Source organism: Thermincola sp. GK-1 (assembly GCF_059412445.1).
Map to the genome: position 1 here is coordinate 57,672 of NZ_JBSQAT010000005.1, position 57,671 is coordinate 115,342.

The 57,671-nt window shown below is 45.3% G+C and carries 43 protein-coding genes, 6 tRNA genes, 1 pseudogene and 1 riboswitch (1 of these 51 only partly in view); of the genes and pseudogenes, 12 read left to right on the top strand and 38 right to left on the bottom strand.

The genetic code is table 11. The features are described from left to right. From ACSNJE_RS06385 to ACSNJE_RS06410, 6 genes are all read right to left on the bottom strand, one after another. Nucleotides 1-2,984, bottom strand: partial view of an efflux RND transporter permease subunit gene (locus ACSNJE_RS06385; RefSeq protein WP_495252238.1) — the 5' portion only. Its footprint begins 157 nt before the window's first position; 2,984 of the gene's 3,141 nt are visible here — the first part of the coding sequence; the start codon lies at nucleotides 2,982-2,984; its stop codon lies beyond the left edge, outside the window. A 125-nt stretch (nucleotides 2,985-3,109) separates the two neighbouring features. Then, on the bottom strand, nucleotides 3,110-5,818 hold the full coding sequence (gene adhE / locus ACSNJE_RS06390) for a bifunctional acetaldehyde-CoA/alcohol dehydrogenase (protein WP_495252239.1): 2,709 nt from the start codon (nucleotides 5,816-5,818) through the stop codon (nucleotides 3,110-3,112). Between the two features lie 126 nt (nucleotides 5,819-5,944). Then, entirely contained in the window at nucleotides 5,945-6,748 is an 804-nt protein-coding gene (locus tag ACSNJE_RS06395) for an ABC transporter permease (RefSeq protein ID WP_013119993.1), read from the bottom strand. Between the two features lie 2 nt (nucleotides 6,749-6,750). Further along, on the bottom strand, nucleotides 6,751-7,557 hold the full coding sequence (locus ACSNJE_RS06400; protein ID WP_495252240.1) for an ABC transporter permease: 807 nt from the start codon (nucleotides 7,555-7,557) through the stop codon (nucleotides 6,751-6,753). Continuing rightward, nucleotides 7,511-8,371: an ABC transporter ATP-binding protein gene (locus tag ACSNJE_RS06405; RefSeq protein ID WP_495252241.1), complete on the bottom strand. Its 861-nt coding sequence runs from the start codon at nucleotides 8,369-8,371 to the stop codon at nucleotides 7,511-7,513. The genes ACSNJE_RS06400 and ACSNJE_RS06405 overlap by 47 nt, the downstream gene beginning before the upstream one ends. Before the next feature lie 12 nt (nucleotides 8,372-8,383). Further along, on the bottom strand, nucleotides 8,384-9,547 hold the full coding sequence (locus ACSNJE_RS06410) for a hypothetical protein (protein WP_495252242.1): 1,164 nt from the start codon (nucleotides 9,545-9,547) through the stop codon (nucleotides 8,384-8,386). 233 nt (nucleotides 9,548-9,780) lie between these two features. Here ACSNJE_RS06410 and cotE (ACSNJE_RS06415) point away from each other — a divergent pair, with 233 nt between their 5' ends. The 7 genes from cotE (ACSNJE_RS06415) to ACSNJE_RS06445 all read left to right on the top strand — a co-directional run bounded on the left by cotE (ACSNJE_RS06415) (nucleotide 9,781) and on the right by ACSNJE_RS06445 (nucleotide 18,091). Further along, the gene (gene cotE / locus ACSNJE_RS06415) at nucleotides 9,781-10,326 is read left to right on the top strand and encodes an outer spore coat protein CotE (RefSeq protein ID WP_013119989.1); all 546 of its coding nucleotides are present in this window, start codon (nucleotides 9,781-9,783) and stop codon (nucleotides 10,324-10,326) included. Nucleotides 10,327-10,351: 25 nt separating this feature from the next. After that, nucleotides 10,352-10,960 carry an outer spore coat protein CotE gene (gene cotE / locus ACSNJE_RS06420; RefSeq protein WP_495252243.1) on the top strand — a complete coding sequence of 203 codons (609 nt, stop codon included), beginning with the start codon at nucleotides 10,352-10,354 and terminating at the stop codon, nucleotides 10,958-10,960. A 143-nt stretch (nucleotides 10,961-11,103) separates the two neighbouring features. After that, nucleotides 11,104-12,510: a YheC/YheD family endospore coat-associated protein gene (locus ACSNJE_RS06425; protein WP_495252244.1), complete on the top strand. Its 1,407-nt coding sequence runs from the start codon at nucleotides 11,104-11,106 to the stop codon at nucleotides 12,508-12,510. 3 nt (nucleotides 12,511-12,513) lie between these two features. Next, nucleotides 12,514-13,956, top strand: coding sequence for a YheC/YheD family endospore coat-associated protein (locus tag ACSNJE_RS06430; RefSeq protein WP_495252245.1), 1,443 nt, complete (start codon nucleotides 12,514-12,516; stop codon nucleotides 13,954-13,956). Continuing rightward, a complete protein-coding gene (locus tag ACSNJE_RS06435) occupies nucleotides 13,931-15,406 on the top strand; it encodes a YheC/YheD family endospore coat-associated protein (RefSeq protein WP_495252246.1) in 1,476 nt (491 codons plus the stop codon). The genes ACSNJE_RS06430 and ACSNJE_RS06435 overlap by 26 nt, the downstream gene beginning before the upstream one ends. Before the next feature lie 32 nt (nucleotides 15,407-15,438). After that, nucleotides 15,439-16,521 (top strand): YheC/YheD family endospore coat-associated protein, encoded by a 1,083-nt coding sequence (locus tag ACSNJE_RS06440; protein WP_495252247.1) that lies wholly within the window; start codon nucleotides 15,439-15,441, stop codon nucleotides 16,519-16,521. Nucleotides 16,522-16,549: 28 nt separating this feature from the next. Beyond that, nucleotides 16,550-18,091: a putative amidoligase domain-containing protein gene (locus tag ACSNJE_RS06445; protein WP_495252248.1), complete on the top strand. Its 1,542-nt coding sequence runs from the start codon at nucleotides 16,550-16,552 to the stop codon at nucleotides 18,089-18,091. Between the two features lie 57 nt (nucleotides 18,092-18,148). Here ACSNJE_RS06445 and ACSNJE_RS06450 read toward each other — a convergent pair whose 3' ends face one another. From ACSNJE_RS06450 to sigK, 8 genes are all read right to left on the bottom strand, one after another. Beyond that, on the bottom strand, nucleotides 18,149-19,054 hold the full coding sequence (locus tag ACSNJE_RS06450) for an acetamidase/formamidase family protein (RefSeq protein WP_495252249.1): 906 nt from the start codon (nucleotides 19,052-19,054) through the stop codon (nucleotides 18,149-18,151). 34 nt (nucleotides 19,055-19,088) lie between these two features. Continuing rightward, nucleotides 19,089-19,961 carry a DUF1028 domain-containing protein gene (locus ACSNJE_RS06455; RefSeq protein ID WP_495252250.1) on the bottom strand — a complete coding sequence of 291 codons (873 nt, stop codon included), beginning with the start codon at nucleotides 19,959-19,961 and terminating at the stop codon, nucleotides 19,089-19,091. Nucleotides 19,962-19,973: 12 nt separating this feature from the next. Beyond that, nucleotides 19,974-20,810 (bottom strand): ABC transporter permease, encoded by an 837-nt coding sequence (locus tag ACSNJE_RS06460; protein ID WP_013119980.1) that lies wholly within the window; start codon nucleotides 20,808-20,810, stop codon nucleotides 19,974-19,976. Between the two features lie 11 nt (nucleotides 20,811-20,821). After that, nucleotides 20,822-21,769 carry an ABC transporter permease gene (locus ACSNJE_RS06465; RefSeq protein WP_013119979.1) on the bottom strand — a complete coding sequence of 316 codons (948 nt, stop codon included), beginning with the start codon at nucleotides 21,767-21,769 and terminating at the stop codon, nucleotides 20,822-20,824. Between the two features lie 12 nt (nucleotides 21,770-21,781). After that, nucleotides 21,782-23,377 (bottom strand): ABC transporter substrate-binding protein, encoded by a 1,596-nt coding sequence (locus ACSNJE_RS06470; protein WP_495252251.1) that lies wholly within the window; start codon nucleotides 23,375-23,377, stop codon nucleotides 21,782-21,784. A gap of 32 nt (nucleotides 23,378-23,409) precedes the next feature. Next, the gene (locus ACSNJE_RS06475) at nucleotides 23,410-24,366 is read right to left on the bottom strand and encodes an ABC transporter ATP-binding protein (protein ID WP_013119977.1); all 957 of its coding nucleotides are present in this window, start codon (nucleotides 24,364-24,366) and stop codon (nucleotides 23,410-23,412) included. Nucleotide 24,367: 1 nt separating this feature from the next. After that, the gene (locus ACSNJE_RS06480; RefSeq protein WP_013119976.1) at nucleotides 24,368-25,339 is read right to left on the bottom strand and encodes an ABC transporter ATP-binding protein; all 972 of its coding nucleotides are present in this window, start codon (nucleotides 25,337-25,339) and stop codon (nucleotides 24,368-24,370) included. 278 nt (nucleotides 25,340-25,617) lie between these two features. Beyond that, nucleotides 25,618-26,325, bottom strand: a complete 708-nt coding sequence (gene sigK / locus ACSNJE_RS06485) for an RNA polymerase sporulation sigma factor SigK (protein ID WP_041587705.1) — start codon at nucleotides 26,323-26,325, stop codon at nucleotides 25,618-25,620. 208 nt (nucleotides 26,326-26,533) lie between these two features. On the opposite strand from sigK, the gene ACSNJE_RS06490 reads away from it, so the two are divergent. After that, nucleotides 26,534-27,160, top strand: coding sequence for a trimeric intracellular cation channel family protein (locus tag ACSNJE_RS06490; protein WP_495252252.1), 627 nt, complete (start codon nucleotides 26,534-26,536; stop codon nucleotides 27,158-27,160). A 15-nt stretch (nucleotides 27,161-27,175) separates the two neighbouring features. Here the strand turns inward: ACSNJE_RS06490 and ACSNJE_RS06495 are convergent, their stop codons facing one another. The 4 genes from ACSNJE_RS06495 to ACSNJE_RS06510 all read right to left on the bottom strand — a co-directional run bounded on the left by ACSNJE_RS06495 (nucleotide 27,176) and on the right by ACSNJE_RS06510 (nucleotide 29,952). Then, the gene (locus tag ACSNJE_RS06495; protein ID WP_013119973.1) at nucleotides 27,176-27,676 is read right to left on the bottom strand and encodes a nitroreductase family protein; all 501 of its coding nucleotides are present in this window, start codon (nucleotides 27,674-27,676) and stop codon (nucleotides 27,176-27,178) included. A gap of 88 nt (nucleotides 27,677-27,764) precedes the next feature. Continuing rightward, nucleotides 27,765-28,013: a hypothetical protein gene (locus ACSNJE_RS06500; RefSeq protein ID WP_474658431.1), complete on the bottom strand. Its 249-nt coding sequence runs from the start codon at nucleotides 28,011-28,013 to the stop codon at nucleotides 27,765-27,767. A gap of 362 nt (nucleotides 28,014-28,375) precedes the next feature. Then, nucleotides 28,376-29,365, bottom strand: a complete 990-nt coding sequence (locus ACSNJE_RS06505) for a 6-bladed beta-propeller (protein WP_495252253.1) — start codon at nucleotides 29,363-29,365, stop codon at nucleotides 28,376-28,378. After that, on the bottom strand, nucleotides 29,362-29,952 hold the full coding sequence (locus ACSNJE_RS06510; protein ID WP_013119969.1) for a tetratricopeptide repeat protein: 591 nt from the start codon (nucleotides 29,950-29,952) through the stop codon (nucleotides 29,362-29,364). Before ACSNJE_RS06510 ends, ACSNJE_RS06505 begins: the two co-directional genes overlap by 4 nt. Nucleotides 29,953-30,092: 140 nt before the next feature. Between ACSNJE_RS06510 and ACSNJE_RS06515 the strand changes: the two genes are divergently transcribed. The 3 genes from ACSNJE_RS06515 (at nucleotide 30,093) to ACSNJE_RS06525 (ending at nucleotide 32,208) form a co-directional block, all read left to right on the top strand. Then, nucleotides 30,093-31,814 (top strand): cytochrome c3 family protein, encoded by a 1,722-nt coding sequence (locus ACSNJE_RS06515; protein ID WP_495252254.1) that lies wholly within the window; start codon nucleotides 30,093-30,095, stop codon nucleotides 31,812-31,814. A gap of 126 nt (nucleotides 31,815-31,940) precedes the next feature. Beyond that, nucleotides 31,941-32,015 (top strand) — tRNA-Cys (locus tag ACSNJE_RS06520). A gap of 104 nt (nucleotides 32,016-32,119) precedes the next feature. Beyond that, a tRNA-Leu gene (locus ACSNJE_RS06525) sits at nucleotides 32,120-32,208 on the top strand. Between the two features lie 189 nt (nucleotides 32,209-32,397). On the opposite strand, the pseudogene dnaA reads toward ACSNJE_RS06525, so the two are convergent. From dnaA to sigI, 14 genes and pseudogenes are all read right to left on the bottom strand, one after another. Further along, nucleotides 32,398-33,402: pseudogene (dnaA, locus tag ACSNJE_RS06530) on the bottom strand (chromosomal replication initiator protein DnaA); the annotation flags it as partial. Between the two features lie 26 nt (nucleotides 33,403-33,428). Further along, the gene (locus tag ACSNJE_RS06535) at nucleotides 33,429-34,094 is read right to left on the bottom strand and encodes a hypothetical protein (RefSeq protein ID WP_495252255.1); all 666 of its coding nucleotides are present in this window, start codon (nucleotides 34,092-34,094) and stop codon (nucleotides 33,429-33,431) included. A 54-nt stretch (nucleotides 34,095-34,148) separates the two neighbouring features. After that, entirely contained in the window at nucleotides 34,149-35,453 is a 1,305-nt protein-coding gene (locus ACSNJE_RS06540; protein ID WP_495252256.1) for a hypothetical protein, read from the bottom strand. A 3-nt stretch (nucleotides 35,454-35,456) separates the two neighbouring features. Further along, complete coding sequence (locus tag ACSNJE_RS06545; RefSeq protein WP_495252257.1) at nucleotides 35,457-36,629, bottom strand: RNA-binding domain-containing protein; 1,173 nt, start codon at nucleotides 36,627-36,629, stop codon at nucleotides 35,457-35,459. Nucleotides 36,630-36,640: 11 nt separating this feature from the next. Further along, nucleotides 36,641-39,304 (bottom strand): TrlF family AAA-like ATPase, encoded by a 2,664-nt coding sequence (locus tag ACSNJE_RS06550; protein WP_495252258.1) that lies wholly within the window; start codon nucleotides 39,302-39,304, stop codon nucleotides 36,641-36,643. Nucleotides 39,305-39,566: 262 nt separating this feature from the next. Further along, nucleotides 39,567-42,614 (bottom strand): type III restriction-modification system endonuclease, encoded by a 3,048-nt coding sequence (locus ACSNJE_RS06555; protein ID WP_495252316.1) that lies wholly within the window; start codon nucleotides 42,612-42,614, stop codon nucleotides 39,567-39,569. Nucleotides 42,615-42,627: 13 nt separating this feature from the next. Further along, nucleotides 42,628-44,556, bottom strand: coding sequence for a site-specific DNA-methyltransferase (locus tag ACSNJE_RS06560; protein WP_495252259.1), 1,929 nt, complete (start codon nucleotides 44,554-44,556; stop codon nucleotides 42,628-42,630). A 2-nt stretch (nucleotides 44,557-44,558) separates the two neighbouring features. Further along, complete coding sequence (locus ACSNJE_RS06565; RefSeq protein WP_495252260.1) at nucleotides 44,559-45,218, bottom strand: DUF4391 domain-containing protein; 660 nt, start codon at nucleotides 45,216-45,218, stop codon at nucleotides 44,559-44,561. After that, nucleotides 45,211-48,465: a helicase-related protein gene (locus tag ACSNJE_RS06570; protein WP_495252261.1), complete on the bottom strand. Its 3,255-nt coding sequence runs from the start codon at nucleotides 48,463-48,465 to the stop codon at nucleotides 45,211-45,213. Before ACSNJE_RS06570 ends, ACSNJE_RS06565 begins: the two co-directional genes overlap by 8 nt. A 510-nt stretch (nucleotides 48,466-48,975) precedes the next feature. Continuing rightward, nucleotides 48,976-49,464, bottom strand: a complete 489-nt coding sequence (locus tag ACSNJE_RS06575; protein ID WP_495252262.1) for a hypothetical protein — start codon at nucleotides 49,462-49,464, stop codon at nucleotides 48,976-48,978. A gap of 115 nt (nucleotides 49,465-49,579) precedes the next feature. Further along, the gene (locus tag ACSNJE_RS06580; protein ID WP_495252263.1) at nucleotides 49,580-50,575 is read right to left on the bottom strand and encodes a helix-turn-helix transcriptional regulator; all 996 of its coding nucleotides are present in this window, start codon (nucleotides 50,573-50,575) and stop codon (nucleotides 49,580-49,582) included. 86 nt (nucleotides 50,576-50,661) lie between these two features. After that, nucleotides 50,662-50,753, bottom strand: a riboswitch (cyclic di-GMP riboswitch). A gap of 131 nt (nucleotides 50,754-50,884) precedes the next feature. Beyond that, nucleotides 50,885-52,291: an S-layer homology domain-containing protein gene (locus ACSNJE_RS06585; RefSeq protein ID WP_495252264.1), complete on the bottom strand. Its 1,407-nt coding sequence runs from the start codon at nucleotides 52,289-52,291 to the stop codon at nucleotides 50,885-50,887. Between the two features lie 117 nt (nucleotides 52,292-52,408). Beyond that, nucleotides 52,409-53,605, bottom strand: coding sequence for an anti-sigma-I factor RsgI family protein (locus ACSNJE_RS06590; RefSeq protein ID WP_495252265.1), 1,197 nt, complete (start codon nucleotides 53,603-53,605; stop codon nucleotides 52,409-52,411). Between the two features lie 6 nt (nucleotides 53,606-53,611). Then, nucleotides 53,612-54,328, bottom strand: a complete 717-nt coding sequence (gene sigI / locus ACSNJE_RS06595) for an RNA polymerase sigma-I factor (RefSeq protein ID WP_495252266.1) — start codon at nucleotides 54,326-54,328, stop codon at nucleotides 53,612-53,614. Nucleotides 54,329-54,583: 255 nt separating this feature from the next. Between sigI and ACSNJE_RS06600 the strand changes: the two genes are divergently transcribed. Further along, nucleotides 54,584-55,870 carry a glycoside hydrolase family 18 protein gene (locus ACSNJE_RS06600; protein ID WP_495252267.1) on the top strand — a complete coding sequence of 429 codons (1,287 nt, stop codon included), beginning with the start codon at nucleotides 54,584-54,586 and terminating at the stop codon, nucleotides 55,868-55,870. 67 nt (nucleotides 55,871-55,937) lie between these two features. Here the strand turns inward: ACSNJE_RS06600 and ACSNJE_RS06605 are convergent. From ACSNJE_RS06605 to speB, 6 genes are all read right to left on the bottom strand, one after another. Then, nucleotides 55,938-56,012 (bottom strand) — tRNA-Gly (locus tag ACSNJE_RS06605). A gap of 100 nt (nucleotides 56,013-56,112) precedes the next feature. Next, nucleotides 56,113-56,188 (bottom strand) — tRNA-Phe (locus ACSNJE_RS06610). Between the two features lie 9 nt (nucleotides 56,189-56,197). Beyond that, nucleotides 56,198-56,275: transfer RNA gene (locus tag ACSNJE_RS06615), tRNA-Asp, on the bottom strand. A 21-nt stretch (nucleotides 56,276-56,296) separates the two neighbouring features. Beyond that, nucleotides 56,297-56,372: transfer RNA gene (locus ACSNJE_RS06620), tRNA-Val, on the bottom strand. Nucleotides 56,373-56,450: 78 nt separating this feature from the next. Next, nucleotides 56,451-56,687, bottom strand: a complete 237-nt coding sequence (locus ACSNJE_RS06625; protein WP_474774517.1) for a heavy-metal-associated domain-containing protein — start codon at nucleotides 56,685-56,687, stop codon at nucleotides 56,451-56,453. Nucleotides 56,688-56,791: 104 nt separating this feature from the next. Continuing rightward, entirely contained in the window at nucleotides 56,792-57,667 is an 876-nt protein-coding gene (speB, locus tag ACSNJE_RS06630; RefSeq protein ID WP_495252268.1) for an agmatinase, read from the bottom strand. Between the last annotated feature and the right edge of the window lie 4 nt (nucleotides 57,668-57,671).

Here is a 57,671-nt window from a genome sequence, read left to right on the forward strand (position 1 = left end):
CGCGTTTCGGCGCCTTCCCCCAAAGCCAGAGCCGTCGGCAGCATACCGAAAATCATGGTGAAAGTGGTCATGATTATTGGTCGCAACCTTGTTTTTCCGGCTTCAACCAATGCTTCTCTGAGTGTCAGGCCCCGGTTCATCAGGGTATGGGTGTAATCTATCAGCAGGGTTCCGTTTTTGGCCACCAGGCCGTCCATCATGATGAGACCTATCATGGAAAAAAGGTTCAGCGTATTACCGGTGACGGCTAAAGCCAGTAAAGCCCCGACAACGCCAAGAGGTAGCGCCATCATCCGGATAAAAGGTGTCATAAATGATTCGTAAAGCATTACCAGTACCATATATACCAGGATTATTGAGAGGGCCAGAGCTGAGATTAAGTCAGCAAAGGTTTCTTTCATACCTTCGGCCTGGCCGGCAAAAGTAATGTGGTAGCCCGGGGGAAGTTTAAGCTTATTTACTTCTTTTTGGGCATCCTGCAAAAATTCGTTTAATGACCTGCCTCGCAGATTTCCCTTCACCACTATGGCTCGCTGCCGGTCAATCCGTTTTATCTCCGTTGGCCCGCTGCCGGGCGCAATGTCAGCCAGTTGCTGAAGCTGTACGACATTGCCGGATACGGTTGTAACAGGAAGGGACTTGATGTAGTTGATATCAGACTTATTCAAATTTTCCACCCGTATATTAATATCGGTTTCATCCCCGCCCTGGCGGAATTTACCGACCGTGTACCCATTCAGGGCGGCCCGCACCGTACGGGCAATTTCATCAACCGACAGTCCGGCATCACTGGCTTTGCGGCGATCAATCTTGATTTGAATTTCCGGCTGACCAATCCGCCAGTCAGTATCCACATCCCTTGCCCCGGGAATTCTGGCAACGGTTGCCTTAACCTGGTCGGCCAAGGCAACCAGCTTTTGCGTGTCATTTCCGGTGACCTGGATTTCAATATCCCCGCCCGGCGGGCCCATGTTATCCGCTTCAATCACGCTTATTTTCCCACCGGTAAGGTTTTGTCCCCACTTGCGAATCTGGTCCCCGATTTCCCAAATCGTTCTCGCCCGTTGTTTTTTCTCATAAAGCTGTATCCCTATCCTACCCAGGTGCGAACCGGCCGAAGTTCCCTGCATGCCGCCGGAAGAACCGAGGGTAGTATGGTAATATTTTATTTCTGGAATGGTGGCCAGGTAACGTTCAATTTCCTTCAAAACCTTATCTGTTTCACCGATAGGCGTACCTACCGGCATCTCCAGGTTGACGGTCATATCTCCCTGGTCTATTTTGGGCATCTGTTCAGCCCCGACAATGTTAAGGGCCGGCAACGTCAAACTGGCCAGGAACAAAAGGATGACCGAGATTATTACTGTTTTCCTGTGGTCAAGGGACCAATGCAAAAATTTAAGGTATGTTTCTTTAACTTTTTGGCCCACTGGGCCGGTACGTTTCCATAACCAGGAAAACATTGATTTCCTGCCGGAACCGGTCAAACCCGCCTCATCGCCGGCACCCTTTTCCTGTTTGAACAGTTTGGCCGCCAACATGGGAGTTAAAGTGAAAGATACAAAGAGTGAAAACAGTGTAGCAAAAACCACGGTTAAACCAAATTGTCGGAAAAACTGCCCTACCATCCCTCTCATAAAGGCTATTGGCGTGAAAACAACCACATCGGATAGAGTAATGGCCACTGCCGCCATACCTATTTCCATCCGCCCGTCCAGAGCCGCAGTTGCCGGGTCTTTGCCCATTTTCAGGTGCCGGTGAATGTTTTCAATGACCACAATGGAATCGTCCACCAGAATACCAATACAAAGGGCCAGCCCCATCAGTGACAGCATGTTGAAGGTGAACCCGGCAAAAAACATCATCATTAGCGCAGCCAAGAGGGACGTGGGGATGGCCAGGGCCACAATTACCGTCGAACGCCACTCCCGTAAAAATATGTACAAAGCCAGTGCAGTAGTACAGATGCCTTCTATGATAGAGTTACGGGTATCGTCCAGAGATGTGCGAATAAACTGTGATGTATCCCGGGAAACTATAATCTTCACGTCTTCAGGCAATTCCTTTTGTATTTTGTCAATTTCCTCTTTAACCCGCTCGCCTACTTCAACGATGGAAGCATCACTCTGCTTAAATACCATTAATGAAACCGCGCTGACACCATTCACCCGGCTGTATTCCCTTACTTCCTGGTAGCCGTCGGTTACTGTGGCCACGGCGCTTAAAGGAACGGAAGCGCCGTTTCCGGTAGGTATATCCAGGTTCCGGATATCATCTAAACTCTTAAACTCGCCCAAAACTCTCACGTTGTACTCAGCCTCAGGACGATCAAGGCGCCCGCTTGGTTGGTTCAGGTTTTCCGCCCGCAGTCGGTTAATGATCTGGTTCAGGGACAGTCCATATCCGGCCAGTTTAGCTTTATCAACAGAAACCAGAATTTCTCTTTTTTGCCCGCCGACGACGGAAACATCAGCCACTCCGGCAATCTTCTGCAAGCGGTCTTTAATCATATCCTCGGCCATCTTCTTTGTCTCATACAAAGGTCGCTTACTCTGCAGAGCCATTATCAGTACCGGCTGGTCATTAATATCCTGTTTGTAGACAACGGGGTCCGAAGCATCTTCAGGCAACCTGCCTTTAATCATATCGACTTTTTTCTGTACATCCATGGCCGCCTTGTCAGCATCAGCCGACATCTCGAATTCCAATACCGTAAAGGTGAATCCTTCGGAAGCCTGTGACCTTATCCTCTTCAACTGACTCAACGAGGCAAGTTCATCCTCCAGGGGTTTGGTTATCTGCGTCTCAATCTCCTCGGCGCCGGCCCCGGGATAGTTGGTTACAACAGCCACATAGGGCAAATTTACCGAAGGAAATAATTCCGCTCCCATCCGGTGATATGTATACAGTCCTAATACAACAAAGACCATGATGACCATTGTCATCATGGCAGGCCTTTTAATAGATAACTGAGTCAGATTCATTACTTATCCCTACTTTACAATACAATTAAATTCACTAAATTGGCAGCAGAAAAAATCTAAGCCGACCGACTAGTCGGTCCAGCTTTGATTTTATCACAAGGTAAAATTTGCTGTCAATCAAGATTTCAATTTAATCTACTATGGAATTCTTCTCCCATAGGCTTGGAGTTATCCGCAGCCCTTACCTGTTTATAATGGTTGTCCGTCTGAGGCGCAAAGGGCTGGGATTGGCTCAGCGGAGGTCCAAAGGCCTTAATATAAATTTCTTTTAATTCTTCTATCAGGGGCATCCTGGGATTGGTAACAGTCGTCTGGTCCTCAAAAGCTTTTTCCGCCAGCATCGGCAGTTTGCGGATAAATTCGTCGGGATCGACACCGCATTCACCTATAGTTGACGGCATATTGAGTTCCTTCATCAATCGCCGGATAGCCTGAATCAGACTGGCTACGCCCTCTTCCACACTGCTTGCCGGCAGTCCCAGATACCTGGCAATCCTCTGATATTTTTCGGGCGCAACATAGTACTCATACTTGGGCCAGGAAACAAATTTGGTGGGTCGCTGAGCATTGTATTCGATAACATAAGGCAGCAGGATAGCATTGGCCCGGCCATGGGGAATATGAAACTCTCCGCCCAGTTTATGGGCCAGACTGTGGTTTATCCCTAAAAAAGCATTGGTAAAAGCCATGCCGGCAATAGTAGAAGCATTATGCATTTTTTCCCGCGCCACCCGGTCGGAGCCGTTCTTATAAGCTCTTGGCAGGTACTGGAAGACCAGTTCGATAGCCTTTAAAGCCAAACCGTCGGTATAATCGGAAGCCATGACCGAAACGTAAGCTTCGATAGCATGGGTCAGAACATCCATACCCGTATCTGCCGTAACAGCAGGCGGTACCGTCATGACAAAGTCAAAGTCCACGATGGCCACATCAGGAGTTAATTCGTAATCAGCCAGAGGATACTTAACAGCCCGTCCTTTATCGGTAATAACCGCAAAAGCCGTTACTTCCGAACCCGTACCGCTGGTAGTGGGAATGGCCACCATTTTTGCTCTGCGGCCCAGTTTCGGGTACTTATAAGTACGTTTGCGAATATCAAGAAACTTGAGTTTGAGAAACTCAAATTCGACATCAGGGTATTCGTAAAACAACCACATACCTTTGGCCGCATCCAGGGCCGAACCGCCGCCCAGGGCAATTATCGTATCAGGCTGAAAGCGCCGCATTACTTCACAGCCCTTCATCACCGTTTCCACAGAAGGATCGGGTTCAACGTCGGAAAAAATTTCAATGGCCACATGGTTTTCCCTTTTATTTAAATGATATGTCACTTTTTCTACATAACCATGTTCCACCATAGCCGGATCGCAGACTATAATCGCCCTGTTTACATTGGGCATTTTCGCCAGGTATTGTACTGACCCGGACTCAAAGTATATCCGCTCCGGAACCCTGAACCACTGCATTTTTACTCTCCTCCTGGCCACCCTTTTGATATTCACCAGGTTTACGGCGCTGACATTTGAAGTAGTGGAATTGTGGCCCATGGAACCACAACCCAAGGTCAGAGACGGCATATTGGTATTGTATAACTCCCCAATGGCGCCATGGGTAGCGGGAGCATTAACTATCACCCGGCCTACACGGACCCTTTTGGCAAATTCGTTAATGACAGCCTGGTTTTCCGAATGTATAACCGCCGAATGCCCCAAACCGCCAAATTCCACCATTTCTTCGGCCCGGGTAATCCCTTCCCGGAAATCACTGACCGTATAATAGGCCAAAATAGGGCTCAGCTTTTCCCGTGACAGGGGATATTCCGGTCCGATACCTTCCAGAACAGCTATCAGTATCTTGGTATCCCCGGGTACCGAAATACCTGCCATTTGGGCTATCTTAAAGGCTGACTGCCCAACTATATCAGGGTTTAACGAGCAACTGTGCTGGCAGGTGGCAAAATCCTCCAGCCTTTTAACTTCCTCCGGCGCCAGGAAGTAACAACCGTTGTCTGCCAACAGCCGCATAACCTGGTTACTGACAGCGCTGTCTACAAACAGGCCTTGCTCCGATGCGCAAATCATGCCGTTGTCAAAGGTCTTACTCATAATGATATCCGTGACTGCTCTCTTTAAATTTGCGCTTTGCTCTATATAACACGGCACATTACCCGGCCCCACGCCCAGGGCAGGTTTGCCGGCGCTGTACGCCGCTTTGACCATGGAGGCTCCTCCTGTGGCCAGGATCAGAGAAACTCCGGGATGGTGCATCAACATATTGGCCGCTTCTATGGAAGGGTGTTCTATCCAGCTTATACAGTTAGCCGGCGCCCCGGCCTGTACAGCAGCATCCCGCATAATTTTGGCTGCCGTAGCACAGGTTTTCTGGGATCCCGGGTGAAAGCTGAAAATAATGGGATTGCGTGTTTTCATGGCAATCAGTGACTTAAACATCGTAGTGGAAGACGGGTTTGTTACCGGTGTTATGCCCGCTATCACACCTACAGGTTCTGCCACTTCCATGTAATCTTCCTCTTCGTTTACATGTATTATGCCGACAGTTTTATGGTATTTAATGCTATGGTACACAGACTCCGTGGCAAATATATTTTTGGTAATCTTGTCCTCATAAACGCCACGGCCCGTTTCTTCAACAGCCAACCTGGCCAGTTCCATATGGTGGTCCAATCCCGCCAGAGCCATTGCTTTAACAATTTTATCAACCTGCTCCTGGTTAAACCTGTAGAATTCCATTTGCGCCTCCTGGGCATTTCTGACCAGGGCATCAATCTCCTGAGAAACCAGGCGCCTGTCAATAGAAACATCTTTCTGTTCCATACCTTTTCCCCCGTTAAACATACTCAAGTTTACCTGCGCAACTTCTTTCTATATAATAAAAGTTCCCCCAAAAGGAGGAACTTTATGCCCACATTGCAATTTAGCTTTGGAGGCAATTTCTCTTTTTCAGCTACCTGTACTCAAATAACGTTTTATACCTCGCGACCATATAAAATATGCCGTGGTGAAAAATATTAGGCCAACCAAAGGCGTCAGCAAGGCATAGGCATAATATTCCCTGCGGCGCATCAAAATGGTGGAAGGGTAGAATCCTACAAAAGCAAAGGGCAGTACCCAGGTAAGTATAAACCGCAGTATTCCTTTATAGACATTAACAGGATACCGCCCATAGTTCGACAGGTTGTAAACCATCGGCATCAGTCCCATCCGCCCTTCAAACCAAAAACCCAGGCTGGCCAGGGTGACATAAATGCCAGCGTAAATTAAGGTGGCCCCCAAAACCATAACCAAAAACAGCGGGATATCCCACCAATACCACTGTAATTTCAGGGAAGCCGCCGCGTAACCCATGATGACCAGGCCCGGTATAATACCGGCAATTAATTCCAAATTCATGGTCTCCATGATTACTTGAAATAATGAATTTAAAGGCCTGACCAGAATCCTGTCCAACTGTCCTTCCATTACATACTTCTCAGGGACATCAAACAGATGGTTAAAAAACCCGCTGTAAAAGCCAAAGGGTACCATAAAAAACCCGTAGATAAAGAGCATTTCTTCCCTGGACCATCCCCTGATCTGGTCCACGTGCCGGAAAACTACCAGGATAAAAACCAGGTTCATGGACTGCAGCAAGAAATCTGATAAAATATAAAAGAGAAAATCAGTTCTGTAAGCCATTTTTGTTTTTAAATATTGGGCGGAATAACCCAAAAATATCTGACAGTACCACAGGAATCTCCTAAACACTTCTACCCTCCGTGCACCACTACATGACCAATGGCAATTCTCCATACTATACGGTTTAATATATAGAGGACCACAACCCAAAAAGCTTGCAGAACCAATATTTTTAAAGCCGCCAAGCCCTGCAGCCGTTCTAAAAATATCAGATTGGGCAGGTAGCTGATAGTCTGAAAGGGTAAGTAAGCCAAAGCCTTCTGCGCCCAGTCCGGATAAAAGCTGATAGGCAAAATCAAGCCCGATAAAAGATCTGTTACCACTCTTTTGGCCCGCAACACGCCACTGGTCGAGTGGGTAAAAAAAGCGGAATATCCAAACAAGAGCGCTATTTGCGCGTTGATAAGATAACTCCCGAACATAGCGGCAGCAAAAATGCCCCAGGTTGTCGAGGACTGCGGCAATGAAAAAGGCCGCAGCAGGTAAATAAAAAGACCGCTGGGCAGGGAAAAAAAGAGGAGCCGGAAAAGAGCTTCTCCCAAACTACGGGCCAGTTTCACCGCATCATAACGGTAAGGCCTGATCAGTTCTATTGCCACGCTTCCGTCGAGGATTTCTTTCGTAATCTTCTGGTCCAGGTTGTTAAAGTAAAAAGACCGGACTACCCAGGCGATAATTACATAGGTTAACATTTGTTCCTTCTGCAGCCCGGCCAGGCTCTTCCGGTTGATGTAGATGGCTTCCCATAAAAAGTAATAAGCCCCTATCTGGATAGCATAATTGAAAATCCCGGTCAGGTAAGTGGACCGGTAAGCCAGCATACGGATAAACTCAAGCCTGATTAATTCCAGGTAGAGCAGGAATTTGTTGGTGTTCACCAGGGTCCCCCCCTTCCGGCCGGTAACCCTGGTAGATTAATTTTACTATGTCCTCCAGTTCCTTCTGCCCCCACCTTTTCAAAAGCGACTCCAGGGTTCCGTCATAAATCATCCGGCCGTGGTCAATGATGGCGACCCGCGGGCACAGAGCTTCGATATCCCCCAGATCATGGGTGGTCAAAAGGATGGTGGTATTCTCTTCCTTATTTATTCTCTTTAGAAAATCCCTTATCTTTTCTTTGGCTAGCACGTCCAGCCCAATTGTCGGTTCATCCAAAAACAGGAGCGGCGGATTGTGCAGTAGTGCAGCCGCCAGTTCGCATCTCATCCGCTGCCCCAGGCTTAACTTACGGACCGGCAGGTTTAAAAGGGGCCCTAGGTCGAGAATTTCGGTAAAATCTGCCAGGCGCCTGCGAAATACCTTTTCAGGTACTTCATAAATCCTCCGCAGCAATTTAAAGGATTCTATGACAGCAATATCCCACCACAACTGACTGCGCTGGCCAAAGACCACCCCTATTCCCCGGGTGCATTTTTCGCGTTCTTTAAATGGCGAATAGCCGTTAACCATAACTTTGCCGGAGGTAGGCGTCAGAATACCCGTCAGCATTTTAATAGTCGTAGACTTACCGGCGCCATTGGCGCCAATATATCCTACCATCTCCCCCTCTTCCACGGTAAAATCTAGCTCATGCACTGCCTTAACGGTGTGATAGCGCCTGGAAAAGAGATCATAAACAGCCCCCAGCAACCCTTCTCTTCTGTTAAACACTTTAAATTCCTTGGTCAGTTTTTCTGTCTCAATTATCGGCATATAGTAGTATTATTACCCCTGGCCCTTAATTCCTCCCGGCCATTGAACTTTTCCCTGACTTTTTAATAGTTTTAACAAACTGCTGCCGTCTATTTTCCACGGGGCCGCACCCTTACTTCTGCAAAGTAGCAGGTAACCTTCTCTTTCCAATTTCCCCGGCTCCTTTTCCAACCCCACTTCCAGTTTAACCAGGAAAACACTTTGTCCAGGAGATTCCTGCGTAGCTTTGCACCCACTCACCGTAAGCCATTCTATCCTGTGCAGAATCTCATTCAGGTCCCTTTTTTCTTTTTTGTCCTTTATGGCCATTAGCTGTTCCGCCAGATTGACTTCGCCCTGGTCCACCGCAGTAAAGAAAACCTCCATAATGCGCCTGGGGACAGCCCTTCTGGTCATTTCACCAAACTTACCGGCAGCTTTCCAGACCATGACCTGGTGTTCCAGGTTGACCCGTCCTGAATGGGTTTTCGAATTATAAAAATGGATACAGAAATGGCCGGGAAAATTATTCCCGGAAATGGCCCCCGCCCCATGGGGCATCCCGTTCATGGATGCGGCCAGTTTACGGCCTTTGATCTTTACCAGGATTGCGCGCCTCTTCCAGCTCCATTTTCCTCCGTATATCTGTTTCATAATAGCAGTATCTTCGGCCGTAAGCGGCTGAACGTCGGCATGAGCCCGTCCTGCCCTTCTCTGCACCCAAAAAGCCAAGCGTGAATCAAAGTCCTGTACCTGTGCCCTGGCCAACCGGGGGAATATTTTGTCCGCTTCCGACCAGGCAATCATTTCTCCGTATAAGCTGCGGTCCCTTAATTTCTGCTCCAGTGCTGTTAAAAGTTCTTGTAACTTTTTGCCGGGCTGCACTATTTGGCCTGTTGAGTCATAAATTAAATTGTCCTTATCAATCAGATATCTATCCATTCCCTTTTTCTTCCGAACGGACAAAGTTAATCGCGGCGCTTGGCAAACGCCTCGGCCGATAAATTGAGCACGGGTTAATTCCCGAATAAGCATCTTTTGTTCACTTTGGCTTAAAACAATTTGTCCCGGTACCTGATTGCCGGAAAGTTCAATTTTTATTATAGGGTTGTACAGGTATAAAAATATGATAAGACAAAAGAGCAGTCCCAGACAACAGCCAAAAACAGCCCAATTCCTTTTGTTTATTATTAGCATAGCCTTTCTCCCGGCATCATTTTTTAAAAAAATATTGGGAAAAGGACAAAATTATGTGTAGTTTTTGTGTCACCAACTTTTAACCACAAACATATGATATTGTAGCATAAAAAGCTACTGGGGAAAGCGGGGTGTCGTTGAAAAAGAGCCAAGACTTTGTAATGAAGTTTTGGCCAATAAATATTGTCTCGTTGCAAAATGGCCAAAATCTAAATTTAGGAGGGGATTGTTAAATGGCCGAAATTAACGGCAAGCTCGAAAAAGGTGAAAACATGGAACAAAATTACTACCGGGAGATTATAACCAAGGCTGTATGTGGTTCAGGAAAGCAAAATTTCAGGTATGTTGAATACCTTCCCGTCCCCGCCGGCAGAGTTCCTTCCAGTGTTCTGGGATCTTCAATAACCAGGTACAGGCTGACTGAACCCTTAAAGACAGAAATTTCTCCCTCAGGTAAGAAAACCGTCCGGGTAAGCGGCACCTTTGACATTAACGTTTGGTATTCCTACAACAACGACCAGGCTACCGATGTAGCCAAAGAAACTGTTAAATTTACCGAAATAATCCCTATAGACGATATCAGCGAAGGGATAATCGGGCCCATGGACGCCAGGGCAATTCTTACTAAAGCCCCGCAGTGTATAAGGACCCTGGTTTCCGGTCAGAACCAGATAAAAGTGGAAATTGAAATGGGACTTTACGCAGAAATAATCGGTGAAACCAAAGTTTATGTTCAAGTATACCCCATCCCCGGAAATAGCGCTGCCAGGATTTATTAAGGCTAATCCGGAAGGAGGAATGCAAATGACCAACGAACCCCTGATGCGGGAAATCATAACCAAAGCTGTCTGCGGTAAAGGGCAGATTCAGCAACAAAATGTGGTTAACATAAGAGTTCCAGAACCAGGTGAGGTTCAAATTCTCGGCCATTACGTAACCAATGCCAGGCTGAAAAGCGCTGTCCCGCTGGAATCTGTCAGCGCCAGGAAAATGGTTAAAGTAGAAGGACAATACGACCTTCACGTATGGTATGCAGCAGGCCAGGACACCCATTCTGTCAAGAAGACTATTGATTATATAGAAACTATTCCGATTACCACTTTTGCTGAGGAAGACTTTAACGATGCCCAGGCCAGGGGAGAGATAACTTCCCGGCCAAAGTGCAAAAAAGCCTACCTGACGGAAGACGGCCAATCAAAAATTATTCGACTGGAAATTGAACAGGGTTTAGCAGTAGAGGTAATCGGTACTACCAAGTTATTTGTCAAAACCATCGATTTTCTGCCCCAGGATCCTTATCTGGCTGGCGGTATAGAACTGGTTGCACCGCAAATAAATACATTTATTCAGGAATTATATCCTGATGATATCTGTGACCTCGAAGACATAAATGAAGATGATTACATAAAATAAACCAGGAAAGCGTCTGCTCTAAAACCGGACGCTTTTTTGTTTCATTATCAATGCTATGCTATCAATTCTATGCCCTCTCACATACTATAAAGTGTGGTAAGAACCGTAATTTTTCCTTTTACAGAGAGGGGCTCAGTATTTACATGATACCGGAAAACTTCGCGATCAGGGTGGATGCAAGCCTGGCGCCTGAAACCTGTTCTGTCCCCGGTCATCTTCTGCTTGCATTACAGGTTAAGCCGGACCAACCGGTAACCATATTTGCCGGTAACAGACAGGCCAGGGCCAACCTAAAAGAATCAAATTTTCTTCCCCAGACCATATCAATTTCTCCGGCTACCGCCGCACAACTTTATATACCACCGGAACTAAAGCTGGACCTGATGGTCCTGCCGGGCAGGGGTACCCTGCGGCTGGGACCCTTTATCGCTATCTATGGTTACAAAAACCTGGCCGGCCGAAGAATTTTCAGCGAACAGACTTCCTATTTCAGAAAGTTATGTCAGGTTTCCAGGAAAATGTACGCCTTAACTTATGTTGTTGCTCCCGAAGACCTCAATATCAACGCCGGTTTTACATACGGACATGTACTGGAAAAATCCGCCACCGGACTGCGGTGGACAAAAAAGGCCCTTCCCCTGCCCGATGTATTTTACGACAGAGGCCTCTTCCCAAAAGGACCACATAAAATGACTAGCATAAAGGTCCGGCGGTATCTGCGGGCTGCCTGGGGCGACAAGTTTTTTAACCCTAAATTTTTCGATAAGTGGCGGACTCATCTCTGGTTAAGCGAACATGCCGTTTTACGGAGATATCTGCCTACCACGGTACATATTCAGGCAGCCGAAGCGGCCAAAAACTTTATTGCGCGTCACAGTTCTGTTTATCTTAAACCTTCCGGCGGCAGTTCAGGCAGAGGTATATTGCGGGTCAGGCGTGACAGAAATTCATACACCTGTGAGTACCCGAAAAAGAAAGTGATTTACCGCTCAGTTTACGGCAACCTGGACCAAATGTGGCAGGATCTCCTGGATAAACAGATGCTCAATAAAAAGTTTATTGTTCAGCAGGACCTCAACCTGGCCCAATACCAGGCAAGACCTTTCGACGTAAGGGTCCTGATGCAAAAAGGCCTGGACGGAAAGTGGAGATTAACAGGGATGGCGGCCCGGTTGGGAGGTTCCAATGCGATTACTACCAATCTACATGCCGGCGGAACGGCTCAGCCTTTAGAACAAATACTGTCTGCCCTCTTTGGAGCGGAAAAAGCATATCAAATGCAAAGCGAAATTGAACATCTCAGTTTTCTTACCTGCAGTTGGGTTGAGCAGGTAAGCGGTCTTCAATTCGGTGAAATTGCGGTAGACGTCGGTATAGACAACACAGGTAAAATCTGGTTAATTGAACTTAATGCGGTTCCCGGCCGTACAGTGTTTACCAAAATTGGGCCAACCCATTTAACCAAACAGGCTGTCTCCAGACCAATCGAGTACGCCCTGTACCTGGCAGGTTTCGGAAAAATGCAAAATAATGAACAGGAGCTGATTTAAAACATGTTGTTTTTAGAGATTAAAACCATCTCCACAGAAACTGCAGATAAAGCCTATCTCACTGAAGAAGGGTTCAAAGCCCTTGACTGCACGGAGAGCGAACTTTTTACCATAAAGGCCGGCTGCAACGAAGTTAAAGTAAATCTGTACAGGTTGAACCAATCAACCAACTCAAGAGTTGACCCCGGGTTTCAGCTTTATTTACCCAAAATTACCTGCAAACACCTTAATCTGCCGGAATCTCTTGCTTTAACGGCTCTGGTTGACAGGCCGAAAAAAACAATAAAAATCGGCCCTCTCCTGGGTTACCTGATTACCAGAAATAAAAGGCTCAGGATCCCTCCCTTCACGACGCAAAGACCCATGCTGCAACTGTTTTCGAAAATTGCCCGGGAATACGGAGTCATATCTTTTGCCTTTGCGCCTCAGGACATTGACTGGCCCAATCAGAAAATAAACGGGTATATTGCCACACCATTGCCTGACGGAAATGTATTGTGGCGAAAAGACACCTTTCCATTTCCAGATGTAGTTTACAACCGGATTCTGAACCGCAGCTCCGAACGCAAAGATTTGATTACCGAGACGGTTAAAAACCTGCAAAAAGTCCCCGGTCTACACCACTTTAACCCAAGGTTCCTGAATAAATGGGAAACACACACAATTTTAAGCCGCAACCCCGGTATGGTCGAATATTTACCGCAAACAGCGCTGCTCAGGAATTTTAACGACATAACCGAATTCCTGAACAAATACGGCAGAGTATATATCAAACCTATCAACGGCAGCCTGGGCGCCAACATAATTAAACTGGAAAAAGTACCTGCCGGCTTTCAATTTCAATACCGCAGAAAACGAAAAAATCAAAGCGGTATCTGGCCCGACAGACTGGCCCTGCAAACTGAACTCACAAAACTTCTTGGCCGCAGGTTATACGTGGTGCAGCAGGGCCTGGACCTGCTAACCTACCAGGGAAGAGTATTTGACGTTAGGGTGTTGCTTCAGAAAAACGGGTCCGGCCGGTGGACAACAGCAGCTACAGTGGCCAGAGTTGCTTCAGAAAACAGCATTTTCCCGAATATTGCTGCCGGAGGGACAGCTATACCAATCGAAAAATTATGGGAGTCCTTTACTTTCGGGGACTGGAAAACCAGTGAAACCCGGCAAAAACTGTTGGACTTGGGCAGCAACGTACACAAAACCCTGGAGGAAGAACTGGGAGACTTTGCCGAGTTAGGCCTTGATGTCGGTATTAGCAAAACAGGTCATGTTTGGCTAATCGAGGTAAATTCTAAACCGTCCCGTAAAGTCTTTCCCAAAAATCAGCCGCACCTTAAAGTACAATCCATAATAAACATCATTGATTACGCCAGATACTTGTCCGGTTTTTCAAATCCACAAAACAACACAGGTGACTACTATGAATCCAATCTTTATACAGATTGAATGGTCGGAACCGGCCGCGGGCTGTGACTATGCTCTTTATTTTCCGGCCAGACTTTTTAAAAAACTGGGTCTGGAAGCAAACGCTGCCTATATACTGCAAACCGGCTCCTTCCATACCCAGATCCTGGTAAAAATTAACGAACATACTCATCCCCTGCACAATAAAATCAGTTGTTCAAAAACCCTTGCCAGCCGTATTAACATTCCGGCCGGCTCTGTACTGACCCTGCGTTTGCTCGGCAGGATAATAAGAATTGGACCGCTGATCGGTCTGTTAACAGTAAAATTCGACAATCCTGAGAACCCCTTCGGAAGACAGGCCAAATTCTTGCGGGCCCTGTGCGACAGAGCATCCAAGGCAGGCGCTCTGGTTTACGTTTTTACACCGGAAGATATCTTGCCGGACAATATATTTGTCAGTGGTTATATTCCCGAATTACCACAAACGGACGCCGACGAAGAATGTATCGTGCAGGGAGATTCAGAGAACAGTTATGATGCTTCCAAAAACCGGGAACCTCCAATGCGCTGGATGCAGTTGACCCTGCCCTGGCCTGATATTGTTTATAACCGGATTCCTTCACGTTACTGGGAAAAACAGGATGCTTGTCAAAATGCTCTAGCTTATATCCAGAATATCATGCAAATTCCCGTTTTTAACCCCGGATTTCTGGACAAATGCGAGGTGCATGAAAAACTAGTAGTCCATGCCATTGCCCACCGCTACTTACCTGAGGGAACAGTTTTTGCCGGGCCGGAAACCCTGGCCCTGTTCGCTGACAGGCACCGGCAGATTTATTTGAAACCATCTTCCGGAAGCCTGGGTAGGCGAATTATCAAGATTTCCAAGGAAGGAGAACAGTTTAAGTACAAATACCGAACAAAAGACGGCGTTATTATCGAAGGTGAACAGAGGGGAGCGGCAGAACTGGTCAAAATTCTCCGTCCCGTTATGGAAAACCGTGTATACCTGATGCAGCAGGCTGTTCCTTTAGCTTTATATGAAGGCCGGGAATTTGATATACGGCTGCTCATGCAGAAAGACCGTTTCGGTCGCTGGCGCAGAACGAAAGCCTATGTGCGCATTGTACAGCCTGGCGGACTCACTGCCAACCTAAACGGAGGAGCGGTGGCAAAATCTATAGTTGAAGTAATCAGGCAGGTATTTAATGAAGATTTCCTCCAACCGGCTGGTATTGGTGAAAACATTCGCCGGGCAGCGGAAGAGGTTGCTTTGGCTGTTGAAGAATGTTTTCCGGGCATATGGGCTGAACTGGGCCTTGACTTCGGCATCGACGTGCATGGAAAACTATGGTTGATTGAAGTTAACTCCAAGCCTTTCAGGGCTCTGACCACCTCCGTAGGATTGACCCAGAGAATAGAACGTTCTTTCCTGCGTCCCCTTGAATTTGCCAGGTTCTTTACCGGCTTTTACCCACATAGTATATAATAATTGACCAAACGGATAAGGAGGTAAAAAGTTTGCTCAAAAAAGGCCCCAGTCTTGCGATTTTAAGCAGTTTAAGACCAACATCAGACCTCCCTTTTGGTGGGCAAACAGAACCTTTTTTGGAAATCATAAATATAGCCCGGAAAAGAGGCTGGAATGCTTTTGTTATTACACCTGAAGATATAGAATGGGATAATCGTTTGCTATTGGGCTACGTTCCTAAAGAGTCAGGCCTGGCCTGGAAACAAGTTCCGTTTCCTATGCCAACGGTAATTTATAACCGGCTGCCTAACCGTTCCATTGAACAAAAAAATGAGTACCGCGAAATACTGAGCAAAATAAAGCAGGCTTATGGAAAACGGTTTTTTAATCCCTTTTTCCTGAATAAATGGTCAATTTACCGGATACTGGCTTCGTACCGTTTCACCAAAAACCTGCTGCCTGAAACCCATAAGTGGTCTATAGAAAACTTCCGGGCTATGCTGCAAAAATATCCTACCCTTTATATCAAGCCTGTTGACAACAGTCTGGGAATAGGTATTTTTCGGATAACTCATGAAAAGGAACAGAACCAGATAATACTCTGGGATGCCAATAAGAACCAAACCGCCTTTACCCATGATAATTTAAACGGGGCCTGGTCAGACCTACCCTTCCACAACAGCCCTTACCTGATTCAAAAGGGGATATCCTTGGCTCAGGTGGACGGCCGGCCCTTCGATTTCCGGGTTTTATACCAAAAAGACAAAAACGGCCAATGGAAAAAAACAGGCTTTGCCGCCCGTATAGCGGGCGAAGGAAGTATCACTACGCACGTTATGTACGGCGGTTGTCGTGCTCCCGGCTACCACCTGCTCAAGCAGGTTTTCGGCAAAAAAAATGCCCAACTGCTGCTTAATAAGCTGTCCCGCATTGGCCAAATCGTGCCCGCTCTGATAGAAAGGGCTTTAAAAGAGCAGTTTGGCGAAATGGAATTTGATATCGGCATTGATAAAAAGGGGAAAATATGGGTTTTTGAAGTTAATTCCAAACCATTCAAATTTGATGAACCCTTAATCAGGGCTAAATCCCTGGTCCGTCTGATGCATTATGTCAACTATCTGGTAAAAACCTGACCATATGCTGCCTTAAGGAGGGTAAGCCTTGCAAAAGCCCGTTTTACTGCACTGCGAAGATAATTCAGGCAGCAGTTGGAAAAAATATTTTGCCGGTTTTAACTGTCAAACAGCCCCACCGCATGAGATAACAGGCCCCCTTGTCCGGTGGGGAAATATACAAGGTACAGACAACCGGGACCTTACCTTAAACAGAAAAGAGTCTCTGGTTAATGCCCTGAATCGGGAAAAGGCTTTGCAGTTTCTCAGGCTGAACAGGATTCGGCAACCTAAAATCACTGTGCCCACTCCTTCTTCACCTTATCCCTTAGTAGCCAGGCATTTGCATCCAAGAGAAAGTAACCGAGACCGAATAATTTACAGCTATGCCGAAGTGGCCAGGATAAAAGCCGACTTTTTTGTCCAATACATCCCTACCCTGCGGGACTACAAAGCCTGGGTATTTGATGCCAAGGTCTTTTACCTGGAAAAAAAGGTACCGGTTGTAAGTAATACATCCCTTTGGCTGTCTACACCCTCCGAACAATACGAACCTGTTCCCGTCAATTTGGACTCTGATACCGAAAAAGCCTGTCTTCTGGCAGTAAAGGCAACCCACCTGTTAGGGCTTGACTTTGCCAAGGTAAGATTATGTGTTGATATGAAAAACCGTCCGGTAGTTCTTGATGTCAACCCTGTTCCTAATCCACATCCGGAAGCATCGCCCAAACTGGTGCAACTGATAAAAAAGCGCTTACTGGCTAGGCAGCACCGACCGGCATCCGGAGAGATATGGCTGGGGGCTGACCCCGAGTTTATTCTAAGAAACAAAGATAACGGTAACCTTATTTACCCTTCGCATTTTATTCAAAAAGACGGGTTATTTGGTTATGATGAACGAAGCGAACGTCGGGAAGGTAGACTTTATCCGCTGGCTGAAATTCGTCCGACACCCGATACCTGTCCCCTGAGGCTGACCGAAAAAATCCGGCACAGCCTGCAGTACGGCGTAACCCGCATCCCCTATAAAAACGTAGAATGGTTGGCCGGTAGCATACATTATAACAGATACCAAATCGGCGGCCACATTCATTTTTCAGGTGTCGAATTATCATCGGCTCTGCTGCGGGCTTTGGATAATTACCTGGCCATACCTGTGAGCTTAATTGAAGATCGTGAAGCCGCGGTTAAACGCAGAAAACAATACGGCGGTCTTGGCAATATAAGAAATAAACCACACGGCGGTTTTGAATACCGTACCTTGGGCAGTTGGCTGGTTTCACCGGAAATCACAAGAGCTACACTGTGTCTGGCCCTACTGGTGGCCTACGAACACCACAGCCTAAAGCGTGACTTCTTCCAGTCTTATGAAATGCAAAGGGCCTTCTACAAAGGCCAGAGTGAAAAGTTCTACGAACTGTTTCCCCTGCTGTGGGAAGATATTAAGCAAACCCATACCTATTGGAAATATGAAAAAGAGCTGCAAATTATACCAGACATGATCTCCAGGCGGGAAACCTGGGATGAACAGCAGGACATACGGATGAAATGGAGGCTGGAAATCCCCGGAATGTCGTGGTTCAAAAACTGATATTTTGAGTTCAGTTTTAAAAAAAAGAAAAAGCCTTTAAGTAAACCGTACGGGAACTTAAAGGCTTTTCAGCCGGTCCGGGTTAAATCCATATCTGGTTAAAATCCAGCGGGGGACAACCAAGCGTACTGTTTTTAACGGATCTACAACCTGCGATATTTGTAAGTCTCCAACAGCGCTTAAGAGCATACCGGCATCATTAAAAGATAACCCCAGCTTCACCAGGCAGTCAACGGCATACTCGGTCACTTTTGTCACAGCCTCATCCAGTGTTGCCGCTGAGCTTAGGAACGCTGTAATTTCGTCATTCATAACAACGGGTTCTTTAACAGAAAAGTTTTTCAGCACCTCTACCCTTACCGTAACTTCCGCTGCCGTCTCAATACCGGTAACCCATACTTCTCCGTCTCCCATACGCGCGTGGACATCACCCAAAGCCAACAAGGCGCCTGGTACAGCCACCGGTAAAATAAGGTCGTTGCCGGCACAAATAAGGTTGGTATCCAGATTTCCGCCGTGGGCCCCGGGTATACCACAAGGCATTTCACCGGACGCCGGCGCCACGCCGATAACACCCACCATCGGTTTTACCGGCAGCGCAATATCATTAAAATAAGCGGTACTGCCCTTAATGGGAAGAATTTTGATTTCCGGCTCTTTTACCCTGTTACCCAGCACACCGCAATCAGGAATGGCAGCCATAATCCCCCGGTCAGCCAGGTCTATTTTCAAAATACTCACCCGGATGCTGTCACCAGGCCGGGCATCTTTTATATAAACCGGGCCGGTGGCGGGGTTAATCTGTTCCCAGTCGATATTATCAACCGATTGTTCGGCCTCAACTATCTGGTTGGCAAAACAATCCAAGGTTTCAAATACGATCACGTCCCCCGACCGGGCAACGGCAACCGCCTCCAAATCAGGGTTAAACCCGTAAATTACTTTATCTGCTCTGATTTTCATCAATCTAACCCCATTTACTGAAATGCAACTTCATTTATTGGGTCTTTTTGCGCATAAATTCTACCACTTCCAGGTCAATAAAACCCTGTGGCTGAATGCGCTCATCGAAGTTTTCCATGAGGTGGAATTCATGCAGCGCTTCCCAGAAGGTCGGCGTTGGTTCTGCGGCGCCCGTTTCTATTTTATAATAACCCCAATCAGCTAAAAGCTGCTGCAATTCCCTGAAAAGGTCTCCTTCCACGCGCAGGACATTTTCCGGCCTGGTTTTATAGAAATAAAGTTTATATAATCCGTGCAGTCTGATTAATTCCCGGACCGGCTCCGGGTGGTCATCTACGCGGAGATCTATGTACCGGTCATTAAAGCCCCCATAACCTCCCTTTTCTTTAAGCACAACCAGCGCCGCCGACTGCTTGCCACGCTTGTCGCCACCCGCATTGGTTCCGGCCTCGAGAGCCTTTAGTAGACGTTCAGCCAAATCGCCTTCCGTTTTGATAAAGGTTTCGGCCATGGCCTCAACAGTTTCCGGGCCAACTAGAATATTCCCCTGGCAGGAGAAATTCGGTCCTGTCTTATGGCCGGCCCAGGGGAAGCAGTCTTTGCCTGTATAAGCGGCGCTGTCCCCATTGGCGCTTAAAATACCAACCTGGCGTAACTCGCGGTGCTCATCCTTCGCCAGTAAAATCTCCAGAATTTCCTGGGGAGATTTGCCTTCCTTCAATAATTTCATAGCATCCGGACCAAAACTGGTATTAGCCCAGGATTGGGTGGCCACAATACCTGTCCCTGCCTTCCCATAAGGCACTATCGCACCAACAGCCATAAATTTCGACTGCACCGCAACACCAATTTCGCCCGTCTTTGGATCTAAACCACATATGGAATAAGTTGCAACAAGTTTAGCCATAATTTCCTCCTCTTAATCTCTAAGTTTGGGGTCCAGTGCATCTCGCAACCCATCGCCGAGCAAGTTTAAAGATAAAACAACCAGAAAAATCATTAAACCAGGCAACAGTGAAAGATGAGGCGCCACCCTGATATATTTCCTGCCAAGGCTCAGCATCAGCCCCCATTCAGATGTAGGCGGCTGTGCGCCTAATCCTAAAAAGCTCATCCCTGACGCTGCCACAATCATCCAGCCTACATCCAGGGTTGCCGCAACAACCAGAGGGCCTAAACTATTGGGAAGAATGTGTTTGAACATTATTCTGAAATCGCTGGCTCCCAACGCCCGCAAAGCTTCAATGAATTCTTTTTCCTTCAGGGACAACACCGTCCCGCGGATTATCCTGGCGTAATAGGGTATACCAACAATGGCAATGGCCAGCATGGCGTTAACAAGTCCGGGGCCCAGGGCCGCAATGATGGCAATGGCCAGCAGTACATAAGGAAAAGCCAGCAAAATGTCCATAAACCGCATGGCCAATGTGTCAAAAAAACCTTTGTAATATCCGGCCAGCAGACCTATCAGGACGCCCCAAAACATGGCAAAGGCAACGGCAAAAAAGCCAACCGCTACAGAAATTCGGCCCCCCCATAACAATCTGGACAATATATCCCGGCCCAACTCATCGGTGCCAAGAATGTGACCCGGTGTACCAATAGGCTTCAAACGGTTAAAGGTATCGATGGCATTAGGGTCATAGGGAGCAATCAGCGGGGCAAGCAAACTGAGTACCAGTATTGTAACTAAAACCAGGGCGCCTACAATGGCCGCTTTATCTTTAAGAAGCCGTTTTAAAACTTCATTCTGCACCCCTATCCCCCCTATTTGTAACTAATCCGTGGATCCACAAAAGCATATAAGATATCAACAATCAGGTTGACCAGCACATAACTGGAGGCCACCAAAAGAATAATTCCCTGCACCAACGGAAAATCCCGGGCCAGTATACCGTTCACCATTAACGTGCCTATGCCCGGCCAGCCAAAAACGATTTCCACCAGCACGGCTCCGGCAAGTACGTATCCTACCTGCAGGCCGGTAACAGTAAGCACAGGAATTAAAGCGTTTTTCAGCGCATGCTTGTAAATAACTATCTTTTTCGGCAATCCCTTGGCTTTAGCCGTACGAATGTAATCATGCCGTATAACTTCCAGGATGGACGAACGGGTCATCCGGGCGATTACTGCTGAAGAACCGGCTGCCAAAGCCAGGCTGGGCAGGATAAGGTACCTCAGCATATCCAAAAATCCGCTGCCACCGGGGCTGTGCATTCCCGATACGGGAAGAACTCCCAGTTTCAGGCCGAAAATAATCTGCAAAATGATACCCAACCAGAACACAGGCAGGCAGAAGCCAACAAGGGCAATCAGCATAAGCAACCGATCCCAGAAGGTGTACTGCTTAATGGCTGAAACAATTCCTGCTATTAAGCCGAAAATTACAGCAAACAGCATACTTCCCAAAGCCAAAATGGCCGTTGCGCCAAACCTGTCCAGTATAAGGGGTAGGACTTCCCTTTTTAATTGTATCGAACGGCCCCAGTCACCGACAAACACCTTCCCAATCCAACGCAGGTACTGAACATACCAGGGGAGGTCTAGCCCCAGCTGAGACCTGAGCTCAGCCAGGGCTTCCGTTGTGGCTTTGGGACCGAGAATGATTTCCGCCGGATCACCGGGAGCTAAGTGCATGATAATAAAAACCAGAAAACTTACGCCAATGAGAACCGGTATTAGGCTTAATATCCGTCGGAAAATATATCTCCCCATAATGATCCTCCACTACTTTATTGTAACTCCTCTAAACCGGAAAACTCCCGTTGGATGCAACTTGAATCCTTCAATGTTTTTCTTCATAGCCACAATCTGAGTCTCGTGATCGACTAAAACAACAGGAGCGTCGGCAGTAATAATTTTCTGGGCCTCCTCATACATAGCTGCCCGTTTGTTCTGATCCTGCTCAGACCTGGCTTTGTCCAGCAGTTCATCCAGCTTGGGGTTCTTATAGTAGCTGTCGTTAAATCCGTCGGTTGGATACTGCTTACTGCTGTACAAAATGTAAAGGAAGTTGTCAGGGTCTCCGTTATCGCCGACCCAGGACATCTGGTGCATCAGCATGTCGTTTTTATCTGGCGGCGAGAAAACTTTGTCCAGGTAAGTACCCCATTCCATGGTTTGAATCTTGACTTTAATACCTACTTTAGCCAAATCGGCCTGAATAGCAGTGGCCATGGTAGTAGGCTGCTGCATACCGGAACCGGACTCGGGCACCCAGTAGGTTACTTCAAAACCGTTTGGATAGCCGGCTTCTTTTAAAAGCTGCTTGGCTTTTTCGGGATTATATTCATATTTGGTTACGTCGTCGGTATGGCTCCAGATTACCGGCGGCAGCGGAGAATTGGCCAGCACACCGGTATCCTTAAGAATATCTTTTACGATGGCTTCGCGGTTAATGGCATAGTTTACAGCCTGACGTACGCGTACATCGTTAAAGGGTTTTTTCAGAGTATTCATGGCTGTCCACCAAGTGTGCATACCCGGTTGTTTGATAACTTTGAAATCAGGGTTAGCTTCTAAGCGGCTCAAATCATCAGGTGAAACACCTACGATAAAATCAACATTGCCGGATTCTAATTCAGTAACCCTGGTGGTATCATCAACAATAGGCTTGAACACCAGGCGGTCAATTTTGGCCTTTTCACCCCAGTAATTAGGGTTTTTCTCCAGAATTATCTCTACACCCGGCTCCCATTTTACAAATTTATATGGGCCGGTTCCAACAGGGTTTTTACTAAAATCTTTGCCGTATTTTTTGACGGCTTCGGGGCTAACAATGGTGGCCGAATGCATAGCCAGGTTGGCCAGGAACGGAGCGAAAGGCTCCTTTAAAACAAAGGTTACTGTATAGGGGTCAACCACTTTGACCTCTTTCACCTTACCAAAAGTGAAATCGGCATAAGCAAATTCACCGGTGTTATGGTAGGGGTGGTTCTTATCGATCTGCCTGTCAACGGTAAACTTAACGGCATCGGCGTTAAACGGTGTGCCGTCATGGAACTTGACATCTTTGCGCAAGTAAAAGGTATATGTAAGACCGTCTTTCGATATATCCCACTTTTCAGCAAGACAGGGCTCAATTTCTGTACTCTCATCTTTAAAACGTACCAGCCCCTCAAACATTTCCATCCCTGCACGGGTGGAATTGAAATCGGACATCTGGTTGGTGTCCAACGTAGTAGGCTCTGCCTGCAGACCGACTACTATCTGCGAAGGGCCCTGAGAATCACCCTGGGCCTGGCCGTCTCCCTTACCGCCACAGCCGATCAAGCCCAGTGCAAGAAACAGCACTAGTAAAGTTAATCCAAACCTCTTCCACATCTTCCTGCTTCTCCTCCTTATAATCTTTAATTTTATTTATATAAATGACAACGCACCCACCGGTCTTCGCTTATGTTCTTTACCGGCGGTGACGTTTGTCGGCAAGCCTCGGTGGCGTACCGGCACCTGGTATGAAAACGGCAACCTGGGGGCGGGTCAATGGGACTAGGAATTTCGCCCTGGATCAGGTTAAAATCAAGTTGCACCCGTGGATCCGGTTCCGGAGCCGCTCCAATGAGCATTTTGGTATAAGGATGCAGAGGTGAAGAGAATAAGTCATCGACGGCGGCATATTCTACAACTTCCCCCAGATACATAACAGCCACATAATCACTGATATGCCTAACCACGTTTAACCCGTGGGCAATAAACATATAGGTAATATTTTCTTTCTGTCTTAACTCTTCCAACAGGTTAATAATCTGCGACTGAATGGAAACGTCCAAAGCTGATACCGGTTCGTCGCATACAACAAACTCAGGTTTCAATGCCAAAGCCCGCGCTATGGCAATCCGCTGCCGTTGCCCGCCCGAAAACTCATGCGGGTACCGGTTGGCCGCTTCCTCCCCAAGGCCAACTTTATTTAAAAGTTCGCCGACAACCTTTTCCTTGTTTAACCCCGAAGTCCTGTTATGGATGACCAAAGGCTCCCACAAAATACTGCCTATTTTTTGCCGGGGATTTAAGGAAGAAAAAGGGTCCTGAAAAACAATCTGCATTTTCTCTCTCAATAGGTTCAATTCTTTTCGTGACAAGGAATACACATTTTTGTCGCCATAGAAACATTCGCCGGAAGTTGGCTCTATCAGGCGTAGGATCAGTCGCCCCAGGGTGGATTTACCGGAACCTGATTCACCAACAACTCCCAGGGTCCTTCCCCTATAGATATTTAACGATACATCAGTCACGGCTTTTACGGTTTTCCCTTTATGTCCTTTAACCGGAAACAACTTATTGAGTTTTTCTGTTCTGATTAAGACCTCGTTCATGTTACGCCTCCCAACAAGCTGCCCAATGGCCTTCCCCATATTCTTTATATGGCGGAATCTCCTTAAAGCAGCGCTCACTTGCTTTGGGGCACCTGGGTGCAAATCCGCAACCCTGTTGAATTTCCCAGGGGTTTGGAACAAATCCGGGGATAACCGTTAATGGTCCTTTTTGTGCGGCTATGCGCGGAATTGAATTGAGCAGACCTTGGGTGTATGGATGTATAGGCTTCTTAAACAGCTCATCAGTAAGAGCATTTTCCAAAATTTTACCCAGGTACATAACCATAGTACGCTGGGCTGCCTGAGCCACCACACCCAAATCGTGCGTTATCAGCAGAATAGTGGTCCCGTACTCTTTTTTCAGGTCCAGCAAAAGCTTGAGTATCTGGGCCTGAATAGTCACATCCAAAGCCGTGGTAGGCTCGTCCGCTATAAGAATCCGCGGCGAACAGGCCAGAGCCATGGCTATCATGGCCCGCTGCCGCATACCGCCGCTTAATTGATGCGGGTAGCTTGCCGCTCTTTTAGCCGGTTCAGGTATTCCCACATGTGCCAAAAGTTTTTCAGCTTCCGCCAAAGCACTTTTTTTGTCATAATTCCTGTGGTACCGCAACACTTCCGCAATCTGTTCTCCCACAGTGAATACAGGGTTCAGGGCAGTCATGGGCTCCTGGAATATCATGCTGATTTTATCGCCACGGATTTTCTCCATTTCTGTTTCCGACAACTTGTTCAAATCCCTGCCGTCGAACAGTATTTCACCTGATTCAATTTCAAGCGGCGGTTTAGGCAGTAGTCCCATTATCGAAAGGGCTGTCAAACTTTTACCCGAACCCGACTCACCGACTAATGCCACAGTTTCCCCCTCATAAAGAGAAAAATCCACCCCTTTTACCAAGGGATAGCTCCGCCTCTCTCGTTTTAAATTTATTTTAAGATTATGTACCCTCAGGACTTCCTTTTTCCCTGTCATATCTTCACCTCAAAGATATTCATAATAATCGCTCTAATCCGTTGTCAAGAAAACCAGACAAAAAATGCCAATAATACCGTATAAAAAAACAAAGTTACCGCTTAGGAGCCGCGGCAAACTTCTATGAATTTTATTTTAAACTATTTAACTTTTTTTCGCAATATAATAATTTTTTCTACCATAACAGTCGGGTAATCCGAAAAAATGGGCGAGCTTCAACATGAGAAAAAAGCAAACCTGCCCTTAACTTCAACTTTGGTTTTTCAGACGAAAACCTTTCACTGACACCCTTCCGCCTTAAAATCCTTCGTCAGCTTATTCAACGCCCGCTTCTCTATCCTGCTTACATAGGACCGGGAGATGCCGAGCTTCCGGGCGATTTCCCGCTGAGTCTTGCGAATGCCGTTCACTAAACCGAAACGAAGCTGCAGTACGTTCTTCTCCCGGTAACTTAGCTTCTTGACCTTTTCCAGAAGCCTGCGCTGTTCAAACAGGCTCTCCACAGTATCAAGAACAATTTCCGATTCTGTTCCCAAAACATCAATCAGGGTTATCTCGTTACCTTCTTTATCAACACCGATAGAGTCGTAAAGGGATACCTCAACCCGGTTTTTCTTGGTTGCCCGCAAGTGCATAAGGATTTCGTTCTCGATACATCTGGCAGCGTATGTAGCCAGGCGGGTTCCCTTATACCTGTTAAAAGTGTTGATGGCTTTAATCAATCCAATGGTACCAATAGAAATCAAATCATCGTTATCATCCAACGCACCGTCAAACTTTTTAACAATATGGGCAACCAGCCTCAAATTACGCTCGATCAGAACATTTCTCGCCTCTTCATCGCCTTTTTCCAACAGTTCCAGATACTTTTGCTCTTCCTCTTCACTTAAAGGTTGAGGAAAGGTGTTATTCGAAATATAGGATACCAATAATAATAAAGCGTTCAGAGCGCCCAAAGCAATTGCCGTCCACAGTCCCGATACCATAAAAAAGCCCCACCCCCAAAATATTCTCATCGAACCATAACTCCATCAATTTAATTTTATTCTGTCAGTAAGGGAATGGTGCCAGTCTTAGCAGTGGTAATTTTTTATATTATAAATAAGTCCGGATCATATTGAAATCAGTTATTTTTTGTATTATACTCCAATCAAATATGCATAGGTGATTCGTAGGGGGGCGGTTAGTCTGCTTTTGCTGAGTATCTTTGAAATAATAGGAACAGTAGCCTTTGCAGTTTCCGGTGCTTTAACAGGCATTAAAAAACGCCTGGATTTTTTCGGGGTGTTGATGTTAGCCATTACGACGGCTATCGGCGGAGGTATAGCCAGGGATTTAATTATAGGCAATACCCCGCCTCTGGCCTTCAGACATCCCATTTATATCACCATTGCCTTAGTTTCCACCGTTGGTGTTTGGATTTTTTACAGGTACTTATTCCGTTTAACCAATGTTATCCTGATATTTGATGCTATTGGTTTAGCCGTATTTACGGCCAACGGGGCGCGTCTTGCCTTTGCCGGCGACTACGCCTCCCTTTCAGTGGCCGTTTCCCTTGGCGTGTTAACAGGAACCGGAGGCGGCATCCTGCGGGATATCTTTGTCCAGGAAATACCCATGGTTTTCAGGAAAGAAATCTACGCCACAGCATCCATTATCGGAGTCTTGGCCCAGTATTATTCAAGGATTTTTTTCCATGGAAGTTGGCCGCTCTATATCTGTTTTGCGACCACTTTATTAATCAGACTTATCGCCATGAATTTCAAGATGAACCTGCCTGTACCAAAGATTAATAACAGAGATGTTAATAACAACTTTTAATTTAGCTGGGTCCCTTTACCATCTATCGTAATGGACTCTTGTTTCATCGTACCGTTCGACCGGCGGTTTCTCTTCTGCCGGGTAACCGATAGAAACAAGGGAAAAAGGGATAATATTATCGGGTATATTGAGGAGTTTTCTCAGACCTGTCATGCGTTCTTCGACCGGATAAATACCCAGCCATACGGCGCCCAGTCCTTTGGCCTGCACAGCAATGAGGATGTTTTCTGTTGCTGCGGCGCAATCCTGTACCCAATACCCTTTAAACTTTTCCAGTTGTTCATCACCGCAGACCAGGATAGCCAAAGGAGCTTCTTTAAGCATATGGGCATAAGGGTGAAATTCCGGAACTTGGGTCAGGATTTGGCGATCTTTAATAACTATAAAATGCCAGGGGCGTTCATTACCCGCTGATGGCGCGCTCATCGCCGCCCGCAAAAGGTCTTTCACAGTGTCGTCCGGCACAGCATCGCCCGTATATTTTCGAATACTCCTGCGCGAAAAAATAGCTTCCATTGACATCCCTCCACGCTTTTGTTTTTACAATTTATAATTAGCCGCAAATTCCGTGTCCCCTGCCTGAATAGAAGATTTTTCTGCCCTGTTAACCCAGATGCTCTCTATATGCTTTGATCCCTTGTTCCAAAGTATCAGCGCACTCGGGATACTTCAGAAATTCAGAATGTACCATGGCAAAAGCCCGCCGAAACTCCGGATTATCTTTTAAAGCTTCCGTCGAAATTTCCAACAGCATGGTAGCACTTTTGACCAAATGATCTCTTTTTGCCGGGTCTGTCTCCCTGATTTCCTTTACCAATTTCTCCAAAATACCTGTTGCTGTATCTAATAACAAATTTTTCACCTCGGAAACAGTGTTCCCCAACCGGTGCCTGAACATGCATTACGCAGTGTTTTAATCTACACACCTGCATGGGGTACGACGGATTACCTCTTTTTCAATGTAGCCCAGGGCAGTACTTCGGGGTCCTCTGTAAAAAAGGGGCACAGTTCCTTATAAAAGGTTCCTACCTGTCCGGAACAGCCGTTTTTAAAGTTTTCACATTGTTCACATAAGATGCAAGCTTCCCAACACATAATATCATCTCCCCAAGTTTTTGGTTCTAGATGTTCTTTTTAGTATATTGTATGATGTATACCAAATTAAAATCTATTTTTTTAAATAAAAAATATAAACTTTCACGAAAAGTGAAAGTTTTATTTTAGCTCATAAACAAGAACTCTATCATTTGCCCGGTCCGCAACACAGAGCACATTGCCTTTTAAAGCTATATCATTAGGAAAATTCATCTGGTCGTCGCCTAATCCCCGGCTGCCAAAAACGGCCTTTTCCAATACATTTGCGCCATCGGTTCTAAATGCAGATACCCGATGACTAAAAGTTTCAACGGTAAATACGATGTCATCAAAAGTTACAATCCCTCGCGGCATGTTTAAAAATAATACCCTGCCGTCCTCTTTTAAGATACCTTTAAACTGACCGTTTAAATCAAACACCTGAATCCGACCATTGTTGGAATCGGCTACATAAATCAGTTTCTTTTTTTCATTAACGGTTATGCCGTTAGGATACAGCAAATTCCCTTCCCTGCTTCCCGGCACTCCGAAGTATTTAACTACCTGGCCCTTGGGGTCAAAAATAATAACCCGCTGATAAAAAACATCGGTAACATAGAGGGTACCGTCGCTGGAACAATACAGGGCAACCGGTATCATGGCTCCAATTTGCCTGCCTATTTCCGGGCTGACAAAGGTCTTTCTAAAATCACCTTCCAGAGAAAAAAGTTGTATCCTGGAATTTTTGCTATCCGCCACGAAAATACCTTCCGGGCCAATAACCAAATCGGAAGGTAGGTAAAACAATTCCCTGCCCCCGAAACTTTTTTTAAATTTACCTTCCTTATCAAAAATTTTAATCTGGTTGTTCAGGGTATCGGCAACGTAAATGTCGCCATTATCGGCAACATCAACTGCCATGGGTTCCGATAATTTATAAGGCCCGGTACTACCGTCGCCCCCAATAGTAAATTTATATGCCACCTCGGGCAATCTTTGTCCAAAACCTGATGGGGAAGAAAAAGTTTGCTCAGATTTGTTGAAAATTAACCAGGTAATAAACCCACATACAATTGTTATTCCAACTGCCAGAAGAAGAGATATCTTCAACTGCCTCTGTCTATCTGTCATTTTTTCTCCTCCAGGCGCCTCAGTGCTTCCCTGACTTCCCCATAATCAGGCACATACCTCAACGCCAGTTTATATGCCGCCTTTGCCTTTTCATACTGTTTCAAGCCCACGTAGCTGTCGCCCAATCCCTTTAAAGCGCTTGCCGATGTAGGTTCCAGTTTCCAACATTTTTTGAAGGTCTGGCGTGCTTCTTCATAATTTTCTGATTTAAGGTTAACTTCGCCCAGTTGTAACAAAGCTAATGTATGGTTTGGTTGCGCTTTTAAAATTTTATCCAGCTCGGCCCTGCTTTTCTGCCACTCCTCCCTTGCAAAATAAACCAATGCAAGGTTATAGTGAGCTGTCGAATCATTGGGATTAATCTTCAAGGCAGCTTTAAAACAGGTGATAGCATCCTCATATTTTTTTTGTTCAAACAATACCCGTCCTAAATTGGTATAATGTACGGGATTGTTTGGCTCCTGTTCTATTAACCCCTTGTAATAATCGATCCTTTTTTCTCCTTGTGTTTTTGTCCAACATCCAGTTAAAAGAAAAAAACATATAACTGATATTAAAAATATTAATGCATTTCTTTGCAGTTTCACTCCCTCCCGACTGAACCTTTTATATTTTGTTTTTTCTCCGTTTTTTAAAATATTCCTTTTTTGTTTTCCAATATTACATTATATGGTATAATTTTACTAAGTACTGATTCGGTAAAATATTGCACAAAGGAGAAAAGACGATGAAAATACGATTACTGTCCCTTTTTTTCCTTTTAATTTTATTTGGTTTAAGTAATAGGGCTTTTGCTGCCACAGACTGTTCTGAATGTCATCACGTGGACTTTCAGACGGAACTGATCGACAGAAATTCTGTATGTACCCTGTGTCATAACGGCCACACGACCTGGGATACCCCCAATTCCATCAATGCCGGTTTTGACAGCCTCCATATTTACCACCACAAAGGAGGCGACTGGTACCGAACCACCGAACAGAAAACAGGCTGTGCGATTTGCCACTACACGGACCTGACAGACACCGTACGCAGGGTCTGGTGCAAAGCCTGTCACACCAATGTCACCCATGAGTCCCACGGCAACCAGTCGGTTACTGACTGGGCCACCGACGGTAAAACCGGCGTGGCGGGAGACGACCACGGTTACATTCAGCGCAATATTTCCTGCATCAGCAGCAATTGCCACGGCAATTACGGCGCAATCGTCAAGAAACCTTCCTGCCAGAACTGCCATACCGACCCCCACGGGGAACCAAGAACTGCCCAGGATGAATTCGGTGTCACTGTAACGCCCAATACCGATCCATCGTTTTCCGACATCTCCGTCAAATGGAAATATCAGGCCGGCGACAGCCTGAAAAAAAGTTTTGACGGACTGAACTGGAACAATCTGAACATAGGCTCGCCCGCTCCGGGCAATTATTTTACCTATACTGACACAGGTGTGAAAAACTGGAGTATTGTTTACTACAAGGTTGTACATGCCGACGCCACAGAAACTTACTTTCCGGTTTATCCGCCAGGTTCTAACGCTCATATAAATTACCTGGACAATACGCAGTTGTGTGCTTCCTGCCATGTGACGCATTCCGCCGAGCAGGCCAAACTGCTCAAGGAAGCCACCGTTGAAGACCTGTGCCGGACCTGCCACGGCCTGGCTAATACAGGCAGCAGGTATAACGTGGATACAGGCGAAATAGTTGTCGCCGGCTCAATAGATGCTGACGGACGGATTACAGCCATCTCTTACGCCAAATCCAATTCGGGAGCTTTTGGCATTGAGTCAGGCGGGAAACTGTACGCCGGCAATCACGCCAATACGTGGAACGGCGCGGAAGTTACCTCTACCCATAGCGTCAGCAGTTTTAATACCAGTATTGCTCCGGGCGGGGGGCATAACCAGATCCGCCTGACGTGTACAAGCTGCCACAGCAGCCACCCCAAAAAGAATGCCTACCGCCTTCTGAAAATCGGAACAGTACAGGCTTTTGCCGTGAACCCAAATGCAACTGAGGAAAAGGTTAACTATATTAAAAACATGAATGTAGGCTGCGGCTGTCACAAGGACTATATAGTGCCGGAAAATTCAGGCCACATATCCACAAAAAATTATTACCGACATGCTGTTGGTGTCGCCATCAAAGGTCCCTATGCCACGGTTAATACCATTACCTATGAACCCTGGTCGTTGACCACGGACCTGCCCACCGAATACTATGACCAGCAAAACAGGGCCGTTGGGACATTATCAGGTTCGGCTCCGGTTCAGTACGTGGAAAACGGGGCTATACTCTGCGTTACCTGCCATTACGCCCACGGAACGGTAGCTACCGGAACGAATGATTCACACTATGATTTAAACGGAGACGGGTTACTCAACGACAAATCAACCATGCTCAAGAGAGGCGATAATATGGAGGTTTGTCAAAACTGCCATAAAAAATAGTTTGTCAAAACTGCCATGCAAACGGCATGCATTTTTCCACTGTTACCAGCGAATTTCAAATGCTTTGGAGTTGACTTGGCGTTTGGTTTGTGTTAATATAATACTTGTCAATTGCCCAGATAAGGTGGCGGCATGGCCAAGTGGCTAAGGCAGAGGACTGCAAATCCTTTATCCCCGGTTCGAATCCGGGTGCCGCCTCCAATTTTATATTAGTTGACAGTTAACAAATGACAGTTAGTAGTTACCTCTGATGAGGAAACTTTAAACAACTGTTAACTGTTAGCTGTCTACTGTTAACTAAAAATGCCCGGGTGGCGGAACTGGCAGACGCACAGGACTTAAAATCCTGCGGGACCTAAATCCCGTACCGGTTCGATTCCGGTCCCGGGCACCACTTGTGAAGAGGCCTGAGAGGGCTTTTTTTATTTGCAAATGCAGGCCAAAGCTGCACAATGCCTGGGCAGGTGGCCAACTGCGTCTGTCCTGTTTGCCGATGAATTGACGTTCTGCGCTCATAAAAAACCTCCCTGAATTTATATTTCCAGGCCTGTTTAATTTGATAATCCTTCTATACGAACATACCTTTTAAAGCCTCATCGGCAAGGTCCAGAGTAATTTGGCTTTGTTTAACCGAAGCAAAAAGAATTATCCTGGTTAAGGCCCCCTCCAATTCCCTGGTGTTCGAATGAAATTGATCAGCTATGTACGTAATTACATCACCGGGGACATGTACATTTTCTGCTTCGGCTCTTTTCCTTAAGATTTCTGTCCGGGTTTCCAGGTCAGGCGGCTGGATATCTGCAATTAACCCACCCTCAAACCTTGAGCATATACTTTCATCCAATCCAGGCAATTGCTTTGGAGCTTGTTTTCCGGCCCCGATAATCTGTTTGTTAGCTTCGTATAAAGCATTAAAAGTATAAAAAAATTCCTCCTGGGTCCTTTCTTTACCCGCCAAATAATGAATATCGTCAATTATAAGTATATCCATATTTCTATACTTACTTCGAAACTCTGCCGTCCGGTCGTCCCTAATGGCGTTAATTAACTCCATCGTAAATGCCTCCGCGGAAATATAAGCAACCCTGGCGCCGGGATTATTCTCAAGGGCAAAATTGCCAATCGCCTGTATTAAATGCGTTTTACCAAGCCCAACCCCACCGCAAATAAAAAGAGGATTATAAACTTTGGCCGGGGATTTTGCTACTGCAAGTGCCGCCGTATGAGCTAACCTGTTATTGTTGCCAACCACAAAGGTATCAAAGGTGTATCTGGGATTAAGACGGGTCGGCGGTGCAGAAGGATTAATTTCCGACTCTGACATTTGTTCACCTGTCTCAGGGAAAATGAAAGAAAGCTCCACTTTCAGATTTGCTGCTTCTTTTAATGCATTTTTTATAAGATTATAATAGCGGGTCTCTAGCCAATCCCTGGCAAATGCGTTAGGGACCCGGATGGTCATTGTATGATTATTGATATCGACCGGTTCAGTGCTTTTAAGCCACGTTTCAAAAGATGGTTTGCTTACTTGTTTTTTCATTATCGACAACGCATTCTGCCATAATTCACTCAGGTTAATACTTAACATCCCTAACCCAACCTCCATAAAATGGTTTAAAAAATGTATCCCAGCGGCCCCTTGCCAATTATTATTTTCTCAGACTTAAAAGCGTAATTACCGGCTTGGTAGCTGTCCGTATGCAAATATACAGCTTCTATCTGTAACCCACTGTAGGTATAAAATGAAACAGTGACAGACCCCTTTTCTTCAATTACAACGGGGCGCCATTCCTCGGGATGTACCTCCAGCCACGGATAGTGAGGATCACTGCCCAATATGGTGTGGGTGCTCCAGGAGCACCCGTGCCACCTGGCACCGAATTCCCGCGCCTCCCGGGCAAAGAGGGAGGCTGACAAATAGGACCAGGGAGTTCCATCTCCCTCAATAGCCTCCATGAAATTATCCAGCGCTCCCGGAGGTTTTGGCGGCTCCAGGAAATGGCCCCTCATCCGCTCACATTCTTCAGGCTCCGGAAAAGGTGCCTTTTCCGGCATTGCCCAGACAAAACCGTTGCCGTTTCCCCCTTCCCTAAATTGGTAGGCGCGTAAAATATACCCTTCTTTCATGCGCAAAGATGAAAACACGGCAAGCAATCTCATTGGGTCCACAGCGCTTTTGCTCCAACCGTTCGGGGGGATAAGGTCGTCTTCTCTCGCTTTAATTGCCCGTTCGCGCAACTGTTGTACTTTTTCGATAGGGAAAACCGTTTTTGTGTTCATTGGTCTGGCCTCCCTGTTGCGGGTAATCTTGCATTGCTGTTCTACGTGATTCTGTCATTCATAACAGTAATCATACCAGGCTGGTGAAGCCCCGTAGATTTTCTCTAATCTTGGGACCAACCGAGCTTCCAGGTATTCGGTTATCCTGGCGGCATATTGAAAATAACGCTCCCTATCCAAAGCATCCCGAATTATCCACCCTGAACAGCCATATAGTTTATCTGCCGGAATGGTTACCAGCAGCCCTTTTTCCCAAAAGAGGCCTTTTAGCTTGAATGCAAACCAAAAGGCTTCCACCCCGCAGGCTCCTGAAAAATCCAGTTCAATATAATTGTTATTAATGGTCCTTTTGACCACCCCTTCAAAACACCCCTCGGTAAAAGACCGTATATACCGGTACCCCCTGGGCGTAAAGACAGTGCTTAGTAATGACCTCGTTGAGCCGGTAAAGAAGGTCCCGTCCGGGTATTTCTTCTCCCCGCAGATGGGAGTAAGCTGATAAAGGAACATAATATCTTTTATATGATAGCCTAAATAGCTGTCAATTTCGACCAATACCTGCTGGGCCTGCAATTCCCGTTCTTCCAAGCGCTTTCTTTCCTCCTCTTCCGGCACAACCCAAAGCCTTTGATAAGTGACTTCTCCCAATTCTTCAATATAACTATACACTTTAGCCGGCAGGTCAGGCATATGCTCGCTGTCTGGTGGAGGAACCTCTGTTTCAATCACGATACGAGTTCCCCATTGCCAGTTATGGTCATTTACCTGGTAAGCCCATAAAATAATTGACGAAACATAAAATTCATGCAGCCAGTATAAGTCTGTCCGGTCCGGCAGATGCCACCATTGCGATAACCTGAGAGGATTAACATGTGCTCGGCTTTCAAACCAGTCAATGCCGCTAAAAACAATCATAACCCTACGAAACGGGAAACGCTGCGGTAGGCCTTCCGCCACTTTCTTCAACGCGTCTTGGAATTCAGACGCCGCGCCGCCGTTTGCTAAAAGGTGTTCCATATTGGAAAAAACACTTGTTTCTCTGATACATTCCTCGTCAAAACAACGTTCTACAGGGCAGTCCTGGTCGTAGCATTCCAGGTATTCTTTCACAATGGTTTCGTAATCCTTCAACACTGAAATATCTTTTTTCAGGTTTGAAGCTGCTTGTCCGGACAGTCTGTCAACCAGTTTAAAGAAAATACCGCTATCTGTTCCGGCAAGCTTATAAAAAAGCGCCTCTACCCTGTTAAAACAAGCTGCAAAGGACTTGTCCATATCGTTAGGCCTAATGTCAAAACAACGGAAAATCCTCACATTATCACAACCACTTCCATTGGAACCGGGGTTTTTGTTACTCATTTTTTAATTAATTCTCTCAAACTGCAAACTTACGTAAAACTCTTCTCCTCGTTCCTCAAACACCGGTTCAATACCTACGCTTTTTTTCATTTCAGATATTACCATCGGAACCCCTCTACCCAGCCTGTCAACATACCTGAAGTTTTCCATGTATTTCATTAGAAAAGGGTTCCGGGAAAAAGATACGCCGGTTTTCATTTTCTCAACGGTAACAGTATTTGGTAATCGGCCAGGACTGATAATCTCCAAACGATCAACAAAGACAAAAACCCTTATCTTTGAACCGGAAATACTGTAATTCCTGTGAACCACAGCATTAACCAGTACTTCCCTGATAACAACATCAGGAATCACAGGTTTATCTTCCCTTTTTAAACCTTTTATATCAGAAGGCACCCTCAAACTTGTTTTGATAAGCCGGCTGGTAGTATCAACAACTTCGTCAATGGTTCCTTCAACATTCTTTTTATCCAATAACTTTGAGGATATTTCGTTTCCGTCGTAAACTGCAAATGATACTCCTGACTGAGGCAAATGTTTTTCCGGATTTTTCCCAAAAATTAAAAGCCCACCGACTGTACAGTATTTAACCCCCTCAACTTCGGTCATAATATCGGAGTTCAACAGTATTTTTTCAGCATCATCAGGCAACATTTCATCCAAGTCAAACTGGTTGAAGTCGAGATAGTATTTACGGATTTTATTCATATTAAGGTCCTTTTTAGAAGTATTATAAACAGGGGAAGTATCAAAGTGGACCAGACCGGACATCTGAAAAAGGCGTGCCAGCTCTTCCTTACTGACCAGCCGCTTCGTTGTTCCCACCCTGATGTAGAATCGGCCGGAAGATGTTTGATAGGGTTTGTTAACTCCCTTGGGAACCCTCAGTACTACAACACATTTTCCCTCATCTACCCTTATTCTTTCAAAATGCGGAATAACTGCCGGAATTACACTCTGGGAACATATATTCATTAACCATTCTTCAATATCCGCACGTGTTGTGCCAATAATCTGCCCATCGTCTTCAACTCCCAGAAGGATCATGCCACCCTCGGTATTGGAAAATGCGACTATTTCTTCTGCTAAGTCAGTATTCTTTACAGTATCCCTCTTAAATTCAACAGCGGAATTTTCTCCGTTTGTTATTATTTCCAGTAATTCCAGTTTAGTCACCCTGCGACCTCCTAAAAACCATATTTTTGTTTTCTCAGTTGGAATGCCTGTTTGCCACCCTCCAAAATCTGTTCTACAGGTTCTTTTATCTGATTATCATCAATTGAACCTGTAATACTGACCTGCCCTTTATCATTCGACGCCTGCAAGACTATTATCTGTTCAGCATCCCCCAACACAGGGATGTTGGCGTTATGGGTAGCAATTATAAACTGCCTCTTCTCTTTTTCTTTCCGCAAAGTCTTTACGATTTCATCATATACGAATTTATTATCAAGATCGTCTTCTGGCTGGTCAATTAAAAGCGGCATCTTATTTTTTAATAGGATTAAGGTCAGTATTGCTGTACACTTCTGGCCTATTGATAATTTGTCTATTGCTTTGTATACCGGGTTTTTGCCTCCCACATTTAATTCAATAGTTATTCTGTCCAATACCTTATAAGTTTCGAGCGCAAATAATTCTGTTTCATCAAGGCGGCATAAATTCTGAGAATATCCAGGGCTCAAGTTATATTTTTCTGTCACCTTTTCCGGCCCCAACCGGATGGTTTTTACAAATTCAAATAAATTGAAATCATCCCTGGTAACCAAGTTTCTTAGCACTTCGCGAGGTATTTTAGTCTTAAGCTGAGACATATGATCTACCAGAAATTCTTTACAGCCTTCATACTCAACCGATATTTTTAATACACCGGCCAGTTTTTCCGAAAGTTCCCTAACCTTGTCCACCCTCACCGAATGTTGTTTTCGCCGGTTCTCCTGAAGTTCGGTAAGTTTCACTTCCCTGAAAATTTTTAGCTGTCTAAGCTGTTCCCGATATTTTTCCAGTTCCTGATTCAGAGGCAGTAACTTGGTAATTTTCTCCTCGGTTGCCACATATTCATGCGGGTCAAAGGGGGTATTCCGAGCCTGAAGCTCCCGCAACAACTCATTGTATTTTTCTTCCTGCCTGTCAAATAATTGTTTCCATCTATTTTTAATCCCTTCCACTTCTTGCTTGCTATGGACAATCTGCCGTTCAAGTCCGGCTAAGGTTGAAGCAATACCTTTGTTGAGATTCGCCAGCAAAGTTTTTACTTCCGACAACAGCTGAGCATTGGGGAGTTTCTCCAGGTCCGCGGCCTGAATTATTTCGGGGTTTATTTCAAGTTCGCTTTTCACTGCCTCAAGGTTCCTCAGGCACTGTTCAATTTCCTGCTGAACCCTTTCAAACAAAATTTTCTCCTTGTCGTAAGCTTTTTTTTCAGCAAACTTATCAGCAACCCGGTATTGTTTTAACCTTTTTATGGTTTCCTGAAGCCTGGGCAGTTCAGAAAGCCTGGCCTCGACCCTGCAAATTATATCAGATGTTTTCTCAATGTTAACATGGTTTTCACGTAAAAGTTTAAGTATCAGTCTTTCTTCTTCTTCCAGATTATCCAACTCTTTCCTGTAAAAACTATCCATCAGGCTAAGCTGAAAATCCTCATGCCGGGATATTTCGTAAATCTCCTTCTGGCCAAATATCTCAGGGGCAAACACATCACCCGGCGCCAAACCGGGAATAACTTCGCCGGAACTGTTGCTTACAACAGGGCCGTAAGGGTACGTCCTTTCAATGAAATATTTTGTTCCGTGCTCATCTTCTACAGCCACTGTAATTTTGGAGCCAGGCTTAAATACATCTCTAAGCAGGCTGTTGAAAGCGTTCTTGTGATCTTTTCCAATGGGTTCCTGTCCAAAGGCGTACCGTATTGTTTCCAGGACAAAAGACTTCCCTGTCCCTTTCCCGCCAATTAGGCAATTCAGGTTATTGTTGAAGTGAATACCGGTTCCTCCAAGGAAGGCACCGCCTTCCCATTTAACCCCCAGGATTTTGGGGAAATAGAAATCGGTTTTTTCCACAGGCAGCCTGATCCGTGACCTCCAGTCCAGAAAAGCCTGTTTCAGTCCCTCGATAGTAAATGAACTTAACTTGATATAAGTAAACCTCGACCCTATAGCATCAATGGACCGGGCATCAGACGAATTCAGACAGGCAATGTCCCTGTTCTTATACTGAGGGTCCTTACCGTTGATTATGTTTTTTATCCCAGCCGACAATTCCTCCCTCCCACCAGGAATCTCCACTGCCAGCAAGTCGGGGTTGGTATAGATTTCGGCACAGGTATCCCCTTCACATCCCTTAAACAGTCCCGAGTTGTTGTCCACTGAATGGGCTGCTATACATATGCCGCCATATTCGTTTACTACCTCTATTACCTCATTTGCGGTTAATGAGGAAAGCAGCACATTTCCATTGTCCAACCTTTTATGCGGGGGTAAACCGGCAGCAGTCAGCATATGATCAAGCCGCTCAGTTGGAAAACTCGGGTCAAACAGGGCCAGTATATGAATACCTCTTTTTCCGTTATTAGTACTTATCTCAACTCCTGGGAAAACCACAATGCCTTCATTTTCAGCTACTCTTCTAATCATCTCCAGCCATGTTACATCATTATGTTCCGTAATAGCCACAATTTTAAGGTCCCGACTCTTAAACTGTTCCACGTATTTTTCGACAACAGCCAGCTTTTCTTTTTCAGAAGAACAGTTTAACCCGTTGAGTTTAAAATTCTTATCGACTGGTGTATGAATGTGCAAATCTGCCTTCACATAGTTAGCGCCATTGGGACTGTTTAAAAAATCAAGCACCAGGAACCCCCCAATCTTTTGGTTTGCAACTAAATTTTACCACATGACATTATAAGTAGCAATTGAACCAGAGAATATAACATTTTTCTACAACACCAGAAGGACCCACCCCAGAATCTTCCTCACCATCTTTTCAATATAACTGGCCCTGTCGTCTGCCTGAAACAAAATATTCAGCTTCTCCATCTCCTCCATGCTCAATTTTGTGCCGGTATTGATAATGTCTACGTAAAGGGTGTTGGCAATGACAAAAGCAACCGCACTACTTCACTATTTCCAGCAACTTCTCATAACTATTGACCACTTCATACTTTACATTACCGGTGCTAATGCTCTCAAAATGCTTCCTGGCACAATAAATTTTGGCCTTTTCAACTTCTCTTAATTCCAACGAATCCATAGAACCTTTTGTCTCTGCGACAAAATAAATATGCTTAACGTCACCTTGATTAAACACTATGGCCCAATCGGGGTTATAATCACCCACCGGGGTGGGAATGAAAAATCCCCGTGGCAGCTTGGCAAAAACACATACTTCCCTGCCGGTATCAAGTTCCCTGGCAAATTGTTTTTCTACCTTGGAATCCGTTAAAACAAAGTCATAAATATGTTTTTTGGCTTCGATAGCATCTGCACCAAGGTTCCCCTTCATATTGTTGAGGGTAAAAATACTTGTGTCAAAGGTATCGTTAACAACGTCATAGGTAATGTGTTCTATAATAGTAGTGGCTTTTTGCTCATTGATGATCCTTGCCGTGTTAATGATAAATTGTTCCGGATTCTTCCGGTACAATGCAAACTTAGCCGGGCTGATTCCGGTCAGTATCCTGACGATGGTTTTCCTGGTCAGCCTGGTCTCGTCAACCAATTTGCCAATAAGGTCATACTTGTGCTGGGAAATAGCATAGTTGTAAACGCTGTCCCCGTAACTTTCCTTAACTTCAAAAGCTTCGCCTTTCTTAAGCCGGTCCCTGGAATCAATCTTAGTCATTTCACCGTATTTTACCCGGAACTGAATGTCGGGTACAGCCAGTTTTTGATCGATAGCTTCGATACATTTTTTAACCAGCTCATCAGAATCAAACCTGACTGTATAGGCTGTTTTCCGGTTGATTATATTCCACAGGTCCTGAAATTCTTTTTTGTAGAAATTATCATTTGGTTTAAGTTCTTTAACATTTCCCTTACGCTCATCGCCAACCAAACTTGTTTTGTCCGGAGAGTATATTTCTTTTAACAGTTCGACTACCGCCTCGACATGATTCTTAAACTCTTCCGGAACTTCCACACTGTCTGTTTCCACTGCTGTAAAATAGTTTTGGGTCAGATTGTCATCTTCGTCAATGTAGTCCTTCTTGTAAAAAAATTTATTCAGCTTTTTGGCGAGATGCTCATCAATACGAATTGTCTCTCCCCGTTCATTGGTAACTGCCTTGTCAAGGAAGAACTGTATGTCAGCCTTCTGCGGCCGGTCTGCCAGAGTTTCGGCAATCTCTGCCTGGAGCTGCTTGGCAAACTGCTCATAAGACTCACTGGCTACAACCGTTAGAACATTGACATCATGCACGTCTATGCCGGGGATGCTGGAATCAATCCTTTCACCGTGCATATTAACACAAAGACGCAACCCCCGACCGACTTCCTGGCGCTTTTTTATGGTGGAATCACTGTGTTTCAAAGTGCATATCTGAAATACATTGGGGTTGTCCCAGCCTTCCCGCAGGGCGGAATGAGAAAAAATGAAACGGGTTGGTTCCTCGAAACTCAGAAGCCTTTCTTTATCTTTCATAATAAGGTCATAGGCATCCACATCATCTGATTCTGTTTCCCTGGCGGATACTTTGGAGTCAACAAGCCGGTTTGTTTTTTTGTCTATGGAGAAATATCCCTTATGGGTATCTTTAACACTGATACCCTGCAGGTATTTTATGTATGGGTCGTCATTGAACAGAGAAAGATATTCGTTAAGTATCCTGGTATATTCTTCCTCAAAAATCCGGGCGTATTCGCCGTTTAAGGCAGTGCCTTCCTTATCATACTGTCGGTACTTGGCCACTTCATCAATAAAGAAGAGAGAAAGGACTTTAATCCCTTTGTGAAACAGGTATTTTTCCTTTTCAAAATGGGACAATATAGTCTCTCTGATCTGGATTCTTCTGAAAGTCAGGTCGTGTATATCGCCCTGCACATCTCCGGCGGATAAAGTCAATCCGTTTAAAAAACTGACGGTGTTCTTATAACCGTTTACCTCTGAAACAACATAACCACGGTACTGTTCCAATCCCCCGGAAAGCTGATAGAGGTCGTCACCGGCATTTACCTTTAAGGGCACTTTCTTGATTCCCGCGCCCGTCTTTTTCTCGAATTCAATGCGGGCTACAGGAGGCTTCTTGCTGCTTACGTCAATGCCCTCAAGGTACAGGTATCCTTCGGTACCGGTAGAACCTTTTACTGAAATCCCCTTGACCTGGATTTTCTTGACCAGCTTTTTGTTGTAGGCATCAAGGGCATCAAGGCGATAAATTTTATTGTACTCCTGCCTGTGAGTAGCCGAGTAGCGCAAAGTAAACAGGGGGTTAAAGGCCTTTAACGCTTCTTTGGTCCTTTCACCTTCCACCGACTGAGGCTCATCAATTATGAGTATGGGGTTGGTTTGGGCAATTACATCAATAGGCCGGCGCGACTGGAAATCATCCAGTTCCATATATATCCTCCGGGCATCTTTGCCCCGGGCATTAAAGGCCTGGGAGTTGATAATCATCACATTAATGCCGGCGTCACTGGCAAAACTCTCAATATTATGGAGCTGTTTGGAATTATAAATAAAGTACCGCGCTTTCATGCCATAGTCATTCATAAAATGGTCTTCGGTAATCTGGAATGACTTATAGACCCCTTCCCGGATAGCTATAGACGGTACGACAACAATAAACTTGCTCCAGCCATATTTTTTGTTCAGTTCAAACATAGTTCTGATGTATGTATAGGTCTTACCCGTACCTGTTTCCATCTCAATGGTCAGGTTATATCTGCCCTCAAGTTTTTCCGAAACCTTCAATCCATTCCGCTTTTGCACCTTCTGAATGTTTGCCAGCACATCCTGGTCCGTAATCATCAGTTCCTTGTTCTTAAAACCAACAGCATCGGAATACCTGTCGGTAAATGCCTCAATTTCCATTTGGGCAATAAATGGCCTGTTCCCTCTGTCGAGAGTATATTTTGATACTGTATTAGGCTGGCCTGCAAAACAATCAACCACAGCATTGACGGCATCTATCTGGAACTGCTGGTGTTTAAATTTCAGCTTCATCATTTTCACCCGCCTAAAGTACCTTAATCTCCGTACCCGGAGAAATCATCTTGAATATTTCCTCGACATTTATCCGGTCGGCATCACTCGCAAAAGAACTGTCCCGGAATACCACTCTTAAGGGGTGTTCAGCAGCTATAGCCCGGATAACTGTTTCCGGCACCTGCTTATCAAAACAGGCCACCAGTGAGTTACCGGCTACAAAATGGACCTCACAGCCCTCTATTTCCCTTTTTTCCATGGGCAGCGACAGTTCCAGGCCGCATTCAAGCATTACCTGGATTATCAAGTCATCACCGGTCCGGTCTTCTTTAATGTTTGACTCTAAAGCAAACAAACTGTCTTGCTTAAGTTTGTCCGGAGTATAATACACGTCTTTCATATTGGAGGAATCCACGCGGAACACCCTGAAACCATAGTCAATGTCAGCGTTGGTCTCTTCCTTTATTTTCCTGGCAGCTCTCCTGATTCGTTCTTTGCCGATTTCGCAGATGTTCTTATAGCCTGCTTTGTAAGCTTCTGAGTTTTCAGCGGTTGGTTCAGGAAGTTGGACCATTATATATTTGCGATTACCTCCGTCTTCTGCATTAAGCTGCATGACGGCATGAGCGGTGGTGGCGGAACCAGAGAAGAAATCCAAAACTGTTGAATTTTTATCGGTCGAAATGGACATTATTTTTCTAATCATAAATAATGGCTTGGAATAATCAAACAATTTATGCCCGAATATATCCCGGATTTCTTCCGCACCCCTATCATAATTTATATCTTTTTCATCCCACAGACTCTTGACCTTTCGGGTTTTATCCTCAGTTAAATAGTCCTTTTGAAATATATCATACTTTATTTCACCGTTTTTCCCTCTGACTGTACGGACTGACAAGTATTCCATATCTTTAATAATTTTTTCCTTGCTCCAGCGCCAAGTTCCCAAAGTTCCATCTTCAAATTTTGGGATTATTTCAACCAAATTGTCTTTTACTTTTTCCAGATAAATTTTATCGTTGTCCACATCATAATATATGGGAAAATGCAGAGTAGGTGACTCCGCCGCTGTGGCCCTGCCGCCCCTAAGCCTCAAACCGATTTCTCTGTATTTGCCTTTTTGGTCCTCGCGGTTATACTCCCTGACCTGCTCCGGTGTCAAGCCGATTCCTTTTAAATTGCAGTTATCAATCTCCTTAGCATAAATCAATATATATTCATGGGTCGGGGCAATGTTACCGGTTGACTGCCTTCCTCTCGGGTTAGAATATACGACTATTCTGGAGACAAAATTTCTTTCGCCGAAAATTTCATCACATACTTTCTTTAAATTGTCTAATTCATTATCATCAATACTAATAAATATAACCCCATCATCCCTCAGCAGATTCCGAGCCAGCTTAAGCCTGGAATACATCATGGTCAGCCAATCACTGTGGAACCGTCCGTTTGACTCGGTGTTCTGAAACAACCTGTTGCCCTCATCATCCACCTGTCCCGAGTCCTCAAGGTATTCACCGTTTTCCTGTCTGAAATTATCCCTGTATATAAAATCCTTGCCCGTATTATACGGGGGATCAATATAGATGCACTTGACCTTGTTCAGGTAGGACTCCTGCAGCAGTTTCAGCACTTCCAGGTTGTCGCCTTCTATGTAAAGGTTCTGGGTGTTATCCCAGTCAACACTGTCCTCTTTAACCGGCCGCAAGGTCTTGTTAATAGGAGTATTAGCAAGAAGTATAGCCTCCTTCTTGCCCGGCCAGGTCAGTTGATACCGTTCTTTATCACCTTCAACTAAATCTGCAGACAGTTCCTGCCTCAGCAGGTCAAAATCTACAGCTTTTTTCAGCCTGCCTGTTTCGTCTCTGACCTCAGTGATTACATTGGGGAAAAGCTGGGCAATCTTGTCTATATTATCCTGGGTCAGGTCAACAGATTTCATTTTAAGCCTGTCCATGATTAGCCTCCCTGTTTGAGTTTCTCTAGTTCACGTTTCTTTTTCTGCAACTCCATGTTCAGTTCCACCTTTCGGTTGAACTGCCTTTCACTCTTTATCCTGGCTTCCAGCCTGGCACACTCCCTGGTAAGCCGTTCAATTTCCTCCTGTCGGTGTACCACATCGGCAAGTTCTTCCTCAGTACCCGTGTCAACTGACATCAGGCTTCTAATGAAGTTTTCATATACAGCTTTAAGGTCCAGGCCCTGCAATAAATTAACGGATACTTCGTTCACCGGCTGCCAGTCTGACTCGTAGTATGACCGGATAACGGACCGATCCTCGTCATTTCGGTTCCTTTGCTTATAAGCCACCGCAAACTTGGCAAGGTTCTGGTAAATCAGCACATGAATAATGGGATAAGGTATTGCCTTGTCAATGTTCTCCAGTATTTCCCTGGAGAGGTCCCGTTGTTTCAGGTGAATTTCAAAAACCTGTATTTCCTGCACATCTTCTGTTGGTTCAAGGTTGACAGTGTCTTTGGAGAGCTTGTACTTCCAGACAATATAGTCCACCTGTTCCACAAACAGGTCCTTCAGTTTGGTATTGGCCTTCAACTTCTCGTAAAACTTGTTCTTGGGTATCCTCCTGTTATAAAGGGTCCGATCGGGCAGGTTAAACACAGGCGCCACCTGCCTTGATCACTACAAAAGCAATCAATTCAAAGTCTTCCAGTCCCTTCACCGAATTTACAAGCGCAGTGGTTCCTCCGGCGGTAAACAGGGTGTCTATATCACTTTCCTCTTTTACATCAATTATTGACCTGATGGCGTCCTCTAAAAGCCTTGAATATCTGCTCATTTCACGCCCGTCATTTGTTTCCCGGTTAAAAGCCTCGTACGCTTCCCTAATAGGCTCAGGCTTGTTTTTGCATATTCCCCGTAATATATCCAACGTCTTTTTTACGTCCAGATGGTTAGTGACAACATTGCCCTCTTCGTTAATATAAACTAGGTAAAAAGGATGCAGCCTGTTTTGGTCGTTGATGTTTACCTCGTCATTAATATTCCGCAGTACAAATATAACGCCGGGGGTTATCCCTTTTTCCTCATCAGCCGTTACTACCGTATGCATCCCTAAAGGCACCTTATCCAGTTCCCCGTTTTCTTCCACATAATTCACCAGGTCCATTCTGAAATCATTTAGTCCCAGGTCAGTAATGGATACTCCGGTATTTAAATCGTCAAGGTCCACTACCTCCTGCTGGAGTTTTTGCAACTGCTGCTTCCTGTACTCCAGGTCGCTGGACTCGTTGGACAAAACATTATCTTCACCGGTGGCCGCCATATCCATAATTACCATCCGGTTTTCCACGCGTTCCTTCAGGTTTATGTATTCGTCCAGGGTCATGTTTGGCCAAAAATTAACCAGTTGGATAACATCATTTTTCGACCCAATCCTGTCAATCCGCCCGAAACGCTGGATTATCCTCACCGGGTTCCAGTGAATGTCATAGTTAATCAGGTAATCGCAGTCCTGCAGGTTCTGCCCTTCAGATATGCAGTCCGAAGCAATAAGCAGGTCCAATTCACCGTGCACATCCGGCATAGTCAGGTGTTTCTCCTTGGAGACCGGCGAAAAACAGGTTAGCAGGGTATTCAGGTCATTTTTCAGACCGGCATTGTTCTTATTCTGGTCATTACCCACAATTTTTGCGGTGTATAGTCCATACCGTTCTTTAATGTAGCCGGATAACTGGTTATACAGATAATCCGCAGTATCGGTAAAAGCTGAAAAGACAATGATTTTTTTATTTCCCGGATTGATAGGATTCCGGATCTTATTTTCAATGGTCTCCATTAGAGTAATCAGTTTGAGGTCATGTTCAGGTGTAACCTTTTCCATTTCCGCCATCAGTTCGGACAGGATAATATAATCGCTGGTCAGGTCTTCCTGCCAACGAAGCAGGTCCATGTCTGACAGGTTTATTTTCACAACATCACCGATACTGAAGTCTTCATCCAGCCAGGAATCATCATCCAGGTTGACGTCCTCGATATCTATGTATTTTATGTCCCTGGCATATCCGTCCTCCTGGAATTTTTTGATTAATGCCAGGGTAGTCTCTAATTTAGCCAGAATTTTTGACACGGTAATCCTGAAAGCGGCCACCGAACTCTCTAAACGCTTCAGTAAGTTGATACGCATCAGGACCTGTAAACTGCGTTCCCGGTCAACTTGTTTAAGGCTGCCGCTTTTTACTTCCGTATCATAGGCATTCTCGTAGAGCTTTACCCGGCTGGGCAGAATGTACTTGAACGGTGCATAAATACCCAGGTTAAGCCGCGACAAATCCCGGAATATTTCGTTATACCCTTTGACATCGCTTCTCTCGGTTAATTCACAGGATTTGTTTATCGGCTTCAGTCTTTTGGGGAATTGCCCGATATCTGCAGTGTTGTAATATCTCTGAATATGCTTTCTGGAGCGGGCTATAGTAAGGCTGTCCAGCAGTTCAAAAAAATCAAAATCCAGCATATTCAGTAATGTCTGGGTAGTCCGTTCAGCCACCGGCAGTTTCGACCATCTGGTAAAAGCCAGTTGAGCGCGTCTGAAAATGTCATTAATGCCCATCTCAGTATTAAGCTTCTTGTTAATTGCTTCCGGATTACCCTCGTAGGCCAGGGCCAACTGGTTTCTCAGGTCATTAAACCTGTTGTTGACAGGAGTGGCGGACAACATCAGCACCTTAGTTTTTACCCCGCTTTTTATCACCTTGCGCATCAACTTTTGATAGCGGTTTTCCTTATTCTTTTTCGCCTCATTGTTCCTGAAATTGTGAGATTCATCAATCACAAGAAGGTCATAGTTCCCCCAATTCAGCCGGTCCAAAGGTATACCGTTTGAATACCCTCGGTCCCTGTCAATATCCGTATGGTAGAGGACATCATACCTCAGCCTGTCTGCGTACAAGATATTGTTGGACAGGTTCTGCCTGTACGTCAGCCAGTTATCACCCAGTTTTTTGGGGCACAGGACTAAAACCGACTTATTGCGCAGCTCATAATACTTTATAACCCCCAACGCTGTGAAAGTCTTGCCCAGGCCGACGCTGTCGGCCAGTATACAGCCATTGTATTTTTCCAGTTTATTGATAGCCCCTATCATAGCATCTTTTTGAAAGTTATAGAGCCTTTTCCAAATCTCTGTTTCCTTGAAGCCGGTAGCATCATTGGGCAGTAAATCCATGCTAATATCTTCGAGGAATGCACTGAAAATGTTGTAAAGGATAACAAAATAGATGAATTCGGGAGAATTCTCCTTGTAAACACTGGTAACATGCTCCAGTACCAATGAGGTTACATCTTCAAGTTTGGTCCTGTCATGCCAAAGTGAATTGAAAAGATCAATATAAGCTTTGCTGACCGGATACTCGTCAATTTTATTGACCAAATTGGAAAGGGCGTTGCCCTTTTCATATCCCAGGTCAACAGTCGTAAAACCGTTAACAGGCATGTAAGTAAGGGTACTATTCTTGTTTTCAATATTGATAAAACCCTGTAAAGCGCCACTGGTCCGGTTTGATTTAAAAAGTACCTTTTTCCTAATCCACTCACTGCACTCCCTGGCAATGGCATTCTGGGTAAGCTCGTTCCTGAGCCTTATTTCAAATTCCGTACCGTACAGGCTTTTCTCCCTGGTGAGTTTTGGTATGTAAAATTCCCTTTTTTCCTTCTTAAAACTGTCCGCAATAAAGGTCGGAGAGGTAAAAATAAACCTGACCTCTTCCACCTTTTCAAGAGCATTTTTCAAACTTTCATAGGCATATATGGAGAAACACGAAGCAGCAATTGATACCTTTGAGTGCGGCTTAATAGTCAGTTTCAAATCATCGCCCAGCAGTTTGTCGGTATTACTGATGACTTCCATACAGAACCTTCTTTCTGTGTCCCTCAACTTTTATGCCAAAACACAATTTCAATGTGCTATCACTAATACTGCTGCAAAGATTTCACATACATATTGTCAGGTATTTTCGACAACATTTGCCACAATATAGAGAATACTCCTTGCTGTTGCCAAAATCCTTTTTAAAAGTGGATAAATAACCGTCAGCCGCCGCCCCTATGAATTCATTGAACCCGTATTTATCCAATATTAAATTGAAACACTTTGTTCCATCAGTTTCCGTAGATAGGGCCATAACGCTTTCCGCCGGAGACCGGGCAGCCCCTGAACCGTTGGCTTTGCGGTTGCAGCTTAACCCATACTAATATGTAAAAACCTGATTTTAAACCATAAGAAGAAAAAGACATGTTACCAATACAACATGTTTTTTAACTTATCTGTTGAACTCTATTTATACCGGGCTGAAACAGTATACTATGAGATTATCGACAAAATCCGAATACTGTTTGACGGCTACCTGCAGCGCCGTCCTCACCGCCATACACCGGAGGACTTAGAAAAACTCGTTGTGCAAACTTCGCAGTCAATGTTGTATTCTTTAAGTACGTCTAACTGCCTCAGTATAGTAGATCCTTGCAGCGCAGTTACGACAACCTTGGCATCCGTATGTACTGACCGGCATCTGTTATAAAGGTCCTTCAGGTTATTGGGCTCAATATCCTCATACAGTTCCAGCCGGCCGGTTATTTCCTTGGCAAAGTATTTTTGGGCCACTTCAACTATCTCTTTTACCTTAAACACATTTAACACGATCATCAGCATAGCATCTTCCAGCATGTTCTTCACTGTGGGTATCCAGGTAATCCTTTGGACTTTAACTCCACGTGTATATTCAGTAAACGGTTGAAGTATCCAGGCCGGCCTGCTATTCTCTGAGAGTAAAAGATAATGAGTTGGCACTATCCCTCCATGGTAAATATGGTCATGCCCAACCAGAATTTGTGCAGTAAATGTCGCCATAAAGCACCCTCCTCTTTTATATGTGTTTTTGGTAGCCTGTGACTACCCTTTTCAAATTACACTACAAAACTGACCACTGTTTGTCACTTTTGTTCTTTTTTGCGAAAAATTTCCCCTAAACATACCTCTCCACCATTTTTTCCAGCTTCTCTCTCATCTGCCTCCGCAACTCCGCGGGCTCCAGTACCTCCACAAACTCCGCCCACTGCAGCAGCCAGCCGGTAAACTCATATATACCGGAAGTCCTATACGAAACAATAATCGACCCGTCCTCCAGCTCCTTCACAATCTGCTGGCTGGGGTGATACGCTAAAAGGCGAAACCTGTATGCAATCTCTGACGATACTTTAATTAGGACATCCTGCGCCTCATCACTTGCATAAACGCCCCAACTTTCCCCAAAATAGCTGTCAAGACAAAAATCCTCAGGAAACCGAAATTTCTCTGTTCTTACAAACACATAATCAATCAGGTCAATTCTAAAGGTCCTGGTGTCCCTGTTTTTCCTGCAAAAACCAATCAGGTACCACACATTATGTTTACTGCACAGGCCATAAGGTTCCACATCTCTTGTGGACCATGCTCCCTTGGTCGGGGTAAAATACCGAATACTGACAACATTGTTTTCGGCCAGTGCATTTAATAACCGCGTCAATACTTCTCCGGCCTTCTTTATGTCCAGCAGTTGTTCCTCCACGATATGCACACGGTTCTGCAACTTCTTGATACCCTCCAACTGGCCGGCGTACCGGTTTTTGAACAGGGCTGCGATTAAGATGTCTTTAATCTGATTGATTTTTATCGCCAACGGACTCCCCTTTTGGCGCAGGATGCTTAAAAACATTACCGCAGCAGTTTCCGAATCAATTTTTAGACCGAACATATCTTCTATTTTATACCGGCCGGTTTCTTTATTCCCTCTACCCGGTCTGGTCAATCTGACTCCCAGCTCCCGCTCCAATGTCATCAGGTCCCGGAAAACCTGACGCGGGGTGACCCCGCACTCCTGGGCTATTTCCTGAAGAGTAGCCCCTCCCCCGGGTGTTTTTAAACGGATGAAGTCCTGCATCTTGGTCAGTCGCACAGACCTGGTCAATTTGCTTTCGGGCATTTTCGTCACCTCATAATATAATCCTGGATAAACACAAAAAAGCCTACTCCGTGAAGGAATAGGCTTTCACCTCGTACCGTGATATCTGCTGCAACCTGGCGGTCCCTGCCTTTCCCGCGGCGTACCAGGACCCATGGCTTTGCGTCCCCCACTTTCGCGGAGTTTGCAAAATGACTTGTACCAATTATATTGTTCATTTTAATAAAATACTGCAGGAAGTCTATATTTTCCTGCAGTTTAAAACAGATATCGCTCGTCTTATTGTAACATTTTTCGACAACAGACCTAGCCGGCAATAACAGAGAATTTTTAATCATCATCTTTCATTTCTTCATCCTCTTTTTCCTCTGCCTGCTTTGTTTTTTCCTTTTCAATATCGATTTCTACCTTTTTGCCATTGGCAAACCTAACTTCAATCTCTAATTCTTTTACAGCATTTTCATCAATTTCCAGAACACTTAAAACCCGGTCGGCAATTTCTTGTTTCGTCATTTCACTGGTTAAAGCCATTTTCTCAACCAGCTCTTTAACCAGCGCTATATTTTCTTTATTTTTTTCTTCATTATTTTTGTCTCCATTGTCCTCGTTTTTATCTTCGTCGTTTTCTTTCCCCTGCTCTTCTTTTACTTCACCGTAGACTTTCCCCTTCTCGTTTTTATATTCCAGTTTATATTCCCGGCCTTCCCCTGTATCCACTTTCACTTCCAGTTTCAAAATGCCCGGTTCCGTGTTCTCGACTGTTTCTTTATCCAGCAGGTACGCCTCAATTACTTTGTTATCTTTAATTACAAGGGTAACAACATCACCTTTCGCAAGCTGATTCGCCCGGATAAACCCATCCTTATTCTGAACCATTAAATCAGCGGGAATAAAATAGGTTGCACTGTCTCCGGCAAAGGTCCTGACTGTAACAGTTCCCGTTGTGGCCTCGTAAACCTTATCGGTTACTGAAATAGAGACGAAATTGATATCGGTTATAGTGCCATAGACTGTTACTGCACCGGTATTTTCCAGCAGCCCGTTGCCTGTTTTATCCAGCAAAGCAGCCATTTCTGCCCTGGTCACGTTTTTGTATGGTTTAAATGTGTTGTCCGGATACCCTGCAATAATTCCCTGTTCAAGGGCTACATTTATGTAACCTATTGCTCCGGCAGGAATACTGTCTGCATCCTTGAAAACGGGGATTTTAGTCATCTGTTTGAGGGCATCCGCCTGTAGTCCTAAAGCTCTGACCAGCAGACTTGATATCCAAACGCGGGTGGCGGGTTTATCCGGTTGGATTTTTTCCTCCGTTGTATCAAAAAGCCCCTTTTCCAAGGCAGTAATCACGTAACCTTTGGCCCAGGGATACTGTTTTTCCAGCAAAGCGGCATCCTTAAAATGAAGTTTTACGTTCTCGGCAGATTTGGCCTGGGCTTCCTTTTCCAAACCCATTAAGCGAACAGCCATGACAATTGCTTCTACCCTGCTGACAGGTTGATTAGGCCTGAAGGTGCCGTCGGGGTATCCCGAAATCACGTTTTTAGCCTTCATTTTTGCAATAAACTCCGCTGCCCATTTGGCCTCTTCGACATCGTCGAATTCTAAAATAATCTGCACCCGGCCGTCCTCATTAATTTTTGTTTTCACTTCTTTGGCTGAAACTTTAGGCGTTATTACGCCAAAAGTAAACAGCGCCACCAGCAACAAACTTAAAAACGTTCTCAACTTCTTCATTTTCTATCTCCTCCCTCCGATTTTTGCCGGTCAACCCCAAAGGATACCCGGTTTTCTGATATTCTAATGTCTATTACGGAAAAAATCCTGATTTATGGGGGTAGGCCCCGTTTACCTTTATTCCCGGTCTCCGTCACTGTCTGAGCTATTTTCTTTTCGGTCATTGAACATATTATCGTCTTTTTTGTTATCGCCGTCCTTCTCGTCGGCACCCCGATATTTTTTATCATCGGGTTCCTGCTTATCCTTATTAAACTCTTCTTCTTTTTCATCCATCTTTTTCTTCTTTTCTTCCCGGTCTTCTATCCTCGCTTTTTGCTTTTCCTGATTATTTTTCGGTTCCTTTTCCTCCTTTTGCTCATCGTTTTTTACCTGCTCATCATCATGCCAGATTTTTATATCCGGATTTTGGGCCGGTTTCGCTATTTGTCCCGCGGGAATATTTATTCTTTCGCCTTCACCCTTTTTATCATCTTCTTTTTCTTCCTGATCTCTTTCATCATGTTCATTATCATCATTCTTTTTCCCGCCCCTATAATGTTTCAGGCCATTTTTATCCAACGCCCGTACATACCTGAAAAAACTCTTCGGGTCTATACCTGCCTGCTGCAGGGACCTGACCACAGACTTTTTCCTCAGCGTCTCCTTATCCAAGGCAATTCCTGCCTTTTGAGCTTTTTCGTAAACCAAATATTTATTTACCGTTAAACCGGCTTGCCTTGCCTTGATTTCTTGTTCCTTGGCTACATAAAATACCTCTATATCGTATGATTTCGCAGGCGCTGATAATCTGGCCGGGTCTACTTTGAAAAGGGACTTATTTAAATCAACTACCGAAATCATAATAAGGTTCCGGTCCGTATTGAGATCCAGGTATCCCTGGTCAATAGCTTTATTTATAATGATGTTTACGGCATCGTAAAATTCTCTGTTGGTCAATTCCGTTCCCGCCAATAACAACTTGGCATCGTCATTGACTAAAGAAGCCTGCCGCACTCTGCCCTCCTTATCAACCAGCAGTTCAACGCTGGGATTAATATCCACCGCCACCATGGCCACAGGTTGAGCTGACGTATACAACCGCGAAACAAACAAGGAGGCCCCGATAAACAAAACCAGCCAAACTGCTGCCGCAAGGAACCTGGAAATAGGAAAGCCCCTTTTCAGCGGCCTGGCGGCAACAACCTTATCGGGAATGGGAATCCGTTCGCCCAAAGCAGGAATTGGGCTAGTCAGTGGCAGGTTACGAAATTTACCGTCTTCACACAATACCACCATTTGTTTATCTGTAATTTTCATGACTGTTCCGTACATTTTTCGTCACTCCCCTATTTCCGCAAATGAAATGGCATTTCGGATCCCCACAAACTCTTCGGAACCGAAAATTAAAATCAGGGCAATTAAATATTTACGGTTTCTCTCCAGAGTTTTGCGGCTCACCTCAACGTGCGGGAGCATTTCTTTAATCGGCAGCCGCTTATTTCTAATTAACTGCTCCAGTAAAGCCGGGTAAGCAGAAAAACGTTTGGCAATCCGGATCAACTTAATTCTTGTATCCCGGTGGTCCGGAGAGCATTCTTCAAGTTCAATTAAATCTATGCCGTATTCCTGCAGGGTTTTATCAAACCTGTTCAATTCAGAGGCCAGTTCGGTAGCCGATTCGTCCAGCTTGTGGGCCGCAACGGCTGAGGCAACCTCTACCGCGGACAGCGCAAAATCAGCATTATCATCCAGGGACAGGCTTTCCATCTCTATTTTTTTTCTTTCCCTGCGAAACTCGTCTATCAACCGGCTGCGAATCAGCATAAAGGCATAGTTATTAAAAGACTTGCCGTAGTGTTCATTATAGCGGTCAATAGCCTCGTTAAAAGCAATAAGACTGATGCTGGCCTCGTCATCATCCCACGTTATTTTTCTTTTGCATATATTGGATGCCGCCTGAAGAATAAAATTTTTATATTTGCTGATGAGCAGTTCGCGACTTTCCACATCTCCCTGTTGGGATTTTAGCAGTATATCCTTTACAGAATCATTCACCGGTGAATCACTTCCCCTGTGTATTACGTAGCCGGATAATCTTTTCTGAGGGTCTTGATGATATCAATTATTCGACATATTGGGCAATTTTCCCTTATCTTGCCAAAAAAAAGCCAAAAAAAAAAGAACTTTTTAGAGTCCCTCGAGTTGGTTTTACTACAGCACTTTATTCCTTTTTTGTTTCATGCATTTTTTATCTTTTATTGTCGCGCTGAATATGATGAATAGTAGGAATTTGAAAGGGAGGTTTCTGCTTTGCGAATACATGTTGTCCGCCGCGGAGATACTTTGTATGCTCTGGCGCGAAACTACGGGGTAACCGTTGAGAGTATCATCAATACCAACGGACTACAGGATATTCCTTATCTTATTATCGGGCAGGCTCTGGTCATTCCGACCACTGAATTCATCTATATAGTGCGGCCCGGTGATACCCTTTGGCTACTTAGCCGGAGATTCAACGTCCCAATAAACCGGATCGTTGAACTTAACCGGATTGTCAATCCAAATTTGATTTATCCCGGTATGAGGCTCAGAATCCCGGAAACAACCAAAACTTTTGGTACCATTGAAGTAAACGGATATATTGAACCTTCCAGTGCCGCCAGGGAAACCCGCACTATCGATGAAGTTGGCCGGTACCTGACCTACATAAGTCCCTTTAGCCATACAATCAATGAGGACGGGAGTCTGAACCCAATCAACGATTCCGTGATACTGACCGTGGCCGGGCAGTACAGGGTCTCTCCACTGCTGGTTACTACCAATTTCAGGAATGGCAATTTTGACAGCAGCCTGGTCCACGGTTTATTAACCAGTGATAAAGCGCAGGAAAACTATATTAAAAATGTCCTGGCGTTACTGAAAAATAAAGGTTATTACGGGCTGAATATTGATTTCGAACGGATTCCACCTGCAGACCGCCAGCTATATAATTCTTTCCTGGGAAAAGTTGTTGCCGCACTGCATGCAGAGAATTATCCTGTTTCCACAGCTCTGGCGCCAAAACCTTTTGACATCAAAACAGGTGAGTGGCACGGCGCCCATGATTACAAGGCCCATGGAGAAATCGTCGACTTTGTAGTGTTAATGGCATATGAATGGGGCTGGGCAGGAGGACCACCTCTTGCCGTAGCGCCATTAAATGAAGTTAAGGCAGTATTGGACTATGCTGTTTCTGTAATACCGGCCAAAAAAATATTGCTGGGCGTCCCACTGTACGGATATAACTGGACCCTGCCGTATACGCCCGGCGGACCATGGGCGCCGAGGATCAGCCCCCACCAGGCTCTCAGACTGGCCGCCAGATACGGGGCAACTATACAATTTGATGAGGTTGCCCAATCACCATTCTTTAATTATAGGGATGAAAACGGTAATGAGCATGTAGTTTGGTTTGAAGATGCCAGGAGCGTGCAGGCAAAATACCGATTGGCCGCTGAATACGGGTTACGCGGCATAAGTTACTGGGTGCTGGGGCTGTATTTCCCGGAAAACTGGATTGTACTGGATAATATGTTTCAGATTGTGAAACATAGCTAAGCCAATATTTCCCGGTTTTTAAGGTAAAAAAAATACCCTTTGTGAAAGGGTATTTTGCTCATTATTATGGAGCGGAAGACGGGATTCGAACCCGCGACCCTCGCCTTGGCAAGGCGATGCTCTACCACTGAGCCACTTCCGCATATGGTGCTGCCGACAAAATATATATTAGCACTTTTAAAAAATAAAGTCAACCCTGAAAGCAATGAAATTTTTGGGCAAAGCCATGTAATGCAATATAATGGTGCCACGGGACGGAATCGAACCGCCGACACGAGGATTTTCAGTCCTCTGCTCTACCAACTGAGCTACCGTGGCACTTTTTAATGGCGGAGCAGACGGGACTCGAACCCGCGACCTCCGGCGTGACAGGCCGGCATCCTAGACCGACTAGACCACTGCTCCGCAAACTTATTATTAAATTTATGGTGGGCGATGACAGGATCGAACTGCCGACCCCCTGCTTGTAAGGCAGGTGCTCTCCCAGCTGAGCTAATCGCCCGAACAATCACCGACAAAGATAAGTATACACAATGTCGGCTCAGAAGTCAAATGCAATTTTTGGCCTTTTAAAAATTTTTTAGGCTACTTTATATCCCAAACCGGTAATAATCTCTGTTAATTTCGCCACATCAACCAGTCTGGCATCAAAACTGATTTTTAGCTGGTTAGCTTCTGCCAAATGTTCCAACCCATTGATACCGGGCATATCGGCCAAAGCTTTTTCTATAGCGCTGACACAATGTCCGCAATTAACGCCCTGCACATGAATATGGTCTTCATGTTTTTTGGCATGGTTGGCACAACATTCACACATAGCTCTGACCCCCTTTTCGGTTATAAGCTACCGTAACGAAAGGGCATTAGTATTTACTTCCCTGTTTATATAGAGTAATTGATAAAGAGCACTTTGTCAATATTCTATTTCATATTTCGCGGTTTGGTGAAACCCAGAATAGCTTCCCGGATCAGTTTGGCTGCCAGTAACGATGTCCTCTCTGACTGGTCAAAAACCGGGGATACTTCTACAATATCAAAGCCAACTACATTTAAATCAGCCATCAGGTCAACGGCCTCTATAATTTCCTTGGAACTACAGCCGCCAGGTTCCGGTGTTCCGGTCCCCGGCGCAAAAGCCGGGTCAACCACATCAATATCCAGGGTTACATATACGGGCCTGTTGTGGAACTCTTCCATTGCCCCCTTGAGTGAGGCCACTACATCGTCCATGAAAAGGTTCGTGTTTTCCCTGGCATAAGCCAGCTCCTCCCTGGTACCGGAACGAATGCCAAATTGATAGAGGTTATGTCCCCCAATCAATTCTGCCACCTTACGCATCACGGTGGCGTGGGACCAAACCTCACCCAGGTAATCGGCGCGCAAATCGGCATGGGCGTCAAAATGCAGTACCACTAAATCGGGGTATTTATTATAAACCTGTTTTACAATGGGATAGGATACCAGGTGTTCGCCGCCTATCAAAATAGGGAACTTACCGTCTTTCAAAACACCTGCTGTCACTTGTTCAATCCTGTCCAGGCTGCCCGGTACATTGCCGAAGGGAAGGTTGATGTCGCCCCAGTCAAAATAACTGTAATCAGCCAAATCCTTTGCACAGTAAAAGCTGAATTCCTCCAAACCGTAAGAGACATTGCGCACCGCCTGTGGCCCCATCCTAGTACCGGGCCGGAAACTGACGGTAAAATCCATAGGAATCCCGATTATCACTGTATCGGCCTCTTCATAGGTAGTGGCGCTGCCCATAAATCTTCCATAGTGCTCCACCAAGCTATGCATCCCT

What these genes read in the sequence shown, in the direction of transcription:
- adhE (WP_495252239.1), bottom strand. Translation starts at nt 5,818, where the DNA reads ATGGAACAGAAAGATGTTTCTATTGACAGGCGCCTGGTTTCTCAGGAG.
- ACSNJE_RS06405 (WP_495252241.1), bottom strand. Translation starts at nt 8,371, where the DNA reads ATGCCGATAATTGAGACAGAAAAACTGACCAAGGAATTTAAAGTGTTT.
- ACSNJE_RS06410 (WP_495252242.1), bottom strand. Translation starts at nt 9,547, where the DNA reads ATGCTAATAATAAACAAAAGGAATTGGGCTGTTTTTGGCTGTTGTCTG.
- cotE (WP_013119989.1), top strand. Translation starts at nt 9,781, where the DNA reads ATGGCCGAAATTAACGGCAAGCTCGAAAAAGGTGAAAACATGGAACAA.
- cotE (WP_495252243.1), top strand. Translation starts at nt 10,352, where the DNA reads ATGACCAACGAACCCCTGATGCGGGAAATCATAACCAAAGCTGTCTGC.
- ACSNJE_RS06425 (WP_495252244.1), top strand. Translation starts at nt 11,104, where the DNA reads ATGATACCGGAAAACTTCGCGATCAGGGTGGATGCAAGCCTGGCGCCT.
- ACSNJE_RS06430 (WP_495252245.1), top strand. Translation starts at nt 12,514, where the DNA reads ATGTTGTTTTTAGAGATTAAAACCATCTCCACAGAAACTGCAGATAAA.
- ACSNJE_RS06435 (WP_495252246.1), top strand. Translation starts at nt 13,931, where the DNA reads ATGAATCCAATCTTTATACAGATTGAATGGTCGGAACCGGCCGCGGGC.
- ACSNJE_RS06450 (WP_495252249.1), bottom strand. Translation starts at nt 19,054, where the DNA reads ATGAAAATCAGAGCAGATAAAGTAATTTACGGGTTTAACCCTGATTTG.
- ACSNJE_RS06455 (WP_495252250.1), bottom strand. Translation starts at nt 19,961, where the DNA reads ATGGCTAAACTTGTTGCAACTTATTCCATATGTGGTTTAGATCCAAAG.
- ACSNJE_RS06465 (WP_013119979.1), bottom strand. Translation starts at nt 21,769, where the DNA reads ATGGGGAGATATATTTTCCGACGGATATTAAGCCTAATACCGGTTCTC.
- ACSNJE_RS06470 (WP_495252251.1), bottom strand. Translation starts at nt 23,377, where the DNA reads ATGTGGAAGAGGTTTGGATTAACTTTACTAGTGCTGTTTCTTGCACTG.
- ACSNJE_RS06475 (WP_013119977.1), bottom strand. Translation starts at nt 24,366, where the DNA reads ATGAACGAGGTCTTAATCAGAACAGAAAAACTCAATAAGTTGTTTCCG.
- ACSNJE_RS06480 (WP_013119976.1), bottom strand. Translation starts at nt 25,339, where the DNA reads ATGACAGGGAAAAAGGAAGTCCTGAGGGTACATAATCTTAAAATAAAT.
- sigK (WP_041587705.1), bottom strand. Translation starts at nt 26,325, where the DNA reads ATGGTATCGGGACTGTGGACGGCAATTGCTTTGGGCGCTCTGAACGCT.
- ACSNJE_RS06495 (WP_013119973.1), bottom strand. Translation starts at nt 27,676, where the DNA reads ATGGAAGCTATTTTTTCGCGCAGGAGTATTCGAAAATATACGGGCGAT.
- ACSNJE_RS06505 (WP_495252253.1), bottom strand. Translation starts at nt 29,365, where the DNA reads ATGACAGATAGACAGAGGCAGTTGAAGATATCTCTTCTTCTGGCAGTT.
- ACSNJE_RS06515 (WP_495252254.1), top strand. Translation starts at nt 30,093, where the DNA reads ATGAAAATACGATTACTGTCCCTTTTTTTCCTTTTAATTTTATTTGGT.
- ACSNJE_RS06535 (WP_495252255.1), bottom strand. Translation starts at nt 34,094, where the DNA reads ATGAACACAAAAACGGTTTTCCCTATCGAAAAAGTACAACAGTTGCGC.
- ACSNJE_RS06540 (WP_495252256.1), bottom strand. Translation starts at nt 35,453, where the DNA reads ATGAGTAACAAAAACCCCGGTTCCAATGGAAGTGGTTGTGATAATGTG.
- ACSNJE_RS06555 (WP_495252316.1), bottom strand. Translation starts at nt 42,614, where the DNA reads ATGAAGCTGAAATTTAAACACCAGCAGTTCCAGATAGATGCCGTCAAT.
- ACSNJE_RS06560 (WP_495252259.1), bottom strand. Translation starts at nt 44,556, where the DNA reads ATGGACAGGCTTAAAATGAAATCTGTTGACCTGACCCAGGATAATATA.
- ACSNJE_RS06570 (WP_495252261.1), bottom strand. Translation starts at nt 48,465, where the DNA reads ATGGAAGTCATCAGTAATACCGACAAACTGCTGGGCGATGATTTGAAA.
- ACSNJE_RS06575 (WP_495252262.1), bottom strand. Translation starts at nt 49,464, where the DNA reads ATGGCGACATTTACTGCACAAATTCTGGTTGGGCATGACCATATTTAC.
- ACSNJE_RS06580 (WP_495252263.1), bottom strand. Translation starts at nt 50,575, where the DNA reads ATGCCCGAAAGCAAATTGACCAGGTCTGTGCGACTGACCAAGATGCAG.
- ACSNJE_RS06585 (WP_495252264.1), bottom strand. Translation starts at nt 52,291, where the DNA reads ATGAAGAAGTTGAGAACGTTTTTAAGTTTGTTGCTGGTGGCGCTGTTT.
- ACSNJE_RS06590 (WP_495252265.1), bottom strand. Translation starts at nt 53,605, where the DNA reads ATGTACGGAACAGTCATGAAAATTACAGATAAACAAATGGTGGTATTG.
- ACSNJE_RS06625 (WP_474774517.1), bottom strand. Translation starts at nt 56,687, where the DNA reads ATGTGTGAATGTTGTGCCAACCATGCCAAAAAACATGAAGACCATATT.
- speB (WP_495252268.1), bottom strand. Translation starts at nt 57,667, where the DNA reads ATGCATAGCTTGGTGGAGCACTATGGAAGATTTATGGGCAGCGCCACT.